Here is a 57,671-nt window from a genome sequence, read left to right as displayed (position 1 = left end):
GCTGCTACCAAATATCCCCGAGCAATCGGCAGACTACCTGCTGCACAAACTGGCCGAACTGGGCCTGCTGATCGATGCGCAGGAACCACTTAGCAATCTGATCGCCTGCACCGGCTCAGCCGCCTGCGCCAAGGGCCTGGCCGACAGCAAAGCCGACGCCTTGCTGCTCGCCAAGCGCCTGCGCGCCAGCACAGCGCGGCCGCAGGTGCATCTCAGCGCCTGCACGCGCTCCTGCGCCGCCGCGCATACCGCGCCCTTTACCTTGCTGGCCAGCAGCGCCGGGCATTACCAGCTCTATCAACGCACGTCCGAGGTGGCCGGTTTCGGCCAGCTGCTGGCCAGCGCCATGACTATCGACGAGGCCGGCGACTGGTTCGCCGCCCACTGCGCAACAGGAAACAGCGATGCTTGAGTACATCCGCGACGGCCAGGAAATCTACCGCCAGTCCTTCGCCACCATCCGCGCCGAGGCGGACCTCAGCAACATCCCGGCCGATCTGGAAAAGCTCGCCGTGCGCGTCATCCACGCCTGCGGCATGGTCGATGTGGTGCAGGACCTGCGCTTCTCCCCCGGTGCCGGGGCCGCCGGCCGCGCCGCGCTGGCCAAGGGTGCGGCGATTCTCTGCGATGCGCGGATGGTCGCCGAAGGCATCACCCGCCCGCGCCTGGCCGCCAACAACCCGGTGATCTGCACCCTGCATAACGACGGTGTGATTGAGCAAGCACGCGCACTCGGCAATACCCGTTCGGCCGTCGCCTTGGAACATTGGCGCGAGCACCTGGAAGGCAGCGTGGTGGTGATCGGCAACGCCCCCACCGCACTGTTCTACCTGCTGGAAATGCTCGATGCCGGCGCGCCAAAACCGGCGTTGATCATCGGTATGCCGGTGGGCTTTATCGGCGCGGCAGAATCCAAGGACGCCCTGGCCGCCGACAGCCGCGGCGTGCCCTATGTGATCGTGCGCGGCCGCCGTGGCGGTAGCGCCATGGCGGTAGCGGCGGTCAACGCCCTGGCCACGGAGGTGGAGTGATGAGCGTACAAAAAGGCCGCCTGCTAGGCATCGGCGTCGGCCCCGGCGACCCCGAGCTGATCACCCTCAAGGCCCTGCGCCTGCTGCAATCGGCAGCGGTGATTGGCTACTTTGTGGCCAAGGCCAAAGCCAACGTCGGTCAGGGCGGCAACGCCTTCGGCATTATCGAAGCGCACCTGACCGACTCCCAGCAGCGCCTGCCGCTGGTCTACCCGGTGACCACAGAAAAGCTCGCCGCGCCGCTAAGCTATGAGGATGTGATCAGCGACTTCTACGACACCTGCGCCGTGCAAATCGCTGCACGACTGGATGCTGGCCACGACGTAGCGGTGATCTGTGAAGGCGACCCGTTCTTCTACGGCTCCTACATGTATCTGCACGACCGTTTGGCCGGCCAGTACGACGTGGAAGTGGTGCCCGGCGTGTGCTCCATGCTCGGCTGCGCCTCGGTGCTCGGCACCCCGCTGGTATACCGCAACCAGAGCTTGAGCGTGCTCTCCGGCGTGCTGCCAGAAGATGAACTCAAGCAGCGCCTGCGCGATGCCGAAGCCTCCGTGGTGATGAAGCTCGGGCGCAACTTCGAGAAAGTCCGCCGCGTGTTGCAGGAGCTGGGCATCGACCAGCGCGCGCATTACGTTGAGCGCGCGACCATGGGCAACCAACGCATCGTGCCGCTGGACGAGGTGGAAGCGATGTCCTCGCCGTACTTCTCGATGATCGTCATTCCCGGCGAGAAATGGCGCGGTTGATCCGCCCACCGCGCCCCGCCCACTATGGAACACCTTATGACCGCCGCTCCCGCCATCATCATCCTCGGCCCCTCCGCCCTGCCCTGCGCGCGGCGTATCCAGGTGCTTTATCCACAGGCGCAGATTCACGGCCTGAGCGGTCGAGTGGCGGATGTCGAGCGGCTGTATGAAGACTTCGGCGACAACCTGCGCACGCTATATCGCGACGGCACGCCGATCATCGCCCTGTGCGCCGCCGGCATCGTCATCCGCAGTCTGGCTGCCGTGCTCGGCGAGAAGGACCGCGAACCACCGGTGCTGGCCGTGGCCGAAGATGGCAGCGCCGTAGTGCCGCTGCTCGGCGGGCTGGGCGGGGTCAACCGGATGGCGCGCGAAGTTGCGGCACACCTAGAGGTCAGCGCGGCGATCACCACCAGCGGCGAACTGCGCTTTGGTACCTGCCTGCTGGAGCCGCCAGCCGGTTATGTATTGGCCGATCTGGAACAGGGCAAAGGCTTTGTCAGCGACCTGCTCAGCGGTCAGGCCGTGCGTATTGAAGGCGACGCGCCCTGGCTGACCCAGGCCAAACTGCCTATGGATAACAGCGCTGACCGGGTGATCCATATCAGCCCGCACAGTCGCGCCGCCAACGTTGATGAGCTATTGATTCACCCGCAACAAGTCGCAGTGTGGATCGAACGCGCCAGCGCCGATTTGCTTAACGAGCTGCAGCAGGCGCTGCATGCCAGCAACCTGGCGCCGCACAGCCTGGCCTGCCTGCTGGCCGCGCCGGAACTGATGGCCAAAACCGAACTGCACGCCGCCGCCACGCAGCTCAAGCTGCCGCTGCGCTTTATCGACGACGCTACGCAATTGCCGCCGCTACACAGCCAGCACGCCAACCTGCGCCTGCTGCTGGCCGCTGCACCCATCGACGCCAACCAGCTTGGCCGCCCGCGTGGTCGTCTGACGGTAATCGGTCTCGGCCCTGGTGCCGCTGAATTTATGGTGCCCGCCGCGCGTCAGGCGCTGGATGAAGCCCAGGACCTGCTCGGCTACGAAACCTATATCAATATGGCCGGCCCGCTGCGCCCGGAGCAGGTGCGCCACTGCACCGATAACCGTGAAGAAATGCAGCGCGCCAGGCATGCCTTCGAGCTGGCCGCCAGCGGCCGACGCGTGGTGGTGGTGTCGTCCGGCGACCCGGGTGTATTCGCCATGGCCGCCGCCGTGCTGGAAGCCCTGCACGAATCCACCAAAGCCGAATGGCAGCGCGTCGATCTACAGATATTCCCCGGCGTCTCCGCAGCGCTGGCCACCGCCGCCAAAGCCGGCGCGCCGCTGGGGCATGACTTCTGCCTGATCTCCCTGTCGGACAACCTCAAGCCCTGGGCCATTATCGAAAAGCGCCTGGCGCATGCCGCCGCCGCCGACCTGGTGATGGCCTTCTACAACCCCATCTCCAAAGCCCGCCCCTGGCAGCTCGGCAGTGCGCTGGAGATCATCCGCCAACAACGCACGCCAGAAACCCTGGTGGTGCTCGGCCGCGACATCGGCCGCCCCGGCGAAACCCTGCGCAGCCTGACGCTAGGCGAACTCACGCCAGAGATGGTCGATATGCGCACCCTGGTGATCATCGGCTCCAGCCAAACCTGCCGCTTCCCGCGCGCCGAGGGTGGCGAGTGGGTGTATACGCCGCGCAGTTATCCACAGCTGTAGCAAATGTAGGATGGGTTGAGCGCAGCGATACCCATCAGGGATTTTGACGTGACATAGATATTGGGTAGGGCACAGCGATGGGTATCGCTGCGCTCAACCCATCCTACGAGCATCAATCCTGATGCGTACCCGAGCGTTTAAGCAGTTGCTTGCAGCGTTCGGACAGGTGCAGTACGCGCAGGTGTTTGCCGGCTTTGCTGTAGCGTTCGCGCAGGGTTTTTAGCGCGGCGATGGCCGAGTAGTCGACAAAGCTCAGGTGCCGACAGTCCAGGGTGACCTCGGCCGGGTCATTGGCCGGGTCGAACTGGTTGAGAAAGGCCGTGGTCGAGGCGAAGAACAGCGTGCCGTGCAGGCTGTAGAGTTTGCTGCCGTCGGCCTGCAGATGGCTCTCGGCGTAGAGTTCGCGGGCGTGCTGCCAGGCGAAGTTGAGCGCGGCGATGATGATGCCGCAGAGCACGGCGGTGGCCAGGTCGGTGAACACGGTGATGGTGGTCACGGCGATGATCACCAACACATCGTTGCGCGGCACCTTGTGCAGCACCCGCAGCGAGGCCCAGGCGAAGGTCTGCTGCGACACCACGAACATCACCCCAACCAACGCAGCCAGCGGGATACGCTCGATCAGCGGCGAGAGAAACAGCACGAACAGCAGGATCATCACCCCGGCCACCACGCCAGAAAGGCGGCCACGCCCGCCGGAGCTGAGGTTGATCACGGTCTGCCCGATCATCGCGCAGCCGCCCATGCCGCCGAACAACCCGGAGGCCATATTGGCCGCGCCCAGGGTCACGCACTCACGGTCCGGGTAGCCACGGCTCTCGGTGATCTCGTCGGTCAGGTTCAGGGTCAGCAGGGTTTCCAGCAGGCCGACCAAGGCCATCAAGATCGCGTAGGGGGCGATGATGCGCAGGGTTTCCAGGGTCCAGGGCACTTGAGGCAAGGCAAACTCCGGCAGGCCGCCGGCAATCTGCGCCATATCGCCCAGGGTGTGGGTCGGCAGGCCGAGCAGGTAAACCGCCAGGCCCACACCGAGAATCGCCACCAGCGCTGGCGGCACGCTGCGGGTCAGGCGCGGCAGCAGGTAGACGATGGCCATGGTCAGCGCCACCAGCCCGAGCATCAGATATAGCGCATGGCCGCTGAGCCAGGCCTCACCCTCCTTGAAATGCTCCAGTTGGGCCAGGGCAATGATGATCGCCAGGCCGTTGACGAAGCCGAGCATCACCGAGTGCGGCACCATGCGGATCAGCTTGCCCAGGCGCAGCAGGCCGAAGGCGATCATCAGCAATCCGCCAAGCAACACGGTAGCGAGCAGGTACTGCGCGCCGTGTTGCACCACCAGCGCGATGATAACCACGGCCATCGATCCGGCAGCACCAGACACCATGCCCGGCCGCCCGCCAAACAGGGCAGTCAGGGTGCAGATGATAAAGGCGCCGTAGAGCCCCATCAGCGGGTTGAGCTGGGCGACCAGGGCGAAGGCGATGCACTCGGGCACCAGGGCGAACGAGGTGGTCAGCCCAGCCAGGACATCGGTGCGTAGACGTTGTACTTTCATAAATGGCCCAAAAGCCATGCCCTGTAAGGCGTGGCGAGATAACAAGGGCCGCGGATTTTACGGCCTCAAGGGTGATCCGGCCAGTTGTTGCTGGTATGCAGGACAGACGGCGCGTTTATCGGCCGGTTTAAGCGCCGAGCTTGCGCAGCAAATAACTATCCATAATCCAGCCATGCTGTTCGCGCAGCTGCGCGCGGCGGATGCGGATGGTGTCGGCGACTTCGCTTAGCGGGCCGGCGATCAGCACTTCGTCCGGAGTGCCGATATACGCGCCCCAATAGATATGCATGGGCTGGTCGACAAAGCGCTGATAGGTGTCCTGGGCGTCGAGCATCACCAGTACGCTGTCCACGCCCTCGGGAAAGCCGCCTTCAGCCAGGCGCCGCGCCGGGGTGATCTGGAAGGCCTGGCCGATGCTGTTAAAGCAGACCTTATGCTTGGCCGCCAAGGCTTGCAGGCTGGTGATGCCGGGGATGACTTCGTATTCGATCTGCTGACTGCTGTTGGCGACGATCTGTTCGACGATGCGCAGGGTGCTGTCGTACAGCGCCGGGTCGCCCCAGACCAGGAAAGCCCCGGTTTCGCCATCGCTCATCTGCTCGCGAATCATACCCTCGAACACCTGCTGCTTGTCCTGATTCAGGTCGACCACACTGCCGTGATAGTCCGGCACATCGCGCACCCGCTCCGGGCACTCGGCGCTGGCAAAGCGGTAGTCGCGGCCCTGGATAAAGCGCTCGCAGATGGTCTTGCGCAGGCCGATCAGGCTGTCCTTGGCGTTGCCCTTGTCCATCAGGAAGAATACGTCCGTGCGGTTCAGCGCGTTGATCGCCTGCACGGTCAGGTAGTCCGGGTCGCCGGCACCGATGCCGATTATCAACAGGGTTTTCATAAGGCTGTCTCCAGGCTGCCAGCTAACAGCGGCAGCGAATCGATATGTCGGTAATCGGCGCCCAGCTCAGCGGCCAGTTGGCGGGCGCGGCCGAGGCGGATCGGCGCGCTTTCAATGTCCACCAGCAGCGCCGGGCAGACACTTGGCGCTAACGCCGGCCAGTCGCGCAGACGGCCATCGGTGATGATCAACAACCGCTGAGTTTCGCCTGGGTGTAAGCGCTGCCGCCGCGCCTGCCAGTCGGCGGCCTGCTGTAAGGCGGCAAGCAACGGCGTACCGCCGCCTGCGCCCAGCTCGGCGAGCCATTGTTGCAACGCCTGAGAGGCTTTCTGACCCTGCCACAACCATTGCGCCTGGCGGCCGGTGGCGTGCAGCAAGGCCAGCCGCGCACGTTGCCGGCGTGCCTGCTCGAACACTTCACTGAGCAAGCCCTTGGCTTTGCTTAGCGCGCCATGCCGGCGGGTCGAGGCTGAGGCATCGACGATTACCAGCCAAAGTTCAGCCGGCTTGGCGCTGCGCGGGCGCAATACGAGATCCTGTCGAGTACGCGGACGCCCTTTAAGCAGGCTCGCCGGCCAGTCGATACCACCTATCGCACCACTGCGACTGGCACCGTGGCGACCATTGCCGAGTGTGCCGGGAGCGGCCCGGGCATCCGCGCCTGAGGCTGTGCGCGGGCGGATGCTTAGGGCTTTTTTGTCCAGCGTGGCGGTTCACGCCGAACGCCTGCGCTTTGCACTTGGGCGGGTAATTCGCCCCACTGGCCTTCGCCTTGCGGCGCTTGTGGCTGTTCGCTGGACGCGCTGTTGTTTGCCTGAGATTCGGGCTGAGAGTGTGGCGGCTGCGCGGCTGGCGGCGGATTGTGACGGCGACGGTGGCGCAGAACAAAGTCCGCGACTGCGTCTATATCCTCGGCCGCAATCTGCTCGACGCCACGCCAGGCGGCATGGGCCCGAGCCGCGCGCAGCCAGACCAGATCGGCGCGCAAACCATCGACCGCAGCAGCAAAGCAGCGCTGGCTGATTTGCTCCAATGCAGCGTCATCCAGCGGAATTGCCGCCAGCCGCGCACGGGCGCTCTGGCAGCGTTCGCTTAGCTCATCCTGCTGGGTCTGCCAGCGCTGCAGAAAGGCCTGCGGGTCGGCATCGAAGGCCAGGCGGCGGCGGACAATTTCGGCACGCTGCGCCGGTTGCGGCTGCGCATCCATAGCCAGGTTAAGGCCGAAGCGATCCAGCAGTTGCGGGCGCAACTCGCCTTCTTCCGCGTTCATGGTGCCGATCAACATAAAGCGCGCGGCGTGCCGATGGGAGATGCCGTCGCGCTCGATATGGTTGACCCCACTGGCGGCGGCATCCAGCAGCAGATCAACCAGGTGATCGGGCAGCAGGTTGACCTCATCGACATACAGCACGCCGCCATTGGCCTTGGCCAACAGGCCGGGGGAAAACTGCGCGCGGCCCTCGCCCAGCGCAGCATCCAGATCGAGGGTACCGACGATGCGCTCCTCACTCGCGCCCAAGGGCAAGGTGACAAAGGTGCCACTGGCCAGCAGGTCGGCCAAGCCACGGGCCAGGGTCGATTTAGCCATGCCGCGCGGGCCTTCGATCAGCACGCCACCAATCGCCGGATCAATCGCCGCCAGGCACAGCGCCAGTTTCAGGTCGTCTGCGCCGACCACAGCGGCGAGAGGGAAATGGGCGGTATCGGTCATGGCGCAATCCGGCTGGGCAAAGGCCGGCATTGTAACAGCGGGTCGTCGAATCCCATTGCGCTGTTCTGCTATGGCCGGCGGTTGGGCAAGGCGGGCGCGTGGCGAAACTCAGGCGCTAACCCCAGGCATCAGCGAACGAAATGCGGCATACGTCAGTGCAGAACGGATGAAAAAAACATTATCTACACCTGAGTAAAAACCCTCGGCAAGCGCTTTAGCGCGCGCCTAGGGCTTGCAATCGCCCCGCCCCCTGAATTACCTTCAGGACCATTCAACGGAGCTTTCCATGTCGCCAACCCTGATCCTGAACAGCACTCGCCTCGATGCAGCCTGCATCGTCATCGCGCGTGCCCAGGCGTCTGTGATGGCGGCCGCTGCGTATTTTTATGGGTATTGGTTTAGCCATAGGCGCGCCTGATACCCCACAGGCGCCCTAGCAACTCAGGGTCGCCACCAGACAGTTTCTCGAAACCCCCGGTCGGCCTCCCGACCGGGGGTTTTGTTTTTCCGGCTCACATATTTTGCACAGAGGATTTCAGCATGACCGCCTATATCAACTGCATCACCTACCAAACCTATTACCGCTACGACTGGCGATTTACCAGCGGCTGCGCCGCGCAACCGCTCAATCGAACACCCCATCGCCCCAGTTAGCACGCCGCGCGCGGTAACGTCCGCGCCGGCCGAGGAAACCAGCATGTCCGTAGCCATTAACACCAGCTCCACCGCTAAATCCGCCGATCTGCACCTGGTCGAAACAAAGACCCGCCGCCAGACCTCGCCACTGCCCAGCGCCGCCCAGTTGCGCGAACAGCTGCCCCTCTCTGCCGCTCTGGCGCGCCAGGTGCAGCAACAACGCCAGGCCATCCGCGCCATTCTCGACGGTCACGACCCGCGCCTGCTGGTAGTCGTTGGCCCCTGCTCCCTGCACGACGATGCCGCCGTACTCGAATACGCTGAGCGCCTGGCCGCCCTCAGCCAACGGGTAGGTGATCGCCTGCTGCTGGTGATGCGCGCCTACGTCGAAAAACCGCGCACCACGGTGGGCTGGAAGGGGCTGGTGTACGACCCGGGGCTGGATGGCAGCGGCGACATGACTGAAGGATTGCGGCGCTCGCGGCAGCTGATGCTGCGCCTGCTGGAACTGGGCCTACCGCTGGCCAGTGAAATTCTGCAACCGCTGGTGGCCGGCTACTTCGACGACCTGCTCGGCTGGGCGGCGATTGGCGCACGCACCAGCGAATCCCAAGTACACCGCGAGCTGGTCAGCGGCCTTGAGATGCCAGTGGGCTTCAAGAACGGCACCGATGGCAGCCTCGGTATCGCCTGCGACGCCATGCGCTCCGCGGCGTATGCCCATCAGCACTTCGGCGTCGATGGTCACGGCCGCCCGGCGCTGGTACAGACCCACGGCAACCCGGACACCCATCTAGTGCTGCGCGGCGGCCATGGCGGGCCGAACTACGACGCTGCCAGCATCGCCACCGCGCGCGCCGAGCTGGAGCGCCAAGGCATAACGCCACGGATCATGGTCGACTGCAGCCACGCCAACAGCGGCAAAAACCCACTGCGCCAGCCCGAGGTGCTACGCAGCATGCTCGATCAACGCCTGGCCGGCGACACGGCCCTGCGCGCGGTGATGATCGAAAGCCACTTGTTCGATGGTGCGCAAAGCCTCGGCGGCGAACTGCGCTACGGCGTGTCGATCACCGATGCTTGCCTCGGCTGGGACGGCACCGAACGCATGCTGGTCAACGCCGCCGTACGCATGCGCGATCTGGTTTAACCCAACCGGTTCGCGGCTAAAGCCCCTCCCACAGAACTAGCTGCTCCGTGGGAGGGGCTTTAGCCGCGAGGTTTTTTAAGACTCTTCGCTGTCGATCAGCAGGTTTTCCAGGGTCTCGCGGTACTCGCCCGGCTCCTGCCAGAGGCCCCTCTGTTGGGCTTCGAGCAAGCGTTCGATGATGTCCTGTAGGGCGCCAGGGTTGTGCTGCTGGATAAAGTCGCGGGTGCTTTTGTCGAGCAGATAGGCATCGGTGAGCAGCGCGTACTGGTGGTCGTCGACCAGTTCGCTGGTGGCGTCGAAGGCGAACAGATAGTCGATGGTCGCCGCTAACTCGAACGCGCCTTTGTAGCCGTGGCGCTTCATGCCCTCGATCCACTTGGGGTTGGCCGCGCGGGCGCGCACCACGCGGTTGAGCTCTTCCTTCAAGGTGCGGATGCGCGGGGTATCCGGCTGGCTGTTGTCGCCGTGGTAGCTGGCCACCTTGGCGCCGCGCAGGGTTTCCACCGCCGCGAGCATGCCGCCCTGAAACTGGTAGTAGTCGTTGGAGTCGAGGATGTCGTGTTCGCGGTTGTCCTGGTTGTGCAGCACCGCCTGCATCTGCTCCAGACGCTCGGCGAACTGCGCCCGCGCCGGGGTGCCTTCGCTGTGTTTGCCGTAGGCGTAGCCGCCCCAGTTCAGGTAGACCTCGGCCAGGTCCTCGCGGGTTTGCCACAGGCGTTCTTCGATGGCGTTCTGCACGCCTGCGCCATAAGCCCCCGGCTTGGAGCCGAACACTCGCCAGCCCGCCTGTTTGCGCGCCTCGGCTTCGTCCAGGCCGCTGTCCTGCAGGGTAAGCGATTCACGCCAGACCCGCGCCGACAGCGGGTTCATGTCCTCCGGCTCGTCGAGATCAACCACCGCCTGCACGGCATCATCGAACAGCCGAATCAGGTTGCTGAAGGCATCGCGGAAGAACCCGGAAACGCGCAAGGTCACGTCCACGCGAGGGCGGCCAAGTTGCGTCAACGGCAGCACCTCGAAGCGTTCAACGCGCTGGCTGCCGGCCTGCCACACCGGGCGCACGCCCATCAGCGCCAGGGCTTGGGCCATGTCATCACCGCCGGTGCGCATGGTCGCCGTGCCCCACATCGACAGGCCGAGCTGGCGCAGGTGGTCGCCGTGATCCTGCAAATGCCGTTCAAGCAGACGATCCGCCGCTTGCACACCGATGCGCCAGGCCGTCGGCGTGGGCAGGTTGCGCACATCAACGCTGTAGAAATTGCGCCCAGTGGGCAGTACATCCAGACGCCCGCGACTCGGCGCGCCACTCGGCCCAGCTGGGACAAACCGCCCGCTCAGCGCCGATAACAAACCGTGCATCTCGGCATCGCCGCAGGCATCCAGCAGTGGCGCAATCTGCTCACGCAAACGCTGCAGTACTTGGCGACTTTGCCCGCCCACGGCTTCGACATCCGCTGACTCAATCAGGCGCAGGGCCAACAGCTCCAAAAGCTCGCGGGTATCGCCGGCACTGCGCCAGGCCTCATCGCTTAACCCAGCCAACAGCGCCGGACGCGGGCCCAGCCAGGGCGCGGCCATATCGCAGTCGAGCGGGTCGAAGCCCAGCTGCAGATCGCTGGCCAAGGCGCGCAGCAGGCTGGCATTGCCGCCCTGGCCATCGCCACGGGGAATGCGCAGCAGCGCCAGCAAGGTATCGCGGCGCAGCGTGCCGGCCGGTGATTCGCCAAATACATGCAGGCCATCGCGGATCTGCGATTCCTTCAAATCGCATAAATAGGCGTCGAGCTGCGGCAGCCAGCTATTGGGATCTTCGTTAAGTTGCAGGCCCAGTTCGCGATCCAGACTGGCCTCGCGCACCTTGAGCAGAATCTCGCCACGCAGTTCGGCGGCGCGGCGCAGATCGAGCTGGCTGGCCTCGTAATACTCGTCGGCCAGACGCTCCAGATCACGCAGCGGGCCGTAGCTTTCGGCGCGGGTCAGCGGTGGCATCAGGTGGTCGATGATCACCGCCTGGGTGCGCCGCTTGGCCTGCGCGCCCTCACCCGGATCATTGACGATAAACGGGTAGATATTCGGCAGCGGACCAAGAATCGCGCTCGGCCAGCATTGTTCCGACAGGCCGACGCTCTTGCCCGGCAGCCATTCCAGGTTGCCGTGCTTGCCGACGTGGATCACGGCATCGGCAGCAAAAACTCTGCGCAACCAGCAGTAAAACGCCAAGTAGCCGTGCGGCGGCACCAGATCGGGGTCGTGATACACCGCCGCTGCATCCAGCTGATAACCACGCGCCGGCTGGATGCCGACAAAAGTCAGGCCGAAGCGCAGGCCGGCGATCATCAACCGCCCTCCTCGGAACATCGGATCACGTTCCGGTCCGCCCCAGCGTTCACGCACCGCCTGCTGGTTGGCCGCCGGCAGACTGTGGAAAAACGCCAGGTACTCATCCAGCGCCAGGCTCTGCGCGCAGGGTCGTGCGTCGAGGCTGTCCAGATCATTGGTCACGCCGCCGAGCAGCTGGTGGATCAGCGCGGTGCCGCTGTCGGGCAACCCTGCAACCGGGTAGCCCTGCTGTTGCAGCGCCTTGAGGATATTCAGCGCCGCCGCCGGGGTATCCAAGCCAACGCCATTGCCGATGCGCCCATCGCGAGTCGGGTAGTTGGCCAGCACCAGAGCGATGCGCTTGTCGGCGTTGGCCTTGTCGGCCAGGGCGATCCAGTTGCGCGCCAGCTCAGCGACAAAATCCATTCCCGCTAAATGCGGCTGATAACACACCACATCGCTCTGGCTGCGCTCACTGCGCCAGGCCAGGCCCTTGAAGCTGATCGGCTGGGTAATCAGGCGGCCATCCAGCTCGGGCAACACGACATGCATGGCCAGGTCGCGCGAGCCCAGACCTTGGGCGCTGGCTTGCCATTGCTCATGGTTATCCAGCGAGCAAATGGCTTGCAGTACCGGGATATCGCGGCGGAAAGGTCGCTCGCTCGGTGCTTCCGGGTTGGATAAGGCGAACGCGGTGGTGTTGATGATCAGCGCCGTGCCGGTGTCGTCCAGCCAGGTTTCGACCTGGGCCAGGCAGGCGGCCTCCTTGAGGCTGGCCACGGCAATCGGCAGCGGGTTGAGGCCTTGAGCCTGCAGGCGCTGACAGAACACATCGATAAAGCCGGTGTTCGCCGCCTGCACTTGAGTGCGATAAAACAGCAGCGCCACCACCGGCGCAGTCGCTTGCCAATTAGCCTGCCAGTCGGCCAAAACCGCGCGGGCCTGCTGCGGGTGATAGAGGCCCACGCGCGGCAACAGCTGCGGCTCGCCCCAGACATAGTCACGCTGCAGCCACTGGCTGGCGATGCAATTGAACAGCTGCCGCGCATTCTGCGCGCCGCCCTGACGGAGGAACTGCCAGAGCCGCTCGGCCTCAGCCAGCGGTACAGTGCTCAAGCCCATCAGCTCAGGGTCGGGATTGTCGCAGCCGGGCACCATGATCACCCGCGCACCGCGCTCGGCCAGCTCAACCAAACGCTCGATGCCGTAGCGCCAGTAACTGACGCCGCCGTGCACGGCAATCAGGATCACCTTGGCGTGTTGCAGCACCTGCTCGACATAGAGGTCCACCGAGGCGTGATTGCTCAACTGCGCCGGGCTGGCCAGACGCAGGCTGGGATAATCCTCGGGTAACTGCCGCGCCACCTCAGCCAACAGCGACAACTGTGAATCGCCGGTGCAGAGAATCACCAGCTCGGCCGGTGTCTGGCCGAGGTCGGCGATGCTGTCGACCGGTACTTGGCTGCCGGGCTGGGTGCGGATTAGATGCATGGGGGCTTAGTTCGCCAATGCCGCCTGCAATTCAGCGCTGATGACAGCCTGATCAAGATGCTGACCAATCACGATCAAGCGGCTGACCCGCACTTCGTCAGCCTGCCAGGCGCGGTCGAAGTGTTTGTCGAAGCGCTGGCCAACACCTTGCAGCAACAAACGCATCGGTTTGCCGGGAATCGCCGCGAAACCCTTGATGCGCAGGACGCCATGCTTGGCTACTGCGTCCTTCAATGCGCCCAGCAAGCGTGCTTCCTCGGCCTCCGGTAGTTCCACGTGGAACGAGTCGAATTCGTCGTGATCGTGCTCTTCATGGCCTTCCAGGTCATGGTGGGTCTTGCGGCCTTCGATGTGCAGCTCGGTTTCGCAGTTGAGGCCCAACAGCACGTTCAGCGGCAGTTCACCGCCATGGGCTTCGATGATTTTCACTGCCGGCGGCAACTCTTCCGCCACTTCGGCGCGCACCGCCGCCAGGGCGGCGGCGTCGAGCAAGTCGGCTTTATTGAGGATCACCAGGTCAGCGCTGGCCAACTGATCTGCGAACAGCTCATGCAGCGGCGATTCGTGGTCGAGGTTTGGGTCAAGCTTGCGCTGCTGATCGACCTGGTCAGGGAAAGCGGCGAAGGTACCGGCGGCCACGGCTGGGCTGTCGACCACGGTGATCACCGCATCAACGGTGCAGGCGTTACGGATTTCCGGCCAGTTGAACGCCTGCACCAGCGGCTTGGGCAGGGCCAGGCCGGAGGTTTCAATCAGGATATGGTCGAGTTCACCACGGCGCGCCACTAACTCGCGCATCACCGGGAAGAACTCTTCCTGCACGGTGCAACACAGGCAACCGTTGGCCAGCTCATAGACGCGGCCATTAGCCTCTTCTTCGCTGCAACCGATGGAGCACTGCTTGAGGATTTCGCCATCAATACCCAGCTCGCCGAACTCGTTGACGATCACCGCGATACGCCGACCGCCCGCGTTTTCCAGCATGTGGCGCAGCAAGGTGGTTTTACCGGCACCGAGAAAGCCGGTGACGATGGTGACGGGAAGTTTGCCGAGGGTTTGCATGGCGAGTCCTGCGTGACGTCGAAAGAAAGACGAGCAGGAGGCGGCACAGACATGACAGCCACGGGGCGTCAGCCAACACCACCGGATCACCCCGCCCGGTTGTCGAAAGCGTGACGAGGCAGGTCTCCTGGCTCACGATCTGCGCGCTGCGCGACCCTTCACCTTCCCGCCTGCGGCAGTGGTGTATCGAAGGGCTTTCGACCGTTCACAGTTGCGGGGGCAGCCAAGGCATTCACCTTGTTCCCTCTTAGCTTCAGCGGCAGAGCCGCGAAGAACCTCGAACGCGCCAAGGCTACGCAGACCATGACGGCCGGTCAATCACGGTTGACCGCTAAGAGCCGCCATGATCAGCTACGCCGCCGCAGAAACCGAGCGCCGTAGATCATGCCCAGCCCTGTCGATAATTGCCCCGCCGCTATTCAAGTGGTCGCCGGGCTCGGCTGTCGCAGCGGCTGCAGTATGGAAGATTTGCTCAGCCTGCTGCTGCACAGCTTGCAGGCACATGGCCTGACTGTGGATAACTTGGCGGGGCTGGCGAGCATCGCGCACAAGCGTGACGAGCCGGGTCTGCAGGCACTGGCCAATCGCCTCGGCCTGCAGCTGAGCCTTTTCAACTCGGCAGAACTGCAGCCCTATCAACCAGACGTGCAAAGCTCGCCGATTACCCTGGCCGCCACCGGCAGCCCGGCAGTCGCGGAACCCTGCGCCCTGGCGCTGGCCGAACGCCTGGGCGGCCAACCGGCCCGACTGCTTGGCGAAAAAACCCGCAACGCCAGTGCCACCTGCGCGCTGGCGTCGATTGCACCCAAGGATGTGTCATGACCGTCTACTTTATCGGTGCCGGCCCCGGCGACCCCGAGCTGATCACCGTCAAAGGCCAGCGCCTGCTACGCAGCTGCCCGGTAATTCTCTACGCCGGCTCGCTGGTGCCGGCAGCGGTGCTGGAAGGCCATAACGCTGAGCAGGTGGTGAACACGGCTGAGCTGCACCTGGATGAAATTATCGAGCTGATTGCCCAGGCGCACAGCAAAGGCCAGGACGTGGCCCGCGTGCATTCCGGCGACCCGTCGCTATATGGCGCGATTGGCGAACAGATCCGCCACCTGCGTCGGCTGGAAATTCCCTTCCAGATCATTCCCGGCGTTACGGCGACCGCTGCTTGCGCCGCCCTGCTGGAAAGCGAGCTGACCCTGCCCCAGGTGTCGCAGACACTGATTCTCACGCGCTACGCGAGCAAATCGAATATGCCCGAGGGCGAGGCGCTGGGCGACCTGGCCCGTCACGGCGCGACCATGGCTATCCACCTGGGCGTGGTGCACCTGAGCAAGATCGTCACTGAGCTGCTGCCGCATTACGGCGCGGATTGCCCGATTGCCGTGGTACATCGCGCCAGCTGGCCGGACCAGGATTGGGTCAGCGGCACGCTCGCCACCATCGAAGAACAGGTGCGCGCCAAGGGCTTTCGCCGTACTGCACTGATCCTCGTCGGCCGTGTGCTGCACGCCGAACAGTTCGCCGACTCGGCGCTATACAACGCCGAGCATCGCCACCTGTTCAGGTCAGCGGACGATTAACAGGCTGCTAGAGATGAATCTCCGCAGCCTTGATCCCCAGTAACCGCAGCTCTTCGATCAAACCATTGAGGTCAGCGAAGGACTCCACCTGCTCCTGGTCATCAACCAGAAAGAAGCTGGTGCCTGCGCCTTTCTTCAACATCACAATCCATTCCCGGGTATTGGCCGGGTTGACGATGATATGCGTATCAAAGACTCCACCCTGAGCCTGCTTATTCTTTATATCTTCACGTTTCATCAGCTCGCCCCTGCTTATTCAACCGTTACCGATTTCGCCAGATTACGCGGTTGGTCGACGTCGGTGCCCTTGAGTACGGCCACGTAATAGGACAGCAGCTGCAGCGGAATAGTGTAGAGAATCGGTGCCAGGGCATCGTGGATATGCGGCATGTTCACCACATGGGTGCCCTCGCCATTGCTCATGCCCGCCTGCTCGTCGGCAAACACCAGCAGCTCGCCGCCACGGGCGCGGACTTCCTGCAGGTTGGATTTGAGCTTTTCCAGCAGTTCGTTGTTCGGCGCCACGGTCACCACCGGCATGTCGCTGTCGACCAACGCCAACGGGCCATGCTTGAGCTCGCCAGCCGGGTAGGCTTCGGCGTGAATATAGGAGATTTCCTTGAGTTTGAGCGCACCTTCCATGGCCACCGGGTACTGCGCGCCACGGCCGAGGAACAGGCTGTGGTGCTTCTCAGCGAACAACTCGGAGACCTTCTCCACCACGCTGTCCATGGCCAAGGCTTCACCAAGGCGGGTCGGCAAGCGACGCAGCTCTTCCACCAGCTCGGCTTCCAGGGTTTTATCCAGGGTGCCGCGCACCTGACCGAGGGACAGGGTCAGCAGCATCAACGCGACCAACTGGGTGGTGAAGGCCTTGGTTGAGGCTACGCCGATTTCCGGGCCGGCTTGGGTCAGCAGGGTCAGATCGGACTCACGCACCAGCGAGCTGATACCAACGTTGCAGATCGCCAAACTGGCCAGATAGCCACCCTGGCCGGGTGCATGCTCCTTGGCATTGCGCAGGGCAGCCAGGGTGTCGGCGGTTTCGCCGGACTGAGAGATGCTGACAAACAGGGTATCCGGCTGCACCACCACTTTACGGTAACGGAACTCGCTGGCCACTTCGATTTGGCAGGGAATCCCGGCCAGGCCTTCCAACCAATAACGCGCGACCATACCGGCGTGGTAGCTGGTGCCGCAAGCGACAATCTGCACGTTGCGTACCTTGGCGAACAGCTCGGCGGCCTGCGGGCCGAACGCCTGCACCAAGACATGATCAGTGCCCAGACGGCTTTCCAAGGTGCGCTGCACGACCTTGGGCTGCTCGTGGATTTCCTTGAGCATAAAGTGGCGGTACTCGCCCTTGTCGGCGGCTTCCGCACCCTCGTGGTATTGCACGCTCTCGCGCGTCACAAGCTCACCGGAGGCGTCCCAAATCTGTACGCTGTCGCGCTGGATTTCGGCGATGTCACCTTCTTCCAGATACATAAAGCGGTCGGTGACCTGACGCAGGGCCAACTGATCGGAAGCGAGGAAGTTCTCACCCAGGCCCAAACCAATCACCAACGGGCTACCGCTACGCGCCGCGATAAGACGGTCAGGCTGCTTGGCACTGATAACCGCCAGGCCGTAAGCGCCGTGCAATTGCTTAACCGCCAGTTTGAGCGCGGCGGTCAAATCAGGCTGAGATTTGAGGGTGTGATCGAGCAGATGGACGATCACTTCGGTGTCGGTGTCGGAGCTGAACGAGTAACCGAGGCCCTTGAGCTGAACACGCAGTTCTTCGTGGTTCTCGATAATGCCGTTGTGCACCACTGCCAGTTCACTGCCGGAGAAATGCGGGTGGGCATTACGTTCGCTTGGCGCACCGTGGGTGGCCCAACGGGTGTGGGCGATACCCAGGCGACCCGCCAGCGGCTCCTGGCGGAGTGCCGCTTCCAACTCACTGACCTTGCCGACACGGCGACTGCGGTGCAGTTCGCCCTGATCGTTAAGCAACGCCACACCGGCGCTGTCGTAACCGCGGTATTCCAGGCGCTTGAGGCCTTCAACCAGCACGGCAGTGATATTACGTTCGGCGACTGCGCCTACGATGCCACACATAAACTTCTCCTTAAGCCTCGACGCTGGCGCAGATCAGCTTGATCCCACGCGCTGTCAATTGTTCACGGGCCTGGTTATCCAGGCGCTCGTCAGTAATCAGGGTATGGATGCCGCCCCAGGGCAGCTCCAGGTTGGGAATCTTGCGGCCGATCTTATCGCTCTCGACCATCACCACCACTTCGCGGGCCACCTCCGCCATCACCCGGCTAAGCCCGAGCAGCTCATTAAAGGTGGTGGTGCCACGGTTCAGATCGATGCCATCAGCACCAATAAACAGCTGATCGAAATCATAGGAACGCAGCACTTGCTCGGCCACTTGGCCCTGGAAGGATTCGGAATGCGGATCCCAGGTACCGCCGGTCATCAGCAGTATGGGCTCATGCTCCAGTTCGCTGATGGCACGGGCGACATTCAGTGAGTTGGTCATCACCACCAAGCCAGGTTTATAGCCCAGCTGCGGGATCATTGCCGCCGTGGTGGTGCCACTGTCGATGATGATTCGTGCGTGCTCGCGAATGCGCGCCACACCAGCACGGGCGATGGCCTGTTTGTACTGCGAGATCGGCTGAACGTCGCTGATCAGCTCCTGCGGCATGGGCACCGCACCACCGTAGCGACGCAACAGCAGGCCGCTCTTTTCAAGCGCCGCGAGGTCTTTTCGAATGGTCACTTCAGAGGTGGCGAAGGCTTTCGACAGGGCGTCGACACTCACTTCACCTTGCTCGGCGAGCAAAGCAAGAATGGTGTGGCGACGTTGTGGCGTATTGCGTTTCGACATTAAAGGTTTCGATTCGAAAGATAGCGGTGCGAATCAAAACCTAACGAAGCTTTTGCGTCAAGCAGGAAAGTGATGAATAGCCGTAGGATGGGTTAGCCACAGGCGTAACCCATCATCAGGCAGCATGGGTATCGCTGCGCTCAACCTACGCGGCCCGACCCATCCTACGTCCGCCTCACTTCTTGGTTGGGCGCTTCCAGCCTTCGATATTGCGCTGCTTGGCGCGGCCGACCGCCAGAGTGTTATCCGGTACGTCGCTGGTAATCACCGAACCTGCACCAGTGGTCGCACGATCACCGAGTGTCACCGGGGCCACCAAGGCGCTGTTGGAGCCGATAAACACGTCTTCGCCCAGCACGGTTTTGAACTTGTTGGCGCCATCGTAATTGCAGGTGATGGTACCGGCGCCGATATTGGTCCGTGCGCCGATTTCCGCATCACCCAGATAGCTAAGATGGCCAGCTTTGGCGCCTTCACCCAACTTGGCATTCTTTAACTCGACGAAGTTACCCACATGGGCCTTGGCACCCAACACGGAACCCGGACGCAAACGGGCGAACGGCCCGCAATCGGCGCCCTCGCCCACTTCGGCACCTTCCAGATGACTGTTGGCTTTGACAATGGCACCTGTGCGCAATGTGCTGTTCTTGATCACGCAATTCGGGCCGATCTGCACGCCATCTTCAATGACCACCTGGCCTTCGAGGATTACGTTTATATCGATGGTGACATCGCGACCAACCGTGACTTCGCCGCGCAAATCGAAACGCGCCGGGTCGATCAAGGTCACACCTTGCAGCATTAAACGGCGCGCCGCGCGGTACTGGTAGTGACGCTCCAGCTGCGAAAGCTGGATGCGATCGTTGGCGCCCAGCACTTCCATCTCGTCAGCCGCCTGTTCGGTGGCGACCACCAGGCCATCGGCTACGGCCATGGCGATTACGTCTGTCAGGTAGTACTCACCCTGGGCGTTGCTGTTGGACAGACGACCGAGCCAATCGCCCAGTTTCTTCCCCGGTACGGCGAGGATGCCGGTGTTGCCTTCGCTGATTTTCCGTTGTTCGGTGCTGGCGTCCTTGTGCTCGACAATGGCCTTCACCACGCCAGCGGCATCACGGACGATGCGGCCGTAACCGGTTGGGTCGTTCAGATTGACCGTCAGCAACCCAAGCTGCTGCTCGCTGACCTGTTGCAACAGACGCTGCAGGGTTTCAACTTCGATCAGCGGTACGTCGCCATAGAGAATCAGCACGCGCTCGGCGCTCAAGGCCGGTAGCGCCTGGGCTACGGCATGGCCGGTGCCGAGTTGTTCGGTTTGCAGGACGAAATTCAGATCATCCGCCGCCAATCGCTCGCGCACCAATTCCGCGCCATGCCCGATCACCACATGTATGCCGTTCGGCTTTAGCTGGCGAGCCGTGTCGATGACATGACCGAGCATGGCTTTACCGGCAACCGGGTGCAGCACTTTGGGCAAGGCCGAACGCATACGGGTGCCTTGGCCGGCGGCGAGGATGACGATATCGAGCGACATAGAAGAGGGTCCTGGGCAAGCGCCGGTTGTTCCCTGTGGATAACTCCACGACACAACCAACTGAAAAGATGAAATGACAGGCAAGAAAAAGGGTAGCCAAGGCTACCCTTTTACTCGTTTGCGATGAAGCAGCGAAATTAACCGCCGAACTTCTTGCGCAACTGCTGAACGGTACGCAGCTGAGCCGCGACCTCAGCCAAGTGAGCGGCGGCGGAACCGTAGTCGAACTCCGCACCTTTCTCATTCAAGGCTTTCTCAGCAGCCTGCAGGGCCAGCTGAGCAGCAGCTTCATCGATATCGGCAGCACGCTGCACGGTATCGGCGAGCACTTTGATCATGCTCGGCTGGACTTCCAGGAAGCCACCAGAGATGTAGAACACCTCGGATTCGCCACCCAGCTTGACCAGACGAATCGGACCCGGCTTGAGGTCGGTGATCAGCGGCGCGTGGCCTGGAGCGATACCGATATCACCCAGGTTGCCGTGCGCAATCACCATCTCGACCAGACCGGAGAAGATCTCGCCTTCTGCGCTGACGATGTCGCAATGGACTGTCATAGCCATGTCTAACCTCACTATCGATCTGTTTGCACACGATGAGGTGGGCAAACAGACCGTAAGCGCCCGTTACCGAGCGCACGGGTGATTACAGTTTCTTCGCTTTCTCGACAGCTTCTTCGATGCTGCCAACCATGTAGAACGCCTGCTCTGGCAAGTGATCGTAGTCACCTTTCAGAATACCGCTGAAACCAGCGATGGTGTCCTTCAGGGAGACGTACTTACCTGGCGAACCGGTGAAGACTTCGGCCACGAAGAACGGCTGGGACAGGAAGCGCTGGATCTTACGAGCACGGGATACCAGCTGCTTATCTGTTTCGGACAGTTCGTCCATACCCAGAATCGCGATGATGTCCTTCAGCTCTTTGTAGCGCTGCAGCACGTACTGAACGCCGCGAGCGGTGTCGTAGTGCTCCTGACCGATAACCATCGGGTCCAGCTGGCGCGACGTCGAGTCGAGTGGATCGACCGCTGGGTAGATACCCAGGGAGGCGATGTCACGGGACAGTACAACGGTGGCGTCCAAGTGGGCGAAGGTGGTCGCCGGGCTTGGGTCGGTCAAGTCGTCCGCAGGAACGTAGACGGCCTGGATCGAGGTGATCGAACCGGTCTTGGTCGAAGTAATACGCTCTTGCAGAACGCCCATTTCTTCGGCCAGGGTCGGCTGATAACCCACTGCGGAAGGCATACGGCCCAGCAGTGCGGATACTTCAGTACCGGCCAAGGTGTAACGGTAGATGTTGTCCACGAAGAACAGCACATCACGGCCTTCGTCACGGAACTTCTCGGCCATGGTCAGGCCGGTCAGTGCTACGCGCAGACGGTTGCCTGGTGGCTCGTTCATCTGACCGTAAACCAGGGCTACCTTGTCGAGAACGTTGGAGTCCTTCATCTCGTGGTAGAAGTCGTTACCCTCACGAGTACGCTCACCCACACCGGCGAACACGGAATAACCGCTGTGCTCGATGGCGATGTTACGGATCAGTTCCATCATGTTTACGGTTTTGCCTACACCGGCACCACCGAACAGACCGACTTTACCGCCCTTGGCGAACGGGCAGACCAGGTCGATAACCTTGATGCCGGTTTCCAGCAGCTCGTTGGAGCCAGCTTGTTCGGCGTAGGTTGGCGCAGGACGGTGAATGCCCCAACGCTCTTCTTCGCCAATCGGGCCAGCCTCGTCGATTGGGTTGCCCAGCACGTCCATGATACGGCCCAGAGTTTTCACCCCAACCGGTACCTGGATACCTGCGCCAGTGCTGCCGACATTCAGGCCACGCTTGAGGCCTTCGGTCGAACCCATTGCAATGGTACGTACCACGCCGTCGCCCAGCTGCTGCTGAACTTCAAGAGTGGTTTCGGCGCCGACTACTTTCAGCGCTTCATAAACATTCGGCACTTGATCACGCGGGAATTCCACGTCGATAACGGCGCCGATGATTTGAACGATACGTCCGCTACTCATCTTTGGTTCCTCTGAATATTTGAACCGTGCTTAAACCGCGGCAGCGCCGCCGACGATTTCCGAAATTTCCTGGGTAATCGCTGCCTGACGTGCTTTGTTGTAAACCAACTGCAGGTCTTTGATGATATCGCCAGCGTTATCGGTGGCGTTTTTCATCGCGATCATCCGGGCCGCTTGTTCAGCCGCGTTGTTCTCAACCACTGCCTGGTACACCTGCGACTCCACGTAACGCACCATCAAGCCGTCCAGCAGCTCTTTGGCGTCGGGTTCGTACAGGTAATCCCAGTGGTGCTTGAGTTCTTTATCCGGATCGGCCACCAGCGGAATCAACTGCTCCACTGTCGGCTTTTGCGTCATGGTATTGATGAACTTGTTCGAGACCACGGACAAACGATCGATGCGACCATCGAGGTAGGCATCGAGCATTACCTTGACGCTACCAATCAGATCATTGATCGATGGTTCTTCGCCCAGGTGGCTGATCGCAGCAACGATGTTGCCACCAAAGTTGCGGAAGAACGCCGCGCCTTTGCTGCCAACAACGCAGAGATCAATCTCCACGCCTTGCTCGCGATTGCTCGCCATGTCTTTGACCAGAGCCTTGAACAGGTTGGTGTTCAGACCACCACACAGACCACGGTCCGAGCTCACCACCACATAACCGACGCGCTTAACATTGCGCTCGATCATGAACGGGTGACGGTATTCCGGGTTGGCGTTGGCCAGATGACCAATCACCTGACGGATACGCTCCGCGTAGGGACGGCTAGCAGCCATGCGCATTTGTGCTCTGCGCATTTTGCTGACCGCCACCTTTTCCATGGCGCTGGTGATCTTCTGCGTGCTTTTGATGCTCGCAATCTTGCTGCGAATCTCTTTTGCGCCTGCCATTTGACACCTATCGGGTTAGCAAGCGGGGACCTCGCGGTCCCCACTGCGGCTTACCAGGTTTGGGTGGCCTTGAACTTCTCGATACCGGCTTTCAGCTGGCCATCGATGTCGTCATTGAAGTCACCCTTCTCGTTGATCTTCGCCAGCAAAGCGGCGTGATCCCGGTTGAAGTAAGCAATCAGGGCCTGTTCGAATGCGCCAACTTTGGCAACTTCGATGTCGACCAGGAAACCACGCTCAGCGGCATACAGCGATACGGACATGTCAGCAATCGACATTGGCGCATATTGCTTCTGCTTCATCAGCTCGGTAACGCGCTGACCATGCTCAAGCTGCTTACGGGTGGCTTCGTCTAGGTCAGAAGCAAACTGGGCGAATGCCGCCAGTTCACGGTACTGAGCCAGAGCGGTACGGATACCACCGGAGAGCTTCTTGATGATCTTGGTCTGTGCAGCACCACCCACGCGGGATACCGAAATACCGGCGTTGACCGCAGGACGGATACCCGAGTTGAACATGGCCGATTCCAGGAAGATCTGACCGTCGGTGATCGAAATCACGTTGGTCGGAACGAACGCGGAAACGTCGCCAGCCTGGGTTTCGATGATCGGCAGAGCGGTCAAGGAACCGGTCTTGCCAGTCACGGCGCCATTTGTGAACTTCTCAACATACTCTTCGGACACGCGGGAAGCGCGCTCCAGCAGACGGCTGTGGAGATAGAACACGTCGCCTGGGTAAGCTTCACGGCCTGGTGGACGGCGCAGCAGCAGGGAAATCTGGCGGTAAGCCACTGCTTGCTTGGACAGATCGTCATAAACGATCAGCGCGTCTTCACCGCGGTCGCGGAAATATTCGCCCATGGTGCAACCGGCGTACGGTGCAATGAACTGCAGCGCAGCGGATTCGGAAGCGGAAGCCGCGACAACGATGGTGTTAGCCAACGCGCCGTTTTCTTCCAGCTTGCGAACCACGTTAGCGATGGTCGATTGCTTCTGACCAATGGCAACGTAGACGCACTTAATGCCGCTGTTCTTCTGGTTGATGATGGCGTCGATGGCCAGAGCGGTTTTACCAATCTGACGGTCACCGATGATCAGCTCGCGCTGGCCACGGCCAACCGGGATCATGGCATCAACCGACTTGTAACCGGTTTGCACCGGCTGGTCGACCGACTTACGCCAGATCACGCCCGGCGCAACCTTCTCAACAGCGTCGGTAGCGACGTTGTTCAGTGGGCCTTTGCCGTCAATTGGGTTGCCCAGTGCGTCGACAACGCGACCCAGCAATTCCGGACCAACCGGAACTTCCAGGATGCGGCCCGTGCACTTGGCGCTCATGCCTTCGGCCAGGGAGGTATAAGCCCCCAGAACCACTGCACCCACGGAGTCTTGCTCCAGGTTCAGTGCCATACCGTAGACACCGCCCGGGAACTCGATCATTTCGCCGTACATCACATCGGCGAGACCGTGAATACGCACGATACCGTCAGATACGCTGACGACAGTGCCTTCGTTACGGGCTTGAGAGGCGACATCGAGATTCTCGATACGCCCCTTGATGATTTCACTTATTTCGGAAGGATTGAGTTGCTGCATAGCTCTGCTGCCCCTTCAAACTCAAGATTTCAATGCTTCGGCCAGCTTCGCGATTTTGCCGCGAACTGAGCCATCGATAACCAGGTCGCCGGCGCGGATAACGACACCACCGATAAGGGTGGCATCCTCCGCGGCGTGCAGACGCACTTCTCGGCCGAGCCGTGCACTGAGAACCTTGGCGAGTTTGTCTTGCTGTTCATCGCTCAATGCGAAGGCACTAGTAACGTCCACGTCGATCGACTTTTCCTGCTCGGCTTTGTAAAGCTCGAACAGTTCAACGATCTCTGGCAACAGGGCCAAGCGATCGTTTTCAGCGACGATGTGAATGAAATTGCGTACCTGGGCGTCGAACTTGTCACCACACACGTCATTGAACGTGGTGGCCTTGTCTGTACTCGTCAAACGCGGTGCTTTGAGCAGGCTTTGCATGGTGTCGTCTTGCGACACCGCTGCAGCCAGGCCGAGCATGGCTGACCAAGAGGCCAGTTGCTGGTGGGCCTGAGCATACTCAAAGGCAGCCTTGGCGTAAGGTCGGGCCAACGTGGTCAGTTCTGCCATGATCGCGCCCTCGCTTAAATTTCGGCTGCCAGTTTGGAAACCAGCTCCGCATGCGCGTTTTGGTCGATAGATGCGCCCAGAATCTTCTCGGCACCGCTAACGGCCAGGCTACCCAGTTGGGCACGCAGCGCGTCTTTGACACCGTTGATTTCCTGTTCGATCTCGGCCTGAGCCTGAGCCTTCACACGGTCAGCTTCGACGCGAGCCTGTTCACGGGCTTCGTCGACGATCTGGGTACCGCGTTTCTTGGCTTGCTCAATGATCTCGGCTGCTTGGCCTTTGGCTTCGCGCAGTTGCTGACCCACTTTCTCTTGGGCCAACTCCAGGTCACGAGCCGCACGGCTAGCAGCATCCAGGCCGTCTGCGATCTTCTTCTGACGTTCTTGCAAAGCCGTAATGACCGGAGGCCACACGTACTTCATGCAGAACAGCACGAAGATGAAGAAGGCAACGGACTGGCCAATCAGGGTTGCATTAATGTTCACGCCAACACCTCGCTCGTTCGTTGTCCGTCAAACCAATTACTTGAAATCCCATTTCTGGGATTCCAGAGCATTAGCCTGCGAGTTGACCAACGAAGGGGTTCGCGAAGGTGAAGAACAGTGCGATACCAACACCGATCATGGTCACGGCGTCGAGCAGACCAGCGACGATGAACATTTTCACTTGCAGCATTGGAACCATTTCCGGCTGACGCGCAGCGCCTTCCAGGAACTTGCCGCCCAGCAGGCCGAAACCAATGGCGGTACCCAGGGCACCCAGGCCAATCAGCAGTGCTACAGCGATAGCGGTCAGACCAACTACAGTTTCCATCTTTCCTCCCGACTTTTTATGTCGTATTGGTTAAGGTTTTCTAAGGGTAAAGCGGTAAAACAAAACCGGTGCTTCTGTGCCCTTGCGGGCGTCCACTATGAGCGCCTAGGCGTTCTTAGTGGTTGTCTTCGTGCGCCATCGACAGGTAGACGATGGTCAGCATCATGAAGATGAACGCTTGCAGGGTAATGATCAGGATGTGGAATACCGCCCACGCCCACTGCAAGGCAACGCCCAAGGCACTCAGCCAGAGCAGACCGCTGCCGAACATCACAGCGATCAGGATAAATACCAACTCACCGGCATACATGTTGCCGAACAGACGCAGAGCCAGGGAAATAGGCTTGGCGATCAGGGTGACGAATTCCAGCAGGAAGTTGACCGGGATCAGCAGTGCCTGCACAAACAGGTTCTTGCTACCGAACGGGTGCAGGGTCAGCTCGCCGATGAAGCCGCCAATGCCCTTGACCTTGATGCTGTAGAAAATGATCAGCGCGAACACCGACAGGGCCATGCCCAGGGTCGCGTTCGGGTCAGTGGTGGAAACGGCGCGGAATGGAATGTGCGCATCGCCACTGATCAGAATCGCCAACTGCGGAATCCAGTCGACTGGAATCAGGTCGATGGCGTTCATCAGAAAGACCCAGACGAAGATCGTCAGTGCCAGCGGTGCAATCACAGCGCTGCGACCATGGAAACTGTCTTTGACGCTGGTATCAACGAAGTCGACCAGTACTTCAACGAAGTTCTGCAGGCCGCCAGGTTGACCGGACGTGGCCTTCTTCGCTGCCATGCGGAACAGCAGGACGAAAAGTAAGCCAAGGGCAACTGACCAGCCGAGGGTATCGACGTGGAATGCCCAAAAGCCCATTTCTTTTGCTTCTTGCGCGGTGTGGGCAAAGCCCCAATCACCATTCGGCAGTTGCCCGTATGTCAGGTTCTGCAGGTGGTGCTGGATATAGCCCGAAGCTGTTTGTTCTGCCATGGTTGCCTCAAACGCCTTAAGGTCTCGAAAGTCTTTTTTTCATTAGCAGCGGTGCGAACCAGTTGACCAGTTGGGTCAGGAAGAACACGCCAAATACCGCCAGCGGCTCTAAAGGCTTCACACCTGCAAAGGTCAATGCAAACAGCACTGCCGTTAAAACCAGTTTGCCCGCCTCACCGGCATAAAAAGACCGGACGATGGCTTGAGCAGCCCGCGCTCCACTGAACTGGAACGCCTTGTGGGCGAAATACACATTCGGTAGCCAAGCAATCAAGCCGCCACACAACCCAGAGTAACCCGCTACGGTGCCTAGCCACAGCCACAACACAAGAGCCAGAAGCAGCACAACCAAGAGCTGCACAAGCAGTACCGGAAAAACAGCTAACTGATGGAAGGGCAGGCGATTCGGCGTGCGAACGTCCATCGGATTTTCCTGAAAGCTGAACTCGGGCGCCGGCACCTTAAATCAATAACTTGGCATAGTTTGTGCCGACGAAATGCGCGCAGATTATAGGGGCGGTTCACCCCCCATTCAACAGCTGGGTAGTGATTTCCGACTAGTCGCTACACGTGCAATTGTTTCAACGAATGTGAGCGAGCACGCCTTGCAGTTCATCCAGCGAGCTGTAGCTGATCACCAACTGACCTTTGCCTTTCTGCCCATGCTTGATCTGCACCGGCGAGCCCAGGCGCTCGGCCAGCCGCTGTTCCAGGCGGATGATGTCCGGGTCGGCTTTGACCTCGGTAGCGGGCTTGTCTTGGCTGTTCAACCACTGGCGAACCAGCGCTTCGGTTTGCCGCACAGTGAGGCCGCGTGCGACAACGTGTCGCGCACCTTCGGTCTGCTGTTCGGCCGGTAAACCGAGCAAAGCGCGGGCATGGCCCATCTCCAAATCGCCATGGGCCAGAAGGGTTTTAATCTCTTCTGGCAAGGCAATCAGGCGCAGCAGGTTGCTGATGGTTACTCGTGATTTACCCACAGCGTCGGCGACTTGCTGCTGGGTCAGTTGGAACTCCTGCTGCAAACGCTGCAACGCCATCGCTTCTTCAATGGGGTTGAGGTCTTCACGCTGGATGTTCTCGATCAGCGCCATGGCGATGGCCGCTTCATCCGGCAGTTCGCGGACCATGGCCGGGATCTTGTCCAGACCGGCTTGCTGGCTCGCGCGCCAACGGCGTTCACCGGCGACGATTTCGAAACGCCCGTCGCCAATCGGCCGCACCACGATCGGCTGCATCACGCCGTGGGCTTTGATCGACTGCGCCAGTTCTTCCAGAGCGGTGGGGTCCATGTCACGACGTGGCTGGTATTTGCCGCGTTGGATTAAATCCAGTGGCACGTACTGCAGTTCACGGCTGTCGACCTGCGCCGCCTCGTCCTTCAATGCGCTGACGCTGGAACCGCCCAGTAGGGCATCCAGACCGCGTCCCAGTCCTCGTTTTTTCACAGCCATGGGTATTTCCTTATGCGGTTACGCCGCGCGCTTTAACACGCTGGCGGCGGACCAATTCGCCGGCCAACGCCAGGTAGGCAATGGCCCCGCGGGAACTTTTGTCATACACCAGCGCCGGCATACCAAAGCTTGGCGCCTCGGCCAGTCGCACATTGCGCGGGATTACGGTTTGGTAAAGCGTGTCAGGGAAGTGCTGCTTGAGCTGCGCCGAGACATCGTTGGTCAAGCTGATGCGCGGGTCATACATGGTGCGCAGCAGGCCTTCAATTTTCAGGCTTGGGTTGAGCAACTCAGCGATGCGCTGGATGCTGTTGATCAAGTCACTCAAGCCTTCAAGCGCGTAATACTCACACTGCATGGGGATGATCACGCCATCGGAAGCCACTAGGGCGTTGATGGTGAGCATCGAGAGTGCCGGCGGGCAATCGATGAGAATGTAATCGTAATTCTCACGGATCGGTGCCAGCGCATTCCGCAGCCGGCTTTCTTTCATATTCATTTCCAACAGCGACACTTCGGCAGCGGTCAGGTCGCGGTTGGCCGGCAGCAGTTGATAACCGCCATGTTCGGAGAACTGCATGGCATCAACCAGGTTGCATTCACCGATCAGCACATCGTAGATCGAGTGCTCAAGCGCATGCTTATCCACACCGCTGCCCATGGTGGCGTTGCCTTGTGGATCAAGGTCAATCAGCAATACGCGACGCTTGGTCGCGACCAGGGAAGCCGCCAGGTTGACGCAGGTGGTGGTTTTACCCACGCCGCCCTTCTGGTTAGCGATTGCGAATACCTTAGCCATGCTGCCGTTCCCCCTAAACCGAGCGGCGCAGTATCAGCAGATGGCGCTGACCTTGGCAACCGGGAACCTTGAGTACATGGGTGGCGGTGAGGCGGAAATCCGCAGGCAGGGCCTGCAGTTCATCATCCGGGTGCACGCCTTTCATCGCCAGCCATTGGGTATTGCCATCGCCGAGATGGCGGGTCCAGTTGCTGAAATCTTCCAGTGAACTGAACGCCCGCGAGCAAATCCCACTGAATGGAACAGCTGGGGTGAATTCCTCAACGCGGCTGTGGATAACTTGCAGGTTGGCCAGTCTCAACTCGAGCTTCACCTGAGTCAGGAAGCGAGTCTTCTTGCCGTTTGAATCGAGTAGGGTGAACTGCCGTTCGGGAAACAGAATGGCCAGAGGAATACCCGGCATACCACCGCCACTGCCAACATCCAGCCAGTTATCCCCAGCCACTCGCACATATTCGACCACAGACAAGCTGTCGAGCAGATGGCGCGAGACCATTTCGTCTGGATCGCGCACGGCAGTGAGGTTGTAGGCCTTGTTCCACTTGATCAGCAATGCCAGATAGGCGAGCAACTGCTCATGCTGTTCGGCGCTGAGTTCGACACCCAGTTCGCGGGCGCCTTCGCGCAACTCTTCGGCGTGACGGGTAGTGACCAACGACATCAAACGCTGTGCTCCAACTGCTGACCGGCAGTGCGTTTTTTTAGGTGAATCAGCAGCAAAGAAATCGCTGCCGGGGTAACGCCGGGAATCCGCGAGGCCTGGCCGAGGGTTTCTGGACGGCTGTTGCCAAGCTTGTGCTGGATTTCCTTGGACAGCCCGGAAATCCCCGCGTAGTCGATATCTAGCGGTAACGCGATGTTTTCACTGGCGCGCAAACGGGCAATTTCGTCCTGCTGACGCTCGATATAACCGGCGTATTTGGTCTTGATCTCGACCTGTTCGGCCACCTGCGGGTCCTGCGCACCGCCGCCAGTGATGGTTACTAACCCGGCGTAATCAATTTCCGGGCGCGCGAGCAGGTTGAGCAGGTTGTATTCGTGGGTCAGCGGGGTGCCGAAATGCGCGGCAATTGCATCGCCCTGCGTCGTGCCCGGGCGCACCCAGGTGCTTTTCAAGCGCTGTTCTTCCAGCTCAATGGCTTCGCGTTTGGCGGCGAACGCCGCCCAGCGTACATCATCGACCAAGCCCAGCTCGCGACCTTTTTCGGTCAGGCGCAGATCGGCATTGTCTTCGCGGAGGATCAACCGGTATTCGGCGCGCGAGGTGAACATGCGGTACGGCTCCTGAGTACCCAGGGTAATCAGATCATCGACCAGCACACCGATGTACGCCTCATCGCGACGCGGACACCAGCTGTCTTTGCCTTGGGCGCGCAGTGCGGCGTTAGCACCGGCGAGCAAACCTTGCGCACCGGCTTCTTCGTAACCGGTAGTTCCGTTGATCTGCCCGGCGAAAAACAGCCCGGCAATCACTTTTGTTTCCAGGCTGTACTTCAAATCGCGCGGGTCGAAGTAGTCGTACTCAATGGCGTAGCCGGGGCGGACGATATGCGCGTTTTCCATCCCGCGGATGCTGCGCACGATCTGCAATTGCACATCGAACGGCAGCGAGGTGGAAATACCATTCGGATACAGCTCATGGGTATTCAGGCCTTCGGGCTCAATAAATACCTGGTGGCTGTCCTTGTCGGCAAAACGGTGGATCTTGTCTTCGATCGACGGGCAGTAACGCGGGCCGACGCCTTCGATGACACCGGAATACATCGGCGAACGATCGAGGTTGGACGCAATGATTTCGTGGGTACGCGCGTTGGTGTGGGTAATCCAGCAACTGACCTGACGCGGTTGTTGCTCAGCGCGACCAAGGAAAGACATCAGTGGCGTTGGTGTATCGCCCGGCTGCTCGGTCATCAGCGAAAAATCCACCGAACGGCCATCGATGCGGGGCGGTGTTCCGGTTTTCAAGCGGCCGACGCGCAGCGGCAACTCGCGTAAACGCTGAGCCAGGGCAATCGAGGGTGGATCACCGGCACGACCACCGGAGTAATTCTGCAGACCAATGTGGATAAGTCCCCCAAGGAAGGTGCCCGTGGTCAACACCACGGAATCCGCGAAGAAACGCAGGCCCATTTGCGTAACCACGCCTTTGACTTCGTCGTTTTCGACGATCAGGTCATCGGCTGCCTGTTGAAATATCCACAGGTTGGCTTGGTTTTCCAAGGTTTCACGAATGGCTGCTTTGTACAGCACGCGATCAGCCTGAGCACGAGTGGCGCGAACAGCTGGGCCTTTGCGGCTGTTCAGCACACGGAACTGGATACCACCACGGTCTGTGGCTTCAGCCATAGCACCGCCAAGGGCGTCGATTTCCTTGACCAGATGACTTTTGCCGATCCCGCCAATGGCTGGGTTGCAACTCATCTGCCCAAGTGTTTCCACGTTGTGAGTCAGCAGCAGGGTCTTTACCCCCATGCGTGCAGCTGCCAGTGCAGCTTCGGTACCGGCATGACCGCCGCCGATGACGATCACCTGAAAACGGGAAGGGAAATCCACCACGCACCTCGTGCCTGTTGAGAAATGGGGGGCTTTTTGGATTGAAAAGCGGGAAAGGCGGCAAGTATAGGCAGTTCGCCAGTGTGAAAGAAGCCTTTTGCACAAAAAATAGCCAGCCGACCTGAGGGCCTTTTTAACCAAGCGGTTAATAAAGATTAAAAGAATGAATTTTTATAGAGCTTTGTTTTTATGTTTATTAATGAGTAACACCTTTTCTGTGGATAGATTGCTACAGAGCAATAAAATCAATATGTACAGAGTTTTGAAAGGTTGTGCCAATCCTGCATTCAGCCTGTTCAATTGCCGTACGCAAGCTGTGGATGAAAGTGATGGTTATCCACAGGGCCGTTTATCCTCCGTTTTATCACAGGGTTATGAGCAGGGCTTAGGCCGAGTTTTCCACAGGGCTTAGCCGCAGAAATAAATCGTTGGGGATGTACCTTTCACCCACACAAACGCCTACCGCGAACGGTATGCATAATAAATTTGTGGGCAAGAGGCTTAGGAAGGGTCAGTTACAGAGAGGAGATATGGAAGACGAAAAACAGCGCGTTGAGGCGTGACCCTTCAACAATATCGTGCCGTTGATGGGACGATATTGCTGAAATAGGAGCTGTTTTAAGGCGAGAAGAGAGGGTATCCGTCGCTAACCGACACGGTGACTACTTGCCAATACAGAAGCTGGAAAATATCCGCCCCAGCAGGTCATCGGAGCTAAAGGCCCCGGTGATTTCACCCAAGGCCTGCTGCGCCATACGCAGGTCTTCCGCGAGCAGTTCTCCGGCGCCTGCAAGGGTCAACTGAGCATGGCCATGCTCAAGGTGAGTGGCGGCTTTGCGCAGTGCCTCTAGGTGACGCCTACGGGCGCTGAAGCTACTCTCTGAGGTCTGTGCATAACCCATGCAGGCCTTCAGGTGTTCACGCAGCAGGTCCAGGCCTTGAGTCGATTTGGCCGACAGGCTGATGGTCACGTGGCCGTCATTGCTGACTTCCAGTACCACCGACTCGCCCGACAGGTCGGCTTTATTGCGAATCAGGGTGACCTTCGCTGGATCAGGGCGCTGATCAAGGAATTCGGGCCACAGAGCAAAGGGATCGTTCGCTTCCGGAGCTGTGGCATCGACCACCAGCAGGATGCGATCGGCTTCCCCTATCGCCTTGAGCGCACGCTCTACACCAATCCGCTCGACCTGATCCTCGGTATCGCGCAGGCCTGCGGTGTCCACTACGTGCAGTGGCATGCCATCGATGTGGATATGTTCGCGCAGGACATCGCGAGTGGTGCCGGCGATCTCAGTAACGATGGCCGCTTCGCGCCCAGCCAGGGCATTGAGCAGGCTGGATTTACCGGCGTTGGGCCGACCGGCGATGACCACCGTCATGCCATCGCGCAGCAGCGCACCTTGCCCGGCTTCACGCAGCACGCCAGTGAGGTCGTTGCGTACGCCTTCGAGCAGGCTGAGTACATGCCCATCGGCGAGAAAGTCGATTTCTTCTTCAGGAAAATCGATAGCCGCTTCGACATAAATCCGCAGGTTGATCAGGCGTTCAGTCAGGCCGTGCACCCGCCGGGAGAACTCGCCCTGCAGTGAACGCAAGGCATTGCGTGCGGCTTGTTCAGAGCTGGCCTCGATCAGGTCGGCAATGGCTTCGGCCTGAGCCAGGTCGAGTTTGTCATTGAGGAAGGCCCGTTCACTGAATTCCCCTGGTCGCGCCAAGCGTGCGCCGAGTTGTACACAGCGGCGTAACAACAAGTCGAGTACCACGGGGCCGCCATGCCCTTGCAGCTCCAGCACATCCTCACCGGTAAAGGAGTTCGGCCCCGGGAAGTACAAGGCTAATCCTTCATCCAGCACCTGCTCAGCATCGGCAAAGAAAGGGCCGTAGTGCGCGTAGCGTGGCTTTAAGTCGCGCTGGCAAATGGCTGCTGCAAGCTGGCCGGCCATAGGACCGGATACACGCACGATGCCAACCCCGCCACGCCCTTGGGCAGTAGCGACGGCAGCAATGGTTTCAGTCAAGGTTGGCATGCGGTTCTCCTGAGTCGACATAGCAAAACGCCCCTGAAAAGGGGCGTTTGTTACAGCTTAGAAGCGCTTACGGCTTAGGCATCTGCGGCCTTGGCTGCGGCTTCGATCTTGCGCGTAATGTACCACTGCTGCGCAATGGACAAGACGTTGTTGACCACCCAGTACAGCACCAGACCTGCCGGGAACCAGAGGAAGAAGAAGGTGAAGATGATTGGCATCATTTTCATAACCTTGGCTTGCATCGGGTCCGGCGGAGTCGGGTTGAGCTGCTGCTGAATAAACATGGTGGCACCCATGATAATCGGCAGGATAAAGAACGGGTCTTTGATCGACAGGTCAGTTATCCACAGCAACCAAGGGGCTTGGCGCATTTCAACGCTTTCCAACAAGGTCCAGTAGAGCGCCAGGAATACCGGCATCTGTACCAAAATAGGCAAGCAACCACCCAGCGGATTGATCTTCTCCTTTTTGTACAGCTCCATCATGCCCTGGGACATTTTTTGCCGATCGTCGCCAAACTGCTCTTTCAGCGCAGCCAGCTTAGGTGCGACAGCCCGCATACGCGCCATGGATTTGTAGCTGGCGGCAGACAGTGGGAAGAAGATCAGCTTGATGATCATGGTCAGAACGATGATCGACCAACCCCAGTTACCCAGAAGACTGTGGATATGTTCCAACAACCAGAAGATCGGCTGAGCCAGGAACCACAGAATGCCGTAGTCGACAGTCAGCTCAAGACCGGGTGACAGAGTCTTTAGATGGCCTTGTAGCTTCGGGCCGGCATACAGAATTGCACTGGTTTCACCCTGAGCGCCGGGAGCAACCTGAATGGCCGGGCCGGTAAAGCCGACAATGTAGTTGCCTTGGCTGTCTTTACGGGTCTGTACTTGGTTAGTGCTGTCTTTGCTTGGAATCCAGGCAGTGACGAAGTAATGCTGTAGCCAGGCAACCCAGCCTCCTTGAACGGTTTCTTTGAAGGCTTGTTTGTCGATGTCTTTCATCGAAACTTTTTTGTACGGCTCTTCGCTCGTCCACAGGGCACCACCGAGGTAGGTTGCTGTGCCAGTTGCCGTTGTCGAAGATGGATCACCACTGCCATCGCGCTTGAGCTGGGCAAACATGTTGCCGCTCCAAGCTTGAGCGCTCTGGTTATCGATCAGGTAGCTGACGTCTATCTGGTAGGAGGACGGGTCCACGCAACCGGGTTTCTTCAGCAGCTGCTCTTTGGCCGAACATTCAGCGTTCAGGCCGCGCTTGAAGGTGAAACGCTTGATGTAATTAACGCCGTTTTCGCTGAGCGTGAGATCAACCTGCAGTTGATCCTGACCATCGGCCAACTCATAACTTTTTTGCGCGCTGCTCCACAGGGCCCGACCGCTGGATTTGTCCGGCGCATTGCTGCCGATCAACCCGCTTTGTGCCAGGTAAGTGCGCTCGCCGCCGTTATCGAACAGCTGGAACGGTACGTCTGGACGGTCTTGACGACGCGGGTACTGCGGCAGACGCAGTTGCACCACATCACCACCGCGCGGGTCGATGGCCAGATCCAGCACATCGGTCTTCACCCGAATAAGCTCATCGTTGGCTGCGGTGGAGACAGCACTGATTGCGCTTGGCTCAACGGCAGTCGTTGCGCTCGGAATATCGTCGTCGCCAGCTGAGTTTGAGTTCGCAGTGGTTGTATCTGGCAAGCCAGGTACCGTGCTGCTAGTCGCGGCAATTTCAGTCGGCAGGGCAGTTTGACCGTAATCCTGGTTCCACTGAAGAACCATCATATAGGACACGATTGCCAGGGCGACGATCAGGATCGAGCGTTGAATATCCATGATTATTCGGCCATCGAAGAGGAACGGGAGGTTTTCGCGGGGGGAACCGGGTCGTAGCCACCGGGATTCCACGGATGGCATCGGCCCAGCCGACGCAGAGTCAGCCAGCCACCGCGCATGACACCATGGTGTTCAATGGCTTCAAGCGCGTAGCAAGAACAACTGGGGTAAAAACGACAGTGGCTGGCCATCAAGGGGCTGATGGCGTAGCGGTAAAACTGGATAGGAAGCAAAACCAGCTTACGCATGGGGACTGTCGTTCCCCCCGTGTGTTGCATCGGCTTCCGGGCTAGGCTTGCTGCGTTCGAGGCGTTTCCAAAGTTTGCCAAACTGGCGTGCCAGCTCAACATTGTCCAGATCACCAAGGCCTTTTCGCGCCACCACCACGATGTCCCAACCGACCAAATTATCTTGGTTCAGACGGAACGATTCGCGGATCTGGCGTTTCAGGCGATTGCGTTCAACCGAGAGCTTGACGCTCTTCTTGCCGATCACTAGCCCCAAGCGGGGATGACCAAGCTCATTGTTGCGCGCTAGCAGCAGGACATTTTTGCCCGGAGCTTTGCCGTTAGGGGAGTCGAAGACTGCCTTGAATTGTCGGGGAGTTAGCAGACGCTTTTCCCGACTGAAGTCTCGACTCACCACAATACCGAAAATTAGACGGCGAGACGCTTACGGCCTTTGGCACGGCGACGCTGCAGAACAGCACGGCCGCTCTTGGTAGCCATACGAGCGCGGAAACCATGAGTGCGAGCGCGTTTGATAGTGCTGGGTTGGAAAGTACGTTTCATGAGATGCGGTACCTGGGTGGTCGACTACGGGCCGGAATGGCCCCCGTTTTAAGAGACCGGGGATTCTAGAGAAACCCGACGGTCAGGTCAATTTCAAACCATGCTTTCCTGCATAAAGAAATATAGAGAAGAGAATATTTAAAGATCTTTTGTAGTGTTAGTAACTCTTAGTGAGCCACTTATCTGTGCATAAGTACCTGAAGCGCAAACGATTCGGGCTGTTCAGCCAAGGGTAAGTCTGTCGAAAAGACGTGTTGCAACTGTGCGGAAGCAGCGCACAAGCTGGGGACGGAATGCCATTTTACCCACAGGGTGGTTTTCCACCGGGTTTACCCCTGGCTTATCCCATGGGCTTGTATAAGGTTATCCACAGACCTTATTCCCCTCCTTAATCGAGCCTTATGCGTAGTTAACAGACTGATTTTCCTTGTGGATCGGCAAGCTTACATGTGGATAACTCAAGCCCTGACAGCTACAATGGCGCCTGTTTTTGTGCCTCGCGCCTTTCGATTTAGGGGATGTCCGTGTCTGTGGAACTTTGGCAGCAGTGCGTCGAGCTTCTGCGCGATGAGCTGCCTGCTCAGCAATTCAACACCTGGATCCGTCCGCTGCAGGTCGAAGCCGCTGGCGACGAACTTCGCGTTTATGCGCCCAATCGTTTTGTGCTCGACTGGGTCAATGAAAAGTACCTCAGCCGCTTGCTGGAGTTACTCGCTGAACGGACCAACGGTTTGGCGCCTGCGCTTTCCTTATTAATAGGCAGCAAACGCAGTTCAGCGCCGCGAGCGGCTGTTGTCAGTTCGCCGCCGGTAGCGCCCAGCACACCTGCCCCTCAACCTGCTGAAGCCCCTAAGTCGACCGCCACAGCGGCGCCTGTAGCGACAGAACCTTCGCGCGCCAGTTTTGATCCTATGGCTGGCGCTGCCAGTCAGCAGGCTCCTGCGCGCACCGAGCGTTCGGTGCAGGTTGAAGGCGGGCTGAAACACACCAGTTACCTGAATCGCACCTTTACCTTTGATAACTTTGTCGAGGGTAAGTCCAACCAACTGGCCCGCGCTGCGGCCTGGCAGGTAGCGGATAATCCCAAGCACGGTTACAACCCGCTGTTCCTTTATGGTGGCGTAGGCTTGGGTAAAACCCACTTGATGCATGCGGTAGGTAACCACCTGCTGGCGAAGAACCCGAATGCCAAGGTGGTGTACCTGCATTCCGAGCGTTTCGTGGCGGACATGGTCAAGGCGTTGCAGTTGAATGCGATCAACGAGTTCAAGCGTTTCTACCGTTCGGTGGATGCCCTGCTGATCGATGACATTCAATTTTTCGCCAAGAAAGAGCGTTCCCAGGAAGAGTTCTTCCACACCTTCAACGCGTTGCTTGAAGGTGGTCAGCAGGTGATTCTCACCAGCGACCGTTACCCGAAAGAAATCGAAGGGTTGGAAGAACGTCTCAAGTCGCGCTTCGGTTGGGGCCTGACAGTAGCCGTCGAGCCGCCTGAGCTGGAAACTCGCGTCGCCATTCTAATGAAGAAGGCTGACCAGGCTAAAGTTGATCTGCCCCACGATGCCGCCTTCTTTATTGCACAGCGCATTCGCTCCAACGTGCGCGAACTGGAAGGTGCTTTGAAACGGGTGATTGCTCACTCGCACTTCATGGGCCGCGACATTACCATCGAGCTGATCCGTGAGTCGCTCAAAGACCTGCTTGCTCTACAAGACAAGCTGGTAAGCATCGATAATATTCAGCGCACGGTCGCCGAGTACTACAAAATCAAGATTTCCGATCTGCTGTCCAAGCGTCGCTCGCGTTCGGTTGCGCGTCCACGGCAGGTGGCCATGGCCTTGTCGAAAGAGCTGACCAACCACAGCCTGCCGGAAATTGGTGACGCCTTTGGCGGTCGCGATCACACGACGGTATTGCATGCTTGTCGTAAGATTGCTGAACTTAAGGAATCCGACGCGGACATCCGCGAGGACTATAAGAATTTGCTGCGTACGCTGACTACCTAACTACGCAACTCCACTAGGCAAGGGACTAGACCATGCATTTCACCATTCAACGCGAAGCCTTGTTGAAACCTCTGCAACTGGTCGCCGGCGTCGTGGAACGCCGTCAGACCTTGCCGGTTCTCTCGAATGTTCTGCTGGTGGTTGAAGGCCAGCAGCTGTCATTGACCGGTACAGACCTTGAGGTTGAACTGGTCGGGCGCGTCACGCTGGAAGAGCCTGCTGAGTCCGGTGAAATCACCGTTCCGGCACGCAAGCTGATGGATATTTGTAAGAGCCTGCCGAGCGATGCTCTGATCGACATTCGTATTGATGAGCAAAAGCTGCTGATCAAGGCGGGGCGCAGCCGCTTTAGCCTGTCGACCCTGCCCGCTAATGACTTCCCGACTGTTGAGGAAGGCCCTGGTTCGCTGACCTTCAGCCTGGTACAAAGCAAATTGCGTCGTTTGATCGAGCGCACCAGCTTTGCTATGGCCCAGCAGGACGTGCGTTATTACCTCAACGGTATGCTGCTGGAAGTGCAGACCGGGATCCTCCGTGCAGTGGCCACTGATGGTCACCGTCTGGCAATGTGTTCGATGGACGCTGCCATCGAGCAGGCGGAACGGCACCAGGTCATCGTGCCGCGTAAAGGTATTCTCGAGATGGCTCGCCTGCTCACTGAGCAGGATGGCAGCGTGAGCATTGTCCTCGGTCAGCACCACATCCGCGCCACTACGGGTGAATTCACCTTTACCTCGAAACTGGTCGACGGCAAGTTCCCTGATTACGAGCGTGTGTTGCCACGCGGTGGCGACAAACTGGTTGTCGCTGATCGCCAGGGGCTGCGTGAAGCCTTTAGCCGTACTGCGATTCTGTCCAACGAGAAGTACCGCGGTATTCGTTTGCAGCTGGAGTCTGGCTTGTTAAAAATTCAGGCCAATAACCCTGAGCAGGAAGAAGCCGAAGAAGAGATCGCCGTCGACTACAACGGCAGTGCGTTGGAGATCGGTTTTAACGTCAGCTACTTGCTCGACGTATTGAGCGTGATGACCACCGACCAAGTACGTTTGATTCTTTCTGATGCCAACAGCAGTGCCTTGGTTCAGGAAGCCGACAACGATGATTCGTCTTATGTCGTTATGCCGATGCGTCTGTAACTGCTGAATGTCTCTTACTCGCTTCACTGTCACCGCGGTGCGTAATCTGCACCCGGTGACCCTCTCCCCCTCCCCGCGCATCAATATCCTTTCCGGCGACAATGGCAGCGGAAAAACCAGTTTGCTCGAAGCCATTCATTTGCTGGGGTTGGCCCGCTCCTTTCGCAGCACTCGCCTGCTTCCGGTTATTCAATACGAGCAGCCTGCCTGCACCATCTTCGGTCAGGTACAGATGTCTGATGGTCGGCAAAGCAACCTGGGTGTTTCTCGGGATCGTCAGGGTGAGTTTCAGATTCGTATCGACGGGCAAAATGCACGTAGCGCAGCACAACTTGCAGAAACCCTACCGCTTCAGCTGATTAATCCCGATAGCTTTCGTTTGCTTGAAGGTGCGCCGAAGATCAGAAGGCAGTTTCTTGATTGGGGTGTGTTCCACGTGGAACCTCGTTTTTTACCCGCCTGGCAGCGGCTGCAGAAGGCCCTGCGTCAGAGAAACTCATGGCTGCGGCATGGTACACTTGACGCCGCTTCACAGGCGGCCTGGGACCGTGAATTGTGCCTAGCCAGCGACGAAATTGACGGTTACCGGCGTGCCTATATTCAGGCCCTGAAACCTGTCTTTGAACGCACCCTGAATGAATTAGTCGAGCTTGAAGGTTTGACCCTCAGTTACTACCGCGGATGGGATAAAGAGCGTGAGCTCAACACTGTGTTGGCCTCTACCCTTCCCCGCGATCAGCAATTGGGGCATACCCAAGCTGGCCCTCAGCGTGCCGATTTACGGCTACGGTTGGGGGCGCACAATGCCGCTGAGATACTCTCACGCGGCCAGCAGAAATTAGTTGTATGTGCCCTGCGCATTGCGCAGGGCCATTTAGTCAATCAGGCCAAGCACGGCCAATGTATCTATCTAGTGGATGACTTGCCGTCAGAACTGGATGAACAGCACCGCCGTGCGTTGTGCCGATTGTTAGAAGACTTGCACTGCCAGGTGTTTATCACCTGTGTAGACCATGAATTGTTGAGGGAAGGCTGGCGCACGGATACGCCAGTTGCCATGTTCCACGTGGAACATGGTGGCATTACCCAGACCCACGACCACCGGGAGTGAAGGCATGAGCGAAAACCAAACGTACGACTCCAATAACATTAAGGTCCTTAAGGGCCTGGATGCCGTACGCAAGCGGCCTGGCATGTACATCGGCGATACCGACGATGGCAGCGGTCTGCATCACATGGTGTTCGAGGTGGTCGACAACTCGATTGACGAGGCGTTGGCTGGGCATTGCAGCGAAATCACCATCACCATCCACCCAGATGAGTCGATCAGTGTGCGCGACAACGGTCGCGGTATTCCGGTGGATATCCACAAGGATGAAGGCGTTTCCGCGGCTGAAGTGATCATGACCGTGCTACACGCCGGCGGTAAGTTCGACGACAACAGCTATAAGGTTTCCGGTGGCCTTCACGGCGTAGGTGTTTCCGTCGTGAATGCATTGTCCAGAGAGTTGGTGATGACCATTCGCCGCGCTGGCAAGATCTGGGAGCAAACCTATGTACACGGCGTTCCGCAGGCACCCATTGCTCCAGTGGGCGATAGCGATACCACCGGTACGCAAATTCACTTCAAACCCTCTGAAGATACCTTTGCCAATATCCATTTCAGCTGGGATATCTTGGCCAAGCGTCTGCGCGAATTGTCGTTCCTCAACTCCGGCGTGGGTATCTTCCTTAAGGATGAGCGCAGCGGTAAGGAAGAGTTGTTCAAGTATGAAGGCGGTCTGCGTGCCTTCGTTGAATACCTCAACCAAAACAAAACGGCAGTAAACCAAGTGTTCCACTTCAGCATTCAACGTGAAGATGGCATTGGTGTCGAAGTGGCGCTGCAGTGGAACGACAGCTTCAACGAGAACCTGCTGTGCTTCACCAACAACATCCCGCAGCGTGACGGCGGTACCCACCTGGCGGGCTTCCGCTCGGCATTGACGCGTAACCTGAATGCCTACATTGAGCAGGAAGGCCTGGCCAAGAAGCACAAGATCGCCACCACCGGTGACGATGCCCGTGAAGGCCTGACTGCGATTATTTCGGTTAAGGTTCCAGACCCAAAATTCAGCTCGCAGACCAAAGACAAGCTGGTTTCCAGCGAAGTCAAAACGGCGGTCGAGCAGGAGATGGGCAAGTACTTCTCTGACTTCCTGTTAGAAAACCCCAACGAAGCCAAGCTCGTGGTCGGCAAGATGATCGACGCCGCGCGTGCCCGTGAAGCTGCGCGTAAAGCCCGTGAAATGACTCGCCGTAAAGGCGCGCTGGATATTGCCGGCCTGCCAGGCAAACTGGCTGACTGCCAGGAGAAAGACCCTGCCCTTTCCGAACTCTATATCGTGGAAGGGGACTCCGCGGGCGGTTCTGCTAAGCAGGGCCGTAACCGCAAGACCCAGGCGATCCTGCCGCTCAAAGGCAAGATCCTCAACGTCGAGAAAGCCCGTTTCGACAAAATGATTTCCTCCCAGGAAGTCGGCACCCTGATCACTGCCCTGGGTTGCGGTATCGGTCGCGATGAATACAACATCGACAAGCTGCGCTATCACAACATCATCATCATGACCGACGCCGACGTCGACGGTTCGCACATCCGTACCCTGCTGCTGACCTTCTTCTTCCGTCAGCTGCCGGAGCTGGTTGAGCGTGGTTACATCTACATTGCCCAGCCGCCGCTGTATAAGGTTAAGAAGGGCAAGCAGGAGCAGTACATCAAAGACGATGAGGCCATGGAGGAATACATGACTCAATCGGCTTTGGAAGACGCCAGCCTGCACGTCAACGAAAGCGCCCCAGGCCTGTCCGGTAGCGCGCTGGAAACTCTAGTCAACGATTACCGTCTGGTGATGAAGACCCTCAATCGCTTGTCGCGTTTGTACCCGTTGGAGCTCACCGAGCACTTCGTTTACATCCCGCGTGTTGAAGCCGAGCAATTGGCAGATAAAGAGGCCATGCAGCACTGGCTTGGCCTGCTCGACGCGCGCCTGAAAGGCATGGAGAAGTCGGGCCTGGTGTACAAAACCAGCCTGCACGAAGACCAGGAACGTCACGTATGGCTACCGCAGGTTGAGTTGGTATCGCACGGCGTCTCCAGCTACATCATCTTCAACCGCGACTTCTTTGCCAGTAACGACTACAAAACCGTTACCACCTTGGGTGATCAGCTCAACAGCTTGCTGGAAGATGGTGCCTACGTGCAGCGTGGCGAGCGTAAGAAGGCAGTCACCACCTTCAAAGAGGCGCTGGCCTGGTTGATGGCTGAAAGCACCAAGCGTCACAGTATCCAGCGCTATAAAGGTCTCGGCGAAATGAACCCGGATCAACTCTGGGAAACCACCATGGACCCCGAAGTACGCCGTATGCTCAAGGTGCGTATTGAAGACGCGATTGCTGCCGATCAGATCTTTAACACATTGATGGGTGACGCTGTAGAACCGCGTAGAGACTTTATCGAAACCAACGCACTGGCGGTTTCCAACCTAGACTTCTAGCTTTTTTGTCGACGGGCAGGTTAATTGTCATGATTGTGCGAGTTATTGTCATGATGAAATCTGCCACTACCCCGGCCTAGCGCCGGGGTTTTTCTTTCTGGATCAGTGCTTTAGATGCAGCTCAGTAGTGTCCAGTAAGCGACTTATGTAGTGAAGCTACAGAGAAAGCCCGGAAAATCTCGTTTTGAGGGTGCAAAAATCTGGGAGATCTTTGGAGTGAATGGCGCGCGGCAATTTAAGCCGATCAAAACAGCGTCGCCCATCAGCCTTCAAAAATGATTATGGGCAGTCGAGTGCGACACGCTTGCGGCTTCATCAAAACGAACCGCATGCTGTGCCAACCTGCCAACCTGCCAACCTGCCAACCTGCCAACCTGCCAACCTGCCAACCTGCCAACCTGCCAACCTGCCAACCTGCTGTAGGTGGGCAAAGTTATTTGCCACTTCGGCCAGAGTTAAGCGGTTCGGCCAGAGTTAACTGTCCACTGCCCTTCTGATAAAACCCCCGTCAGCTCGCGAGAGCGTCGGGGGTTTTTAATATATGTGGGGCGTTTTGCCTATGGCGGGCTTGGTAAGGGCGCTTGGTACAATCAAGGTCAACTGACTCCTCAGATCGGCAATATTTGCAGTCGACGGTCGCAGAGTTCAAATTAACGGACAGGGAAAAGTTTTTGATGACTGAAATTATTTGGGAAAAACGTCGACTTGAAGATCCGCGCCGTACCGGTGAAGTTCGCTCGGAGTGGGAGCGTGATTACGCCCGCCTGATTCACTCATCGGCATTCCGTCGTTTGCAATCCAAAACACAAGTTTTGGGTTTAGGGGAAAGCGATTTCTACCGTACGCGGCTTACCCATTCGATGGAAGTGGCACAGATTGGGGTCGGAATTGTGCGATGGCTTAAAGAGCGCCATAAGGATAGCGAGGAAATCATCGAAGCTTTGCCGCGTTCAGCGCTTATGAGTTCTATTTGCCTGGCACACGATATTGGGCACCCTCCTTTTGGGCATGGTGGCGAAGTTGCCTTGAACTTGTGTATGCGTGATTGCGGTGGTTTTGAGGGCAATGGCCAGACATTACGCATCCTGTCGAGACTGGATAAGTACACTGCTGATCATGGTCTAAACCCAACTCGTCGCCTTCTTTTAGGCGTACTGAAGTATCCCGCACCGTATAGTGAACTGGTAGGCGAGACTGCGTACGGACAAGTCCCTACTCAGCGCTGGCTGTGTAAAGCTAAAGAGCAGCACCCGCCCAAGTGCTATATGGATGATGAGCGTGATGTAGTGGACTGGGTTTTGGCACCTCTAGCAGAGGCAGAAAAAGCCGAGTTCACGACGTGGCGGGAGGATAAGTCAGGTCACATGAAGCCAATCTACAAGGGGCTTGATACGTCGATTATGGAGCTGGCGGATGATATTTCGTACAGCCTGCATGATCTTGAAGATGCTCTCTCTTTAGGAATGATTACCCGAAAGTCCTGGGATGAACATAACCAAGGGCAGGAGGTATTGTTCATAAATTGTGGCCGGGATGTTAACCAATTAGCTGATCAGCTGTTCTCGGATGAAAGCTTCGAACGCAAAAAAGCTATCGGTGGGCTGGTTCACCAATTCATCCTAAATACAATCGTTAAAGAGTCCGGCATGCCATCAGCAACTACACCGCTGATCAAATGGAATGCATGTATGGATGAAAATCATCAAAAATTGCTGAAGCATATATTCAACCTTGTGATGACCAAGGTAATCGAGAGCCCCAATGTTCAGCAGTTGGAGTTCAAAGGTCAGAAACTTGTGATCGAACTGTTTGATGCGCTGAATTCTGATCCAGAGAGGCTTTTGCCATCCACAACGCGGAAACGATATGTCAGCGTGGATAGTGCCAGCCAAAAGATGCGAGTTGTTTGTGACTACATCTCTGGGATGACAGATGAACATGCAACCCGTCTGTACGAAAAGATCTATTACCCTCATAAAGGGTCGATTTTTGACAGGCTGTAAATTGGTACGCTGTTAAATCAGCCCTGCTGCCAATACCTCGCCAGATCCTAAGATCTGCCGAGGTATTGGCATTTATGAGGGAATGAATCAGAGTTCTGGTCAATCAAGAGTACGCAGAAATGCAGTGCATGGCGCCGGACGCATCAACTACTCTCAGGGCCTAAGTAGCGAAAGTGGAGTGATTACCACATAACTGCTCGGCTCACTCACTGAGCGTCTCGTACGGTGATTTCAAAGTCATCACATAGCTTTTCAATCAGATCTTCAGTTTCCTTGAAAAAATAGTCGCCAACAGTCTGCCTATGGAGCGCTTTATACCGACGGTAAATTTTGGCAAAGTCGTCGTAAATTTCATGCTCGGAAACGTGTGATTTGATCTTGACGATCAACCGTCCGCCCTCGCTGGACTCACGCACGTAGCGGAAGAAATCAACGATCTTGGTTTCAAAGTCATTTATCAATGTGCCCGTCTTTGCTTCCTGTTCGTTACGGGCGGCAATGATGGCCAAAATATCAAACTGTCCACCAGGGCCCGGTGGTGTGCCCACAGCAACTTCTGTTGGCGTTCTCTTCTTCTTTTTTGGATCATCTGGCAGCACTTCAACCATGCCAATCTGGTTGTCAAAATACACTTCAATCGGGTCTTTAATGTCCTCGCTTCTATGCAGCATGTTGTAGAGCGTATTGAACTTGCGCCAGAAGAATAAAAAGCTCAGTTCGCTGTACTTTGCATCCAGCTCAATCACGTATTCAATGCGATTGAGAATGGTGAAATACTGCGATGCCTTGGCTTTGGTATCGGCGGTGCGCTGCGGATTGGCGTCGATGTATTTCTTCAGGCTACTTTCAAAGTCCAAATAGCTCTCTGGTTCATCGCGCTTAGCGGCGTCATTGTAGACACCCATGAATACGGCAAAAAATTTGTCGTAGGTATCAGACTTCTTCAAATCGCTCAGCAGTACATCCAGTACCTTTTTGTCGCCAAACGGATCGAAGTCACTCACCACCACATCAGAGAAATGCTCGAAGGCATCCTTGATGTTTTGCACATTCACGTTATTGTAAGAAAAATCAACAATCTTGCAGTCGTTCTTGTATTTCGTCGTACGGTTCACGCGAGAAATGGTTTGAATGGCGCTGATTCCCTTAATTTCTTTATCCAGGAATAAGGTGTGCAATTTCTTCTCGTCGAAACCGGTTTGCAACTTAGCGACAACAATCATCAAACCATTTTTACTGAGCGCAAAACTCTCCAGCACCTTTTCTTCCGTCAAGCCACCATTGAGTCCGGTAGCGCTTTGTTCATCCTGGTTGCTGGAATACACCACATGGATCGGTGCATCGGCGTACTTTACGTACTTGGGATCCTTCACCAAGGCGTTGAAGTGCTTCGTCACCGCACCTTGATACGCTATGGCCGCCTTGATTGAATACACAGCTAGCATCGCCTTGCCGGTGCCCCGTATTTGCCGGTATACGTCCTTGACAAGTAGATCAGCCACATACTTGGCGATGGCATCGATACGATCCCGGTTTTCATAGACCTGCTTTTTCTGCGCGTCCTTGTATTCTTTCTCGGTAAAACCTTCGAGCGGATTTGCGGGTAAATCAAACAGCATCTTGGAGGCGACTGGCACAATGTTTTTCAGCGGATTTAGGATGAAGCCATCCTCAATCGCTTCTTTCATGGTGTAGCTGTCGAAGGGCCGCCAGAGTTTCTCGCTTTCGGCATAGCCACTGAACTCGCCAAAGCGGGCCAGGGTGTGGTCGTCTGGCGTGGCGGTAAAGCCGATAATCAGATTCTTCTTGATGGCTTGACCGGCGTAGACTGCGCCGTCGAACGGACTTTGCAGTTCGTCAAAAATGCTGACCATTTCTTCATGCTGGTCACCGCTGTTGGAGCGGTGGATCTCGTCAATCAAGAACACAATGCGCATTCCCGACAGCTTTTTCAGCACTTCCGCGTCGAGCATTTCTCGCACCGCGCCAAACTTCTGCAAATTAACGATCACCAATCGGGTGTCGGACGCCAGCGCCTCTTGAAAGGTCTTCTTGTTAGTTGCCTCGATCACCATGCGCTTGTCGATGTTCATGTTCAGCATGAGCGAATCAATTTGACTACGCAGTTGCAGACGATCCACCACGATCATGATTTTGTCGTACACATACTGCGCTTTGCCGTCGCTATCTGGGCGGCGTAAGTCCTTTAACTGCAAGGCTGACCAGCCGATGATGTTGGATTTTCCGAACCCGGCGGCGTATTGCATTAGCAGTGAATAGACATTTTTGTTATTGGAGTAGGCCTTGCGCTTATCCAGCAGCTCTTTCTTTTTGGCTTCGCCAACGCCCACTAATTGCTGCTCTAGTAGCTTCTCAAAATAGTCAGGCTCTTGCTCGTGAGCCAAAAATTCGTCGATCTTGACCATGATTTTGTCAGTGCCGAACTTCTGCTTCGGGCGCGGAGAAATCAAATGGCCTTGCTCGCTTTTAACCTCCTTCACCCCTTTATTGACATAGACGTCACGCTCAATGAAGTTGTAATACAGAATTTCTTTCTCGATCATTAGCTTGCCGTATAACGCAGAAAACAGCTCTTTGAGCTTGTCCTTCTTTTCGGCATCGGGCTTGAGCAAGGGATAGAGCTTGAATACTCCGTGGGCTTTTTTCTCTATTTCTTCCCGGTCGAATTTGCCTTCACGGCAGGTTGCCAATATTTCGTCAAAGTAATCGACAATGGTGCGGATGACGTAGGTTTCACCAATGTCGGTGGTGGTAATATGAATAGCGCTTTCAAAAATTTTTAGAAAGTCTTTGCGCACACTCTGCTTTTCTTTGTCGCTCAGCATGGCATTGCTGTCGATGTGCTGGTGATACACCTTTACCGCTTCAAAGTAGTCTTTAAGTACTTTGCCACGCCCGTTCTTGCTGGCACTCTGACTGGTGTAGTTGCTTTTTAATTCGCTGTAGCCGAGGTAAATACCGTTCACAAATATCACGATATCTGGGCGGAACGCGTAAATTTGCGAGCCTTGATAGTTGAACTTATACGGCAGCTCTTGCACCACCGAGAAAATATTTTCATCAAACAAGGCATTGCCGTGAATCACGCTGTCACTGGTGTAGAACAAATGCAGTTTGATGCCTTGCAAGGTAATCGACTTATTGGCGTTGATGAACAAAGCCATATTGCGGCTGCTGGCAATACGCTCAGCAAGTAAGGCCATCAGGTCTTGCAGCAAAGCCTTTTTATCGCCCTTGTATTTCTTGAGCAAAGCCTCATAAGGCTTTTGGTTGAGCGAGCTCTCGGCAATGAACGCTTGCAAGTCTTCTTCAATAATCAGCGATTGGGTGACCGTATTGGCTTTGACTTCCTTGTAGCCCAACCCCTCGCGAAAGAACGGGATCAAGAATTTGTCTTGAAGATGAAGTTCGTTCATACGGCCAACCCTTCGCTCAACACTTTGATTTTTCCAGTTACCACATCGTTGATCAGCGCCTTGCGCAGGTCTTTCAACTTGTCTATCTGGGTGTTAATCGCTGTGACGATGCGATCTATTTGAGCAGTTTTTTCATCGAGATAACTAGCAATGGCTCGTTGTTCTTCTAAAGGTGGAACAGGCAAAAGCAACTGCGAAAACAAATCAAATGTCATGGTAGATCGCAGCGTCTTGCTATTTGCCAAGAGGGAACCATTGCGGTTCTGTTCAAGGTAATAGTAAAGAAAATACTTCATATCTACGTTTTTCTTTCCCTTGATAACTGTATATGCACTCGTGATAATCCCAAGATTATTCACATGACCAACTATCCTTGGCGTTACATCAATGTCAAATAGGCACAAAACGAGGTCGCCCGGATTCGCAATTTGGTAGCCATCAAAAGAGGCAGGAATTTTTCCCTTCATATTGTCAAGGTCGCGCTTTATTACTCCGTTCAGAGTTAATGAGAGTACGTCATATGAGGAGCTATCCAAGCCTGCTTTATTCCTGGTCTGCTCAAATATATCTTTACCTCGCCTAACATCCCAATGCTCCGGCACCGCTCCAATCCAAACTACATAACTGTCTTTCATCGGCACGGATTTATCCAAACCACGGGTAACAGCTTCGTTAATGAGCGATTGTTTGAGCTTGCCATACTGCGTTGCCTTTTGGCCGAGCAAGTCTATTTGACTATCAATCTTCGCGGTTTTGGTGTCGAGATAGGCGGCGATGGCAGTTTGTTCGACTAAAGGTGGAAGCGCAAAACAGAACGTTTCTAAAAATAGAGATGGGATACGCTTTAAACCACCTGCTCCAGCCATTTTTGAAGCGCCAGCCTCAATAAAACTAGACGTCAAGAATAGATAAAAAAACCAACGAGGGTTCTCTTTTTTGGACACCCTTACAACATTAATTTCAGAGGAACCAAACCCGATTCCATGCGTCAGATTTTTTGCAATTGCAATATTTCTATTCTCAAAACAAGGAGTAACCTTTGCAACGAGAATGTCACCCTCTCTAAAGTATGTATAACTACCAGAAATATCAGAAGTTATGGTAGTTACATCTGTAAGTAATGAGTCTTTTTTAAGCTTTTCCATTGGTGCGAAAGTGCACTCCCGTGGAAGCTCTTTAATTTCAGTTTTAGAAGGATTAAAGGCTGCTTTGTCCTTAAGCCTACATACTTGCCAATGCTTAGAAAAACCGTCTCCACAATCCTCATGCGCGGCATAGCTTTCGGTTTTCACCGCACTCATAGCGCCAACTCCGCTTCAAGTACTTTCAGCGTTTTATCCAAGTCCGAAATTTCATCTGCGATCTTGCTCACGGGATCCAGAGTTTCTGGTTTGTAGAAAATCTTATTGAAATTCAATTCCACGCCAACCACGTTTTCCAGATACACAAACGGCTTGCTGACGTAGCGCGCCATAAAAGCTTGGATTGCGGATTGGTTGACAGCGGGGTCTTTGTGGAAGGGGATGATCTCGTAGTCTTTTTGATAGTCCGCTGTTAGTTCCACGCTGATTTCAATGCGCTCAGCCAGTTTCTTTGTGGCCTTTTTGTGACTGGCGCTCACGACAATCTTTCCGCAGCCAAGTGCTTCTTTGATGCCGCCTGCTTCTTTGATTAGGGTCTCTTGATCAGAGTCGTAGTAGTAGTTGGCATCTGCCGTCGTGATTACCAACGCTTTTTCTTTGTAATCAAGCTGCGCAACCAGAGGCTTTATAGCTACCATGCAGTAGCTATCAAGAGCGGGATACTCGGTTGCATCGTACTTCGTAATGCTGAATTCAGTCAGTTCAAGCTCGCCCTGCGTGATCTTGGTGGGAGTTAGTTCGATTGAGTTCACGCGCTTCATTTCGCCGAACTTGTCTTCCTTCATTGGCAAGTGTGCTTCAAAGGTTCGGCCTTGCTCATCGACATTGGTGAGCATGATGGCTTGTTTGTTGAAGTAGAAAAATTCTTTTTCGAGTACGCGTGCGTAACCATTGTCTTTATAGGCGGTGAGCGTGGCGACGATTTCCATACGACTGACTTCGTCTACTTCTTTGCGTTTTGAACCTTTGCTTTTCTTTAGCGACCTAAATTTATCGCTGGCGTTAATCAGCATCACTTTGTCTTTGTGATGCGCCTGCTTGTTCTTATTGAGCACCCACAGATAGGTGTAAATGCCGGTGTTGAAGAACTCGTCGGTAGGTAGCTGGATCACCGCTTCGACGATATCACTGTCCAACATCCATTTACGGATATTGCTCTCAGCGGAGCCAGCATCACCACTAAACAGGGTCGAGCCGTTATGAACCACGACGCCCATGCCGACACTGTCGAGTTTGGAGATGAGGTGCTGCATGAACAGCAGTTGTCCATCTGAAATAGATGGCAAGTATTTGAACCGACCCGTCTTGTCGTTCTCGATGTCTTTTTGATAGCCCTTCCAGCTCACGCCATAAGGTGGGTTAGCGATGACGACGTCGAATTCTTCGTTGTCGAATTTGTCTTCTACCAGCGTGTTGCCGTGTTCGATTTTTGAATCTGGGCGAAAGCGGCTTTCAATCTTGGCCAGCGCATAAAGCGCATCGTTCCAGTCTTGGCCATAGGTTTGCGTGAGGCGTTTGAACTTCTGGTTGATGCGGTCTTCGACCCCAAACAACATATTGCCGCCACCGCAGGTGCAGTCGTAGATTTTGAGGAGCGTGTCGGACTCTTCGATTTTGGAAGCGATGATTTCGGCGATCAGTGCGATCACGTCGTCCGGGGTGTATTGCTCTCCTGCGGTTTCGGCAGAAATGTCCGCCCACTTGCGCTTGATGTGTTCTTCCAGCGTCGTGATTTCTGAGTTGTTGAAGGGTTTGAGATCAATCTCTGCCCACAGTTTGGTGTAGCCAAGCAGCACCTTCTTTGTTTTGAGCTTAGTGATGACACCTTTGATGTCGAGGAATTTTTCACCCTCGGCGGCATCGACTCCGAGCAGGTCTCTGGTTTCACCATCAAAGCCTTTCAGGTAAGCATCGAAGTCGATATCAAATGACTTATCGTTCTTGCAAATATCCGTCAACGATTGGGATTTTTCAAAAATGAAAATGTTGTAGCCTTGGCCTTTGTCTTTGATCAGGTCGTACAGATCGTCTTTGTGAATCTTGGCAAACGCATCCTGCCCAATCTCGGCCTTGAGTTCATCGAACATGCGCACCAAGCGGCTTTCAATCATAGCCAATGCAAAGAACGGCATCATAAAGGATGGCCATTCAGATTCTTTGATGCCACAGCCACGCAGCAAGTCGGCAGTGGCCCAGATTTTTGATTCGTATTGGAGGATGTCCATTGGATTGGTCTCGAATAATTTCAATAAGTGTGCAGTTCTGTTGCTAAGCGAGTTATAGGTGCCAGAAGCCTGCGGCTAATGTGGATTGCTTGTCTCGTAAATGCTGAATTTCGATTTGGATCTGCGCTTCCTGCTTGAAAACTTGAACCATCCTGTTCGTTTCATCTGGCGAGGAGATTGGAATCTTCAGCTCCCTTAGGGCAGAGAGCTGGATGGAGGACATGGCTACTCCCACCGCCATGCGGTTGAGTAGAACCTGGCCAATTTCCGAACGCAGGTACACGACTAGCGCTTCAGGTAGGTACTTGGCTTTTTTGCTAGCTCTCAAGATCACAAAGGATTGACCAGCAATCCAACCGCCCTCTCCTACTGGAGGTACATCGTTGGTTATACCAACCTTACCAATGGCACCCCGAAAACTAAGTAGGATGTCTTTTTCTTGCAGGAAGTAAGTATTGGATTTGGGAGAATCTAGGTCGAACAGTGCTTCTTTGCTGGCTTTAGTGAGGTAGCCAAACTCGGGCAAGTCGAGGGTTTGCACTTCAAGGACGTTAGAACCACTGGAGGCGGTCGTGTGTTGCCTCGGGCGGATGATCTCGAAATGATCGCCCAATAGAGAAAAGGAATGCTCCCTAAGCGCAGCTGCTAAACGACGTGCTTTGTCGTCCAAGATGTAGTGAGAAACCTCTAGGTTGTAATCATTGGCAGAGATTGCTGATAAAGATACGGAGTTAGTTATTTCCGTCTGCTCGGATGACTCTGTCAGATCGATCAGCTTATCTAGGTTGATGAGCGTAGTTTTTCTTTTGGCGCCGGTTGTCCGGTAGCCATCGACGTCGGCAGTCACGAAGCGAACCTGCTTCGAGGGCTTGGCGGTGTTCAATATCAGAATGGCTACCGGGATATTTGTGTGGGTACAGAGGCCCGCAGGCATGGAGATCACTGCTTCTATCAGGCCAGACTCTACGAGGTGCTCTCTGAGTTGGCGTTCGGAACCGGTGCCAAACAAGAGAGCTTTGGATACCACGGTAACGATCCGACCTTTCACTTGTGCAAGGAGATGACGGATTTGAAGAACGTCGCCAACCGGCGACTTTTCCGTGAATCGTCCCAGCAGGTCGTTGCTGATGACCTCTGGACGATAGCGAAGGCCCATTGGAGGAAAGCAAACCGCGCACCCGAAGTGTTTGAGTTGGCCCTTTTCCAGCGCTGAAGGATTGGCAAGGGGCTCTGTGACATGGAGTGTCCAGCCTTTGCTTGCTGTTGCACAAAGCAGGGGGGAAAGCAGCGTTGGATTCTGGGTTTCTACCCAAGTACTGGCTCCGGTTTGGATAATGCGTGCAGCAAGTTGGCCCGAGCGATCCCAAGGGACGTAAACGTCGTCGTCGCCCTTCAGTTTGGCTAATGCGACGACGAGATCCGCCAGGCTGGGCGAAATGGCCATATCGCTGCTTGGCTCGCTAGCCATCCAGAAGCCTGCGTCCCGGAGGTCTAGGTTGTCGAGAAAGCCTTGATTTTCCAGCTGCAAGATTTTTTCCGATACCGGGCGCAGGCCATTCGGTGTTTGCAATGCGAACTGCCATGCACCTTCATAAATGAACGAATAGGGAAGCGAATCTTGAGCTTGTCGAAGTGCATCCAGCTGCGCGGCAATCGGTTCGAAGGCCCAAGCTTCAAAGCGGAGACTCTCTGGAATACGTTCCTCCTTTGACAGCTTCCACCAGCACAGTAGCTGGAGGATTAGCGACTGGGCAGAGTCGTTGGAAGCGGTGGCGTATCCGCGAGCTGTGTCCAGCAGTTGGTAGAGAATTTTCTCGTTCATGTTCATTCCGGTGTTGTTGGCTCAGCGATGGCCAGAGCAGTTGTAGGTAGTGATCAGGGCATCCCCTTCTTGGATGACGACAACGCCACCTTTGTCAGTAATTTTCATCAGCAGGCGCTTCTCAGACTCAAGCTCCATCAGTCGTATCTGAGCTTCCTTCTTCCCAAGAACGACTCTGTCATGCGTCGAGTTGGTGCCATGCATGAGCACATATTCGACCATGCTGGGCGTGATCCCGCGCTGTGACTGTCTGACCTTGCAGTGGTGGGTCGTGTGCATGATGGCGAACCTCCGATGAAATCCGAATCTGTGATAACAAGATAGGCTACGGATTTCTATTCGTCAATAAGGATTAAATCCTTATTTTGATTTATTGATTTTTTAGCTTTGAGGGTATGCTGGATCTACTGTCGTCAGGTCTCTCGGATGAGAGAGGGACTGAGACGTCTCTAGAGCTTTGTCAGAACCTTGAAGGGATTGCCTATGAAGCTAGTCCGCGATGCTCGAACCTTAAAAAACAAGTCCATTAGCTCCCTACGCACCGGAATGCAGGCGTTTAATAGCTTCGATGACGATGGGCGTATCACTACGGTACTGCTGCACCTCCAGCATGCTTGCGAGATGTTGCTGAAGGCCGTATTGGTACAGAACCAGGCCAAGGTCTTCGACAAAGAGGCGGGGCGCTCTATTAGCTTCGATAAGTGCCTCGGGCTCTGCACAGCGCACTTTGGCCTGACAGCTGAGGAAGCCGGCGCGATGCGTGCGATTGATAGTTTGCGCGATGCGGCGCAGCACTGGTTCGTCATCGTCGCCGAGGATCTGCTGTATCTCAACACACGAGCATTGATCACGGCTTTTGATGCCTATATGCAGCGTGCCCTGGAGGATGCCCTGATAAAGCACATCCCTGCTAGGGTTTTGCCAGTCTCAACCATGCCTCCTGGCGATTTCGAGTTCTTGGTGGATCGCGAATATCTCTTGATCCGGGAGTTGCTGGAGCCTGGTCGGCGGCACCGGGACGAAGCCCGTGCACGGATTCGTTCCCTGCTCGCCATGGAGTCGATTGCCGTGGAAGAGGTTGTTATATCCGAGCGTGACATCGACCGTATTGAGCGGGCCGTGCGTGCAGGACAAGACATCCTTGAGGTCTTTCCTCGACTCTCCACTGTGGGTACGCGCACTGATGGTGAGGGGGTGAACCTGGTCGTTCATTTCTCTAAGAAAGAAGGCGCGCCTGTGCGTTATATCGGCGGCGATGACCCTGCCGACGCGGCGGCAGTGCGTGAGCTGGATCTCCAGAAGAAGTTTTACCTGGGAGCAGCAGAGCTTGCGCAAAAGGTCGGACTTACACAACCCAAGGCTCGGGTGCTGCGAGCTCATTTGGTGATAGATGCGGACGTGACCTGCCGTCACGTCTTCGAGTTCGGATCCACAAGGATTCCGCGCTTTTCGGACAATGCATTTGTACGTATGCGCGAGGCTCTGAACAATCTCGACATCGAGGAACTCTGGCGGGCGCGTCCGTGATAGGCAGCGTGGGCTAAAGCTCCACAATCAGCACCTTGATGCCTATTCCCTCGCAGAACCGCCCCACTGCCGTCAGCGAGCGCCACACCCTCATCGGCTCACGCCGCGAGCGCACCGGTAGCCATTTCAAGCCGAGGCGTAGCTCCAGCCGCCAATCATCCCCTTCCCGTAGTGCCCGAAACTCCCGCGCCGCCCCGGTTTCGACCAGCGCCTGCAACGTTTCCTGCTCGACCGCCTTTCTCATACCACTGCTCTCCCACTCAGCCAGTTCTCTGGTATCTGGTATAGCGCAGGGCCGTAGACCGGTGGCCGCTGTAGGCCGAGCGGTAACCGATCCATAGTCAGGTGTTGGGGTGGATTTTACAAAACGTCCTATTACGCGCAGTCAGCTGTGCTCGATCAGCAAATCCATAGGCCATAATTGACAGGCTTAAGTTCACAAGCCCATATCAACGTTCAGCTTGCCTCGTCTCTCCTCATTGGTTGCCGAATCGCTATCACCAGCCGCCCAAATGCGTGCTTGAATAATGTCGCGGTAAGTACGGATTTTGTCTGGCTCAGGCAGCTTGTAAATCGGTCGCAAAGGCTCAGACTCTGGAGCGGGCTGCCCATCCATCGACTCCAGCGCACAATACAGTTCCGCCTCTTCTATCAACCCAGCTCCTGCCTGAATCTGACCAATGAGCTGAGCAAAGTAGTCTTCAAACAAGACCTTCAAATGGTCTGTGTCAATAAAGTGCGATAAGAACAACCAGTGGCCTTTTTTGTCATAGGGTGACCCCCCCCAGTAAAGGCTCAGCTCCGCCAAACGCTGAAGCACCACGTTGTCGCGCAGGAACACAAACCAAATAGTGGGGGCTCGGTGACGCTGTGAGAGGGCATGCTCATACAGCTCTCGTGCCGCTGTAGCCGGGTCGCGCCAAGCGCTAGGCTGGATACATAGCACCAGGCACTTTAGTTCTCCCTGTGCATCGTAGAGGTAGTAGCCGCCCGGACTACCCAGCGTGCCTCGTCGTCGAAGGACGCGGCCTTTATACGTATCGAAGGGGTGCAATTTTGACGAATCAAAATACGATTCCAGTCGGTAGAACAGTGCATATTTCTGTGCAGTGTTGCGACTGGGGCGGGTAGCGTCAGTGTCCGGTAACGCTTGAGCGTCGCCGCGCATCAAGGTTTCTAGGTCGGCCAGCTTAAGTTGATTACTCAGCACAGCGTCGAGTAGCTCTTGAGCCATATCTGGTGCGGTCGACCAGAGCTTAGCCAGACGCTCCAGCGGGGCATAGCCGCATTGGATGTGCTCCCGTTCGATGCCAGGCTTAAGCCCCTCCAGAAAACGGCCAGCAGCTTTCACCCGCGCCCAGGTTTTAGGCTTCAGTCCCAGAAGTCCCGCCAGCTCAGGGTCGCTCAGCGGCCCTTCAGCTATGGATTGCTCCACCACCCGGCTCTGCACGTAAGTGTCATACCAGCTCGTGTCTACGTGCCGTCCCATTGCGTTCCTTAAATTTGTTGGACTCGAATCTATTGACAAGATTAGCAAGGCTGGCTATTACTGTAAAGGAGATAGATTGGAGGCCAATAAATGCCGACTAGAAAGAAAGGTACTAAGCCAGTCAGAGATGTTGCTAAACGCACCAACCGTGGGTGCAAGGCTTACATCGTCCCGACAGACCGTAACGAAAATGGCTTTGTGGCCGGCCAAAGTTTTACGGAGCGCAACCATCTTTTGATGAACAGTCTCCGGCTAGGTCTGAAACACCTATCAGACCAGCCCGTCTGCATTGACCTCGAAAACGAAACCCTGGTGGCTAGTCGCGATGACTTACCGAAGAAATCAGGCAAAAAGGTCAAGAGCTATACCCCTGATGCTGAATACGAACTTGAAGATGGCCAGGTTGTGGTTTGTGAAAGTAAGCCCAGCGCCTTTCTTGAAAAGAATGAAGAGAAGCATGCGCTGGCAGAAAAAATCCTGGGCAAATACGGTAAGTCGTTCATCACCATGACTGAAGTAGGTTTCACCCCCGTATTTATCTCCAACTTGGAAAACTTGAAAAAAGCACTTAGCTCGGCCCAGCTGCGGATTCCACGCCATTCGGACACTCAGCCCACGCTGATCCGGACACCTGTTCCACGATCATTCGGACAGGCAGTCGGAGCGCAGCGACGCAGGGGTTGCATTGTTAGTCTGAGGCGCCCGGCGCCGTCAATTTCTTCACCCGCTTTCTCATCGACTCGCCCTT

49 protein-coding genes, 1 pseudogene and 1 riboswitch (1 of these 51 running past the window's edge) are annotated in these 57,671 nt (G+C 57.0%); of the genes and pseudogenes, 15 read left to right on the top strand and 35 right to left on the bottom strand.

The genetic code is table 11. The features are described from left to right. The 4 genes in view from cobG to cobJ are tightly spaced (at most 36 nt apart) and all read left to right on the top strand, a layout consistent with a single transcriptional unit that may run on beyond the window. Positions 1–412, top strand: the 3' portion of a protein-coding gene (gene cobG, locus N1078_RS12755; protein ID WP_274088546.1) for a precorrin-3B synthase. Its footprint begins 932 nt before the window's first position; the window shows 412 of its 1,344 coding nt (coding positions 933–1,344); its start codon lies beyond the left edge, outside the window; it ends in the stop codon at positions 410–412. Next, positions 405–1,031, top strand: coding sequence for a precorrin-8X methylmutase (locus N1078_RS12750; protein WP_274088545.1), 627 nt, complete (start codon positions 405–407; stop codon positions 1,029–1,031). The genes cobG and N1078_RS12750 overlap by 8 nt, the downstream gene beginning before the upstream one ends. Next, positions 1,028–1,780 (top strand): precorrin-2 C(20)-methyltransferase, encoded by a 753-nt coding sequence (locus tag N1078_RS12745; protein WP_274088544.1) that lies wholly within the window; start codon positions 1,028–1,030, stop codon positions 1,778–1,780. The genes N1078_RS12750 and N1078_RS12745 overlap by 4 nt, the downstream gene beginning before the upstream one ends. A 36-nt stretch (positions 1,781–1,816) precedes the next feature. Next, the gene (cobJ, locus tag N1078_RS12740) at positions 1,817–3,478 is read left to right on the top strand and encodes a precorrin-3B C(17)-methyltransferase (RefSeq protein ID WP_274088543.1); all 1,662 of its coding nucleotides are present in this window, start codon (positions 1,817–1,819) and stop codon (positions 3,476–3,478) included. 112 nt (positions 3,479–3,590) lie between these two features. Here cobJ and N1078_RS12735 read toward each other — a convergent pair whose 3' ends face one another. From N1078_RS12735 to N1078_RS12720, 4 genes are all read right to left on the bottom strand, one after another. Next, positions 3,591–5,036, bottom strand: a complete 1,446-nt coding sequence (locus N1078_RS12735) for a SulP family inorganic anion transporter (protein WP_274088542.1) — start codon at positions 5,034–5,036, stop codon at positions 3,591–3,593. Between the two features lie 127 nt (positions 5,037–5,163). Continuing rightward, complete coding sequence (gene cobF / locus N1078_RS12730; protein WP_274088541.1) at positions 5,164–5,928, bottom strand: precorrin-6A synthase (deacetylating); 765 nt, start codon at positions 5,926–5,928, stop codon at positions 5,164–5,166. Continuing rightward, positions 5,925–6,611, bottom strand: coding sequence for a vWA domain-containing protein (locus tag N1078_RS12725; protein WP_274088558.1), 687 nt, complete (start codon positions 6,609–6,611; stop codon positions 5,925–5,927). The genes cobF and N1078_RS12725 overlap by 4 nt, the downstream gene beginning before the upstream one ends. Before the next feature lie 2 nt (positions 6,612–6,613). Beyond that, on the bottom strand, positions 6,614–7,639 hold the full coding sequence (locus N1078_RS12720; protein ID WP_274088540.1) for an ATP-binding protein: 1,026 nt from the start codon (positions 7,637–7,639) through the stop codon (positions 6,614–6,616). Between the two features lie 286 nt (positions 7,640–7,925). Between N1078_RS12720 and N1078_RS12715 the strand changes: the two genes are divergently transcribed. Then, the gene (locus N1078_RS12715; protein ID WP_274088539.1) at positions 7,926–8,057 is read left to right on the top strand and encodes a hypothetical protein; all 132 of its coding nucleotides are present in this window, start codon (positions 7,926–7,928) and stop codon (positions 8,055–8,057) included. A 291-nt stretch (positions 8,058–8,348) separates the two neighbouring features. Further along, positions 8,349–9,425 (top strand): 3-deoxy-7-phosphoheptulonate synthase, encoded by a 1,077-nt coding sequence (locus N1078_RS12710; RefSeq protein ID WP_411912054.1) that lies wholly within the window; start codon positions 8,349–8,351, stop codon positions 9,423–9,425. A 75-nt stretch (positions 9,426–9,500) separates the two neighbouring features. Here the strand turns inward: N1078_RS12710 and cobN are convergent, their stop codons facing one another. Together cobN and cobW are read right to left on the bottom strand one after the other, a co-directional pair. After that, complete coding sequence (cobN, locus tag N1078_RS12705; protein ID WP_274088537.1) at positions 9,501–13,235, bottom strand: cobaltochelatase subunit CobN; 3,735 nt, start codon at positions 13,233–13,235, stop codon at positions 9,501–9,503. Positions 13,236–13,241: 6 nt separating this feature from the next. Beyond that, a complete protein-coding gene (gene cobW / locus N1078_RS12700; RefSeq protein WP_274088536.1) occupies positions 13,242–14,297 on the bottom strand; it encodes a cobalamin biosynthesis protein CobW in 1,056 nt (351 codons plus the stop codon). 101 nt (positions 14,298–14,398) lie between these two features. Beyond that, positions 14,399–14,592, bottom strand: a riboswitch (cobalamin riboswitch). A gap of 89 nt (positions 14,593–14,681) precedes the next feature. On the opposite strand from cobW, the gene N1078_RS12695 reads away from it, so the two are divergent. Beyond that, positions 14,682–15,119, top strand: coding sequence for a cobalamin biosynthesis protein (locus N1078_RS12695; RefSeq protein WP_274088535.1), 438 nt, complete (start codon positions 14,682–14,684; stop codon positions 15,117–15,119). Next, on the top strand, positions 15,116–15,871 hold the full coding sequence (gene cobM / locus N1078_RS12690) for a precorrin-4 C(11)-methyltransferase (RefSeq protein ID WP_274088534.1): 756 nt from the start codon (positions 15,116–15,118) through the stop codon (positions 15,869–15,871). The genes N1078_RS12695 and cobM overlap by 4 nt, the downstream gene beginning before the upstream one ends. 7 nt (positions 15,872–15,878) lie before the next feature. Here the strand turns inward: cobM and N1078_RS12685 are convergent, their stop codons facing one another. The 22 genes from N1078_RS12685 to rpmH form a co-directional block, all read right to left on the bottom strand. After that, on the bottom strand, positions 15,879–16,109 hold the full coding sequence (locus tag N1078_RS12685) for a hypothetical protein (RefSeq protein WP_274088533.1): 231 nt from the start codon (positions 16,107–16,109) through the stop codon (positions 15,879–15,881). 14 nt (positions 16,110–16,123) lie between these two features. After that, on the bottom strand, positions 16,124–17,974 hold the full coding sequence (gene glmS, locus N1078_RS12680) for a glutamine--fructose-6-phosphate transaminase (isomerizing) (RefSeq protein ID WP_274088532.1): 1,851 nt from the start codon (positions 17,972–17,974) through the stop codon (positions 16,124–16,126). A 10-nt stretch (positions 17,975–17,984) separates the two neighbouring features. After that, complete coding sequence (locus tag N1078_RS12675) at positions 17,985–18,752, bottom strand: DeoR/GlpR family DNA-binding transcription regulator (RefSeq protein ID WP_274088531.1); 768 nt, start codon at positions 18,750–18,752, stop codon at positions 17,985–17,987. A 175-nt stretch (positions 18,753–18,927) separates the two neighbouring features. Next, positions 18,928–20,286: a bifunctional UDP-N-acetylglucosamine diphosphorylase/glucosamine-1-phosphate N-acetyltransferase GlmU gene (glmU, locus tag N1078_RS12670; RefSeq protein WP_274088530.1), complete on the bottom strand. Its 1,359-nt coding sequence runs from the start codon at positions 20,284–20,286 to the stop codon at positions 18,928–18,930. A gap of 137 nt (positions 20,287–20,423) precedes the next feature. Then, the gene (locus tag N1078_RS12665; protein ID WP_274088529.1) at positions 20,424–20,849 is read right to left on the bottom strand and encodes a F0F1 ATP synthase subunit epsilon; all 426 of its coding nucleotides are present in this window, start codon (positions 20,847–20,849) and stop codon (positions 20,424–20,426) included. Between the two features lie 82 nt (positions 20,850–20,931). Beyond that, positions 20,932–22,308 (bottom strand): F0F1 ATP synthase subunit beta, encoded by a 1,377-nt coding sequence (atpD, locus tag N1078_RS12660; RefSeq protein WP_274088528.1) that lies wholly within the window; start codon positions 22,306–22,308, stop codon positions 20,932–20,934. A gap of 30 nt (positions 22,309–22,338) precedes the next feature. Continuing rightward, positions 22,339–23,199 (bottom strand): F0F1 ATP synthase subunit gamma, encoded by an 861-nt coding sequence (gene atpG / locus N1078_RS12655; protein ID WP_274088527.1) that lies wholly within the window; start codon positions 23,197–23,199, stop codon positions 22,339–22,341. A 50-nt stretch (positions 23,200–23,249) separates the two neighbouring features. Further along, on the bottom strand, positions 23,250–24,794 hold the full coding sequence (atpA, locus tag N1078_RS12650; protein ID WP_274088526.1) for a F0F1 ATP synthase subunit alpha: 1,545 nt from the start codon (positions 24,792–24,794) through the stop codon (positions 23,250–23,252). Between the two features lie 21 nt (positions 24,795–24,815). After that, positions 24,816–25,352, bottom strand: a complete 537-nt coding sequence (locus N1078_RS12645) for a F0F1 ATP synthase subunit delta (protein ID WP_274088525.1) — start codon at positions 25,350–25,352, stop codon at positions 24,816–24,818. Between the two features lie 14 nt (positions 25,353–25,366). Continuing rightward, positions 25,367–25,837, bottom strand: a complete 471-nt coding sequence (locus tag N1078_RS12640; RefSeq protein ID WP_090240971.1) for a F0F1 ATP synthase subunit B — start codon at positions 25,835–25,837, stop codon at positions 25,367–25,369. Positions 25,838–25,907: 70 nt separating this feature from the next. Continuing rightward, on the bottom strand, positions 25,908–26,165 hold the full coding sequence (gene atpE / locus N1078_RS12635; protein ID WP_002555987.1) for a F0F1 ATP synthase subunit C: 258 nt from the start codon (positions 26,163–26,165) through the stop codon (positions 25,908–25,910). Between the two features lie 115 nt (positions 26,166–26,280). After that, positions 26,281–27,150 (bottom strand): F0F1 ATP synthase subunit A, encoded by an 870-nt coding sequence (gene atpB, locus N1078_RS12630; RefSeq protein WP_274088524.1) that lies wholly within the window; start codon positions 27,148–27,150, stop codon positions 26,281–26,283. A gap of 16 nt (positions 27,151–27,166) precedes the next feature. Further along, complete coding sequence (locus N1078_RS12625) at positions 27,167–27,574, bottom strand: F0F1 ATP synthase subunit I (RefSeq protein WP_274088523.1); 408 nt, start codon at positions 27,572–27,574, stop codon at positions 27,167–27,169. A 157-nt stretch (positions 27,575–27,731) separates the two neighbouring features. Further along, positions 27,732–28,604: a ParB/RepB/Spo0J family partition protein gene (locus N1078_RS12620; protein WP_274088522.1), complete on the bottom strand. Its 873-nt coding sequence runs from the start codon at positions 28,602–28,604 to the stop codon at positions 27,732–27,734. Positions 28,605–28,614: 10 nt separating this feature from the next. After that, positions 28,615–29,403: a ParA family protein gene (locus N1078_RS12615; protein WP_274088521.1), complete on the bottom strand. Its 789-nt coding sequence runs from the start codon at positions 29,401–29,403 to the stop codon at positions 28,615–28,617. A gap of 13 nt (positions 29,404–29,416) precedes the next feature. Further along, complete coding sequence (gene rsmG, locus N1078_RS12610; RefSeq protein WP_274088520.1) at positions 29,417–30,064, bottom strand: 16S rRNA (guanine(527)-N(7))-methyltransferase RsmG; 648 nt, start codon at positions 30,062–30,064, stop codon at positions 29,417–29,419. Continuing rightward, a complete protein-coding gene (gene mnmG / locus N1078_RS12605) occupies positions 30,064–31,956 on the bottom strand; it encodes a tRNA uridine-5-carboxymethylaminomethyl(34) synthesis enzyme MnmG (RefSeq protein ID WP_274088519.1) in 1,893 nt (630 codons plus the stop codon). The genes rsmG and mnmG overlap by 1 nt, the downstream gene beginning before the upstream one ends. A gap of 662 nt (positions 31,957–32,618) precedes the next feature. Then, the gene (mnmE, locus tag N1078_RS12600; protein WP_274088518.1) at positions 32,619–33,986 is read right to left on the bottom strand and encodes a tRNA uridine-5-carboxymethylaminomethyl(34) synthesis GTPase MnmE; all 1,368 of its coding nucleotides are present in this window, start codon (positions 33,984–33,986) and stop codon (positions 32,619–32,621) included. A gap of 74 nt (positions 33,987–34,060) precedes the next feature. Continuing rightward, positions 34,061–35,812 carry a membrane protein insertase YidC gene (gene yidC, locus N1078_RS12595; protein ID WP_274088517.1) on the bottom strand — a complete coding sequence of 584 codons (1,752 nt, stop codon included), beginning with the start codon at positions 35,810–35,812 and terminating at the stop codon, positions 34,061–34,063. Between the two features lie 2 nt (positions 35,813–35,814). After that, entirely contained in the window at positions 35,815–36,060 is a 246-nt protein-coding gene (gene yidD / locus N1078_RS12590) for a membrane protein insertion efficiency factor YidD (protein ID WP_274088516.1), read from the bottom strand. After that, complete coding sequence (gene rnpA / locus N1078_RS12585; protein WP_274088515.1) at positions 36,053–36,454, bottom strand: ribonuclease P protein component; 402 nt, start codon at positions 36,452–36,454, stop codon at positions 36,053–36,055. Before rnpA ends, yidD begins: the two co-directional genes overlap by 8 nt. Positions 36,455–36,468: 14 nt before the next feature. After that, positions 36,469–36,603 (bottom strand): 50S ribosomal protein L34, encoded by a 135-nt coding sequence (rpmH, locus tag N1078_RS12580; RefSeq protein ID WP_090240950.1) that lies wholly within the window; start codon positions 36,601–36,603, stop codon positions 36,469–36,471. Positions 36,604–37,127: 524 nt separating this feature from the next. Here rpmH and dnaA point away from each other — a divergent pair. The 5 genes from dnaA to N1078_RS12555 all read left to right on the top strand — a co-directional run bounded on the left by dnaA (position 37,128) and on the right by N1078_RS12555 (position 45,281). Then, a complete protein-coding gene (dnaA, locus tag N1078_RS12575) occupies positions 37,128–38,609 on the top strand; it encodes a chromosomal replication initiator protein DnaA (RefSeq protein ID WP_274088514.1) in 1,482 nt (493 codons plus the stop codon). A gap of 32 nt (positions 38,610–38,641) precedes the next feature. Then, positions 38,642–39,745, top strand: a complete 1,104-nt coding sequence (dnaN, locus tag N1078_RS12570; protein WP_274088513.1) for a DNA polymerase III subunit beta — start codon at positions 38,642–38,644, stop codon at positions 39,743–39,745. A gap of 7 nt (positions 39,746–39,752) precedes the next feature. Continuing rightward, positions 39,753–40,856 (top strand): DNA replication/repair protein RecF, encoded by a 1,104-nt coding sequence (gene recF / locus N1078_RS12565; protein ID WP_274088512.1) that lies wholly within the window; start codon positions 39,753–39,755, stop codon positions 40,854–40,856. 4 nt (positions 40,857–40,860) lie between these two features. Then, positions 40,861–43,278 (top strand): DNA topoisomerase (ATP-hydrolyzing) subunit B, encoded by a 2,418-nt coding sequence (gene gyrB / locus N1078_RS12560; RefSeq protein WP_274088511.1) that lies wholly within the window; start codon positions 40,861–40,863, stop codon positions 43,276–43,278. Positions 43,279–43,952: 674 nt separating this feature from the next. Next, a complete protein-coding gene (locus N1078_RS12555) occupies positions 43,953–45,281 on the top strand; it encodes an anti-phage deoxyguanosine triphosphatase (protein ID WP_274088510.1) in 1,329 nt (442 codons plus the stop codon). Positions 45,282–45,487: 206 nt separating this feature from the next. Here N1078_RS12555 and N1078_RS12550 read toward each other — a convergent pair whose 3' ends face one another. Genes N1078_RS12550 through N1078_RS12530 form a run of 5 tightly spaced genes read right to left on the bottom strand, consistent with a single transcriptional unit; the run spans position 45,488 to position 54,186 of the window. After that, positions 45,488–48,718, bottom strand: coding sequence for a type I restriction enzyme subunit R domain-containing protein (locus N1078_RS12550; RefSeq protein WP_274088509.1), 3,231 nt, complete (start codon positions 48,716–48,718; stop codon positions 45,488–45,490). Continuing rightward, positions 48,715–50,019: a restriction endonuclease subunit S gene (locus N1078_RS12545; RefSeq protein ID WP_274088508.1), complete on the bottom strand. Its 1,305-nt coding sequence runs from the start codon at positions 50,017–50,019 to the stop codon at positions 48,715–48,717. Before N1078_RS12545 ends, N1078_RS12550 begins: the two co-directional genes overlap by 4 nt. After that, positions 50,016–52,085, bottom strand: a complete 2,070-nt coding sequence (locus N1078_RS12540) for an HsdM family class I SAM-dependent methyltransferase (protein WP_274088507.1) — start codon at positions 52,083–52,085, stop codon at positions 50,016–50,018. Before N1078_RS12540 ends, N1078_RS12545 begins: the two co-directional genes overlap by 4 nt. Positions 52,086–52,137: 52 nt before the next feature. Then, a complete protein-coding gene (locus N1078_RS12535; RefSeq protein WP_274088506.1) occupies positions 52,138–53,907 on the bottom strand; it encodes an N-6 DNA methylase in 1,770 nt (589 codons plus the stop codon). A gap of 21 nt (positions 53,908–53,928) precedes the next feature. Beyond that, positions 53,929–54,186, bottom strand: a complete 258-nt coding sequence (locus N1078_RS12530; protein WP_274088505.1) for a DUF4258 domain-containing protein — start codon at positions 54,184–54,186, stop codon at positions 53,929–53,931. Between the two features lie 204 nt (positions 54,187–54,390). Between N1078_RS12530 and N1078_RS12525 the strand changes: the two genes are divergently transcribed. Next, positions 54,391–55,434 (top strand): hypothetical protein, encoded by a 1,044-nt coding sequence (locus N1078_RS12525; RefSeq protein WP_274088504.1) that lies wholly within the window; start codon positions 54,391–54,393, stop codon positions 55,432–55,434. Between the two features lie 13 nt (positions 55,435–55,447). Here the strand turns inward: N1078_RS12525 and N1078_RS12520 are convergent, their stop codons facing one another. Together N1078_RS12520 and N1078_RS12515 are read right to left on the bottom strand one after the other, a co-directional pair. Next, positions 55,448–55,678 (bottom strand): hypothetical protein, encoded by a 231-nt coding sequence (locus N1078_RS12520; RefSeq protein WP_274088503.1) that lies wholly within the window; start codon positions 55,676–55,678, stop codon positions 55,448–55,450. Positions 55,679–55,870: 192 nt separating this feature from the next. Continuing rightward, positions 55,871–56,923 (bottom strand): hypothetical protein, encoded by a 1,053-nt coding sequence (locus N1078_RS12515; protein ID WP_170050689.1) that lies wholly within the window; start codon positions 56,921–56,923, stop codon positions 55,871–55,873. Positions 56,924–57,013: 90 nt separating this feature from the next. Between N1078_RS12515 and N1078_RS12510 the strand changes: the two are divergent. Continuing rightward, a pseudogene (locus tag N1078_RS12510) lies at positions 57,014–57,671 on the top strand (hypothetical protein); the annotation flags it as partial.

Source organism: Pseudomonas sp. MIL19, assembly GCF_028680365.1.
In the GTDB taxonomy this organism is placed as follows: Bacteria; Pseudomonadota; Gammaproteobacteria; order Pseudomonadales; family Pseudomonadaceae; genus Aquipseudomonas; species Aquipseudomonas spirodelae.
This window is presented reverse-complemented; position numbering and strand designations above follow the sequence as displayed.

Bases quoted from the DNA above. Each gene is read 5' to 3' on its own strand.
- N1078_RS12750 (WP_274088545.1), top strand. From the start codon at position 405: ATGCTTGAGTACATCCGCGACGGCCAGGAAATCTACCGCCAGTCCTTC.
- cobJ (WP_274088543.1), top strand. From the start codon at position 1,817: ATGACCGCCGCTCCCGCCATCATCATCCTCGGCCCCTCCGCCCTGCCC.
- N1078_RS12735 (WP_274088542.1), bottom strand. From the start codon at position 5,036: ATGAAAGTACAACGTCTACGCACCGATGTCCTGGCTGGGCTGACCACC.
- cobF (WP_274088541.1), bottom strand. From the start codon at position 5,928: ATGAAAACCCTGTTGATAATCGGCATCGGTGCCGGCGACCCGGACTAC.
- N1078_RS12720 (WP_274088540.1), bottom strand. From the start codon at position 7,639: ATGACCGATACCGCCCATTTCCCTCTCGCCGCTGTGGTCGGCGCAGAC.
- N1078_RS12715 (WP_274088539.1), top strand. From the start codon at position 7,926: ATGTCGCCAACCCTGATCCTGAACAGCACTCGCCTCGATGCAGCCTGC.
- cobN (WP_274088537.1), bottom strand. From the start codon at position 13,235: ATGCATCTAATCCGCACCCAGCCCGGCAGCCAAGTACCGGTCGACAGC.
- cobW (WP_274088536.1), bottom strand. From the start codon at position 14,297: ATGCAAACCCTCGGCAAACTTCCCGTCACCATCGTCACCGGCTTTCTC.
- N1078_RS12695 (WP_274088535.1), top strand. From the start codon at position 14,682: ATGCCCAGCCCTGTCGATAATTGCCCCGCCGCTATTCAAGTGGTCGCC.
- cobM (WP_274088534.1), top strand. From the start codon at position 15,116: ATGACCGTCTACTTTATCGGTGCCGGCCCCGGCGACCCCGAGCTGATC.
- N1078_RS12685 (WP_274088533.1), bottom strand. From the start codon at position 16,109: ATGAAACGTGAAGATATAAAGAATAAGCAGGCTCAGGGTGGAGTCTTT.
- glmS (WP_274088532.1), bottom strand. From the start codon at position 17,974: ATGTGTGGCATCGTAGGCGCAGTCGCCGAACGTAATATCACTGCCGTG.
- N1078_RS12675 (WP_274088531.1), bottom strand. From the start codon at position 18,752: ATGTCGAAACGCAATACGCCACAACGTCGCCACACCATTCTTGCTTTG.
- glmU (WP_274088530.1), bottom strand. From the start codon at position 20,286: ATGTCGCTCGATATCGTCATCCTCGCCGCCGGCCAAGGCACCCGTATG.
- N1078_RS12665 (WP_274088529.1), bottom strand. From the start codon at position 20,849: ATGGCTATGACAGTCCATTGCGACATCGTCAGCGCAGAAGGCGAGATC.
- atpD (WP_274088528.1), bottom strand. From the start codon at position 22,308: ATGAGTAGCGGACGTATCGTTCAAATCATCGGCGCCGTTATCGACGTG.
- atpG (WP_274088527.1), bottom strand. From the start codon at position 23,199: ATGGCAGGCGCAAAAGAGATTCGCAGCAAGATTGCGAGCATCAAAAGC.
- atpA (WP_274088526.1), bottom strand. From the start codon at position 24,794: ATGCAGCAACTCAATCCTTCCGAAATAAGTGAAATCATCAAGGGGCGT.
- N1078_RS12645 (WP_274088525.1), bottom strand. From the start codon at position 25,352: ATGGCAGAACTGACCACGTTGGCCCGACCTTACGCCAAGGCTGCCTTT.
- atpE (WP_002555987.1), bottom strand. From the start codon at position 26,165: ATGGAAACTGTAGTTGGTCTGACCGCTATCGCTGTAGCACTGCTGATT.
- atpB (WP_274088524.1), bottom strand. From the start codon at position 27,150: ATGGCAGAACAAACAGCTTCGGGCTATATCCAGCACCACCTGCAGAAC.
- N1078_RS12625 (WP_274088523.1), bottom strand. From the start codon at position 27,574: ATGGACGTTCGCACGCCGAATCGCCTGCCCTTCCATCAGTTAGCTGTT.
- N1078_RS12620 (WP_274088522.1), bottom strand. From the start codon at position 28,604: ATGGCTGTGAAAAAACGAGGACTGGGACGCGGTCTGGATGCCCTACTG.
- N1078_RS12615 (WP_274088521.1), bottom strand. From the start codon at position 29,403: ATGGCTAAGGTATTCGCAATCGCTAACCAGAAGGGCGGCGTGGGTAAA.
- rsmG (WP_274088520.1), bottom strand. From the start codon at position 30,064: ATGTCGTTGGTCACTACCCGTCACGCCGAAGAGTTGCGCGAAGGCGCC.
- mnmE (WP_274088518.1), bottom strand. From the start codon at position 33,986: ATGCCAACCTTGACTGAAACCATTGCTGCCGTCGCTACTGCCCAAGGG.
- yidC (WP_274088517.1), bottom strand. From the start codon at position 35,812: ATGGATATTCAACGCTCGATCCTGATCGTCGCCCTGGCAATCGTGTCC.
- yidD (WP_274088516.1), bottom strand. From the start codon at position 36,060: ATGCGTAAGCTGGTTTTGCTTCCTATCCAGTTTTACCGCTACGCCATC.
- rpmH (WP_090240950.1), bottom strand. From the start codon at position 36,603: ATGAAACGTACTTTCCAACCCAGCACTATCAAACGCGCTCGCACTCAT.
- dnaN (WP_274088513.1), top strand. From the start codon at position 38,642: ATGCATTTCACCATTCAACGCGAAGCCTTGTTGAAACCTCTGCAACTG.
- recF (WP_274088512.1), top strand. From the start codon at position 39,753: ATGTCTCTTACTCGCTTCACTGTCACCGCGGTGCGTAATCTGCACCCG.
- gyrB (WP_274088511.1), top strand. From the start codon at position 40,861: ATGAGCGAAAACCAAACGTACGACTCCAATAACATTAAGGTCCTTAAG.
- N1078_RS12555 (WP_274088510.1), top strand. From the start codon at position 43,953: ATGACTGAAATTATTTGGGAAAAACGTCGACTTGAAGATCCGCGCCGT.
- N1078_RS12550 (WP_274088509.1), bottom strand. From the start codon at position 48,718: ATGAACGAACTTCATCTTCAAGACAAATTCTTGATCCCGTTCTTTCGC.
- N1078_RS12545 (WP_274088508.1), bottom strand. From the start codon at position 50,019: ATGAGTGCGGTGAAAACCGAAAGCTATGCCGCGCATGAGGATTGTGGA.
- N1078_RS12540 (WP_274088507.1), bottom strand. From the start codon at position 52,085: ATGGACATCCTCCAATACGAATCAAAAATCTGGGCCACTGCCGACTTG.
- N1078_RS12535 (WP_274088506.1), bottom strand. From the start codon at position 53,907: ATGAACGAGAAAATTCTCTACCAACTGCTGGACACAGCTCGCGGATAC.
- N1078_RS12530 (WP_274088505.1), bottom strand. From the start codon at position 54,186: ATGCACACGACCCACCACTGCAAGGTCAGACAGTCACAGCGCGGGATC.
- N1078_RS12525 (WP_274088504.1), top strand. From the start codon at position 54,391: ATGAAGCTAGTCCGCGATGCTCGAACCTTAAAAAACAAGTCCATTAGC.
- N1078_RS12520 (WP_274088503.1), bottom strand. From the start codon at position 55,678: ATGAGAAAGGCGGTCGAGCAGGAAACGTTGCAGGCGCTGGTCGAAACC.
- N1078_RS12515 (WP_170050689.1), bottom strand. From the start codon at position 56,923: ATGGGACGGCACGTAGACACGAGCTGGTATGACACTTACGTGCAGAGC.